At 71.0% G+C, this 56,785-nt stretch carries 51 protein-coding genes, 1 pseudogene and 1 riboswitch (1 of these 53 cut by a window edge); of the genes and pseudogenes, 35 read left to right on the top strand and 17 right to left on the bottom strand.

Translation table 11 applies throughout. From position 1 onward, the window contains the following. The 4 genes from ABZ910_RS21340 to ABZ910_RS21325 form a co-directional block, all read left to right on the top strand. Positions 1-726, top strand: partial view of a pitrilysin family protein gene (locus ABZ910_RS21340; protein ID WP_361367218.1) — the 3' portion only. The gene continues 687 nt to the left of window position 1, outside the view; 726 of the gene's 1,413 nt are visible here — the last part of the coding sequence; the start codon falls outside the window, past its left edge; its stop codon occupies positions 724-726. Then, entirely contained in the window at positions 723-2,111 is a 1,389-nt protein-coding gene (locus ABZ910_RS21335) for a pitrilysin family protein (protein WP_361367216.1), read from the top strand. The genes ABZ910_RS21340 and ABZ910_RS21335 overlap by 4 nt, the downstream gene beginning before the upstream one ends. Before the next feature lie 233 nt (positions 2,112-2,344). Next, positions 2,345-2,503: riboswitch (cyclic di-AMP (ydaO/yuaA leader) on the top strand. A gap of 13 nt (positions 2,504-2,516) precedes the next feature. Next, positions 2,517-3,269 carry a M23 family metallopeptidase gene (locus ABZ910_RS21330; protein ID WP_361367214.1) on the top strand — a complete coding sequence of 251 codons (753 nt, stop codon included), beginning with the start codon at positions 2,517-2,519 and terminating at the stop codon, positions 3,267-3,269. Between the two features lie 293 nt (positions 3,270-3,562). Continuing rightward, the gene (locus ABZ910_RS21325) at positions 3,563-4,258 is read left to right on the top strand and encodes a GntR family transcriptional regulator (RefSeq protein WP_361367211.1); all 696 of its coding nucleotides are present in this window, start codon (positions 3,563-3,565) and stop codon (positions 4,256-4,258) included. A gap of 181 nt (positions 4,259-4,439) precedes the next feature. Here ABZ910_RS21325 and ABZ910_RS21320 read toward each other — a convergent pair whose 3' ends face one another. Next, complete coding sequence (locus ABZ910_RS21320) at positions 4,440-4,721, bottom strand: HPr family phosphocarrier protein (protein ID WP_361367208.1); 282 nt, start codon at positions 4,719-4,721, stop codon at positions 4,440-4,442. Between the two features lie 176 nt (positions 4,722-4,897). Here ABZ910_RS21320 and ABZ910_RS21315 point away from each other — a divergent pair, with 176 nt between their 5' ends. The 6 genes and pseudogenes from ABZ910_RS21315 to ABZ910_RS21290 all read left to right on the top strand — a co-directional run. After that, on the top strand, positions 4,898-7,762 hold the full coding sequence (locus tag ABZ910_RS21315; protein WP_361367205.1) for a GNAT family N-acetyltransferase: 2,865 nt from the start codon (positions 4,898-4,900) through the stop codon (positions 7,760-7,762). Between the two features lie 130 nt (positions 7,763-7,892). Next, complete coding sequence (locus ABZ910_RS21310; RefSeq protein WP_361367203.1) at positions 7,893-8,489, top strand: DUF5998 family protein; 597 nt, start codon at positions 7,893-7,895, stop codon at positions 8,487-8,489. Next, the gene (locus tag ABZ910_RS21305) at positions 8,489-9,679 is read left to right on the top strand and encodes a nucleotide pyrophosphatase/phosphodiesterase family protein (RefSeq protein ID WP_361367200.1); all 1,191 of its coding nucleotides are present in this window, start codon (positions 8,489-8,491) and stop codon (positions 9,677-9,679) included. Before ABZ910_RS21310 ends, ABZ910_RS21305 begins: the two co-directional genes overlap by 1 nt. 49 nt (positions 9,680-9,728) lie before the next feature. Next, the gene (locus ABZ910_RS21300; protein WP_361367197.1) at positions 9,729-10,379 is read left to right on the top strand and encodes a thymidine kinase; all 651 of its coding nucleotides are present in this window, start codon (positions 9,729-9,731) and stop codon (positions 10,377-10,379) included. A gap of 37 nt (positions 10,380-10,416) precedes the next feature. After that, positions 10,417-10,650: an FCD domain-containing protein gene (locus ABZ910_RS21295; RefSeq protein WP_361367194.1), complete on the top strand. Its 234-nt coding sequence runs from the start codon at positions 10,417-10,419 to the stop codon at positions 10,648-10,650. After that, a pseudogene (locus ABZ910_RS21290) lies at positions 10,592-10,951 on the top strand (transposase); the annotation flags it as partial. The gene ABZ910_RS21295 and the pseudogene ABZ910_RS21290, both read left to right, overlap by 59 nt. 382 nt (positions 10,952-11,333) lie before the next feature. On the opposite strand, the gene ABZ910_RS21285 reads toward ABZ910_RS21290, so the two are convergent. Beyond that, the gene (locus tag ABZ910_RS21285; RefSeq protein ID WP_361367191.1) at positions 11,334-12,128 is read right to left on the bottom strand and encodes a VOC family protein; all 795 of its coding nucleotides are present in this window, start codon (positions 12,126-12,128) and stop codon (positions 11,334-11,336) included. Between the two features lie 314 nt (positions 12,129-12,442). Here ABZ910_RS21285 and ABZ910_RS21280 point away from each other — a divergent pair, with 314 nt between their 5' ends. After that, positions 12,443-13,294, top strand: a complete 852-nt coding sequence (locus ABZ910_RS21280; protein WP_361367188.1) for a sulfurtransferase — start codon at positions 12,443-12,445, stop codon at positions 13,292-13,294. An 85-nt stretch (positions 13,295-13,379) separates the two neighbouring features. On the opposite strand, the gene sepH is transcribed toward ABZ910_RS21280, so the two are convergent. Beyond that, complete coding sequence (gene sepH, locus ABZ910_RS21275; RefSeq protein WP_361367185.1) at positions 13,380-14,411, bottom strand: septation protein SepH; 1,032 nt, start codon at positions 14,409-14,411, stop codon at positions 13,380-13,382. A gap of 470 nt (positions 14,412-14,881) precedes the next feature. Between sepH and ABZ910_RS21270 the strand changes: the two genes are divergently transcribed. After that, positions 14,882-15,652, top strand: coding sequence for a hypothetical protein (locus ABZ910_RS21270; RefSeq protein ID WP_361367182.1), 771 nt, complete (start codon positions 14,882-14,884; stop codon positions 15,650-15,652). On the opposite strand, the gene ABZ910_RS21265 is transcribed toward ABZ910_RS21270, so the two are convergent. After that, on the bottom strand, positions 15,576-16,895 hold the full coding sequence (locus ABZ910_RS21265) for a D-arabinono-1,4-lactone oxidase (protein ID WP_361367179.1): 1,320 nt from the start codon (positions 16,893-16,895) through the stop codon (positions 15,576-15,578). The two genes, ABZ910_RS21270 and ABZ910_RS21265, sit on opposite strands and share 77 nt — an antisense overlap. Further along, the gene (locus ABZ910_RS21260) at positions 16,855-18,093 is read right to left on the bottom strand and encodes an MFS transporter (protein ID WP_361367176.1); all 1,239 of its coding nucleotides are present in this window, start codon (positions 18,091-18,093) and stop codon (positions 16,855-16,857) included. Before ABZ910_RS21260 ends, ABZ910_RS21265 begins: the two co-directional genes overlap by 41 nt. Before the next feature lie 183 nt (positions 18,094-18,276). Between ABZ910_RS21260 and ABZ910_RS21255 the strand changes: the two genes are divergently transcribed. Together ABZ910_RS21255 and ABZ910_RS21250 are read left to right on the top strand one after the other, a co-directional pair. Continuing rightward, positions 18,277-19,404 (top strand): ferrochelatase, encoded by a 1,128-nt coding sequence (locus ABZ910_RS21255; RefSeq protein WP_361367174.1) that lies wholly within the window; start codon positions 18,277-18,279, stop codon positions 19,402-19,404. Next, the gene (locus tag ABZ910_RS21250) at positions 19,401-20,240 is read left to right on the top strand and encodes an inositol monophosphatase family protein (protein ID WP_361367171.1); all 840 of its coding nucleotides are present in this window, start codon (positions 19,401-19,403) and stop codon (positions 20,238-20,240) included. The genes ABZ910_RS21255 and ABZ910_RS21250 overlap by 4 nt, the downstream gene beginning before the upstream one ends. Positions 20,241-20,455: 215 nt before the next feature. Here the strand turns inward: ABZ910_RS21250 and ABZ910_RS21245 are convergent, their stop codons facing one another. Then, a complete protein-coding gene (locus ABZ910_RS21245) occupies positions 20,456-20,629 on the bottom strand; it encodes a hypothetical protein (protein ID WP_361367168.1) in 174 nt (57 codons plus the stop codon). Between the two features lie 466 nt (positions 20,630-21,095). Between ABZ910_RS21245 and ABZ910_RS21240 the strand changes: the two genes are divergently transcribed. From ABZ910_RS21240 to ABZ910_RS21225, 4 genes are all read left to right on the top strand, one after another. Then, a complete protein-coding gene (locus ABZ910_RS21240) occupies positions 21,096-21,749 on the top strand; it encodes a response regulator transcription factor (protein ID WP_361367165.1) in 654 nt (217 codons plus the stop codon). Between the two features lie 6 nt (positions 21,750-21,755). Further along, complete coding sequence (locus ABZ910_RS21235) at positions 21,756-23,015, top strand: HAMP domain-containing sensor histidine kinase (RefSeq protein ID WP_361367162.1); 1,260 nt, start codon at positions 21,756-21,758, stop codon at positions 23,013-23,015. A gap of 392 nt (positions 23,016-23,407) precedes the next feature. Continuing rightward, a complete protein-coding gene (locus tag ABZ910_RS21230) occupies positions 23,408-23,704 on the top strand; it encodes a DUF4193 domain-containing protein (RefSeq protein WP_005481602.1) in 297 nt (98 codons plus the stop codon). A gap of 13 nt (positions 23,705-23,717) precedes the next feature. Beyond that, on the top strand, positions 23,718-24,674 hold the full coding sequence (locus ABZ910_RS21225) for a hypothetical protein (protein WP_361367159.1): 957 nt from the start codon (positions 23,718-23,720) through the stop codon (positions 24,672-24,674). Positions 24,675-24,694: 20 nt separating this feature from the next. Here the strand turns inward: ABZ910_RS21225 and ABZ910_RS21220 are convergent, their stop codons facing one another. Further along, positions 24,695-25,162, bottom strand: a complete 468-nt coding sequence (locus tag ABZ910_RS21220; protein WP_361367156.1) for a DUF3093 domain-containing protein — start codon at positions 25,160-25,162, stop codon at positions 24,695-24,697. 57 nt (positions 25,163-25,219) lie between these two features. On the opposite strand from ABZ910_RS21220, the gene ABZ910_RS21215 reads away from it, so the two are divergent. The 8 genes from ABZ910_RS21215 to ABZ910_RS21180 all read left to right on the top strand — a co-directional run bounded on the left by ABZ910_RS21215 (position 25,220) and on the right by ABZ910_RS21180 (position 32,912). Further along, complete coding sequence (locus ABZ910_RS21215; RefSeq protein WP_361367154.1) at positions 25,220-25,804, top strand: PaaI family thioesterase; 585 nt, start codon at positions 25,220-25,222, stop codon at positions 25,802-25,804. Continuing rightward, positions 25,801-26,361 (top strand): dUTP diphosphatase, encoded by a 561-nt coding sequence (gene dut, locus ABZ910_RS21210; RefSeq protein WP_361367151.1) that lies wholly within the window; start codon positions 25,801-25,803, stop codon positions 26,359-26,361. The genes ABZ910_RS21215 and dut overlap by 4 nt, the downstream gene beginning before the upstream one ends. A 1-nt stretch (position 26,362) precedes the next feature. Next, a complete protein-coding gene (locus ABZ910_RS21205) occupies positions 26,363-27,121 on the top strand; it encodes a DUF3710 domain-containing protein (protein WP_361367148.1) in 759 nt (252 codons plus the stop codon). Between the two features lie 144 nt (positions 27,122-27,265). Further along, positions 27,266-27,958 carry an ABC transporter ATP-binding protein gene (locus tag ABZ910_RS21200; RefSeq protein ID WP_361367145.1) on the top strand — a complete coding sequence of 231 codons (693 nt, stop codon included), beginning with the start codon at positions 27,266-27,268 and terminating at the stop codon, positions 27,956-27,958. A gap of 367 nt (positions 27,959-28,325) precedes the next feature. Beyond that, positions 28,326-30,989 carry a sensor histidine kinase KdpD gene (locus tag ABZ910_RS21195; protein ID WP_361367142.1) on the top strand — a complete coding sequence of 888 codons (2,664 nt, stop codon included), beginning with the start codon at positions 28,326-28,328 and terminating at the stop codon, positions 30,987-30,989. Continuing rightward, positions 30,986-31,672: a response regulator gene (locus ABZ910_RS21190; protein WP_361367140.1), complete on the top strand. Its 687-nt coding sequence runs from the start codon at positions 30,986-30,988 to the stop codon at positions 31,670-31,672. Before ABZ910_RS21195 ends, ABZ910_RS21190 begins: the two co-directional genes overlap by 4 nt. Before the next feature lie 94 nt (positions 31,673-31,766). Continuing rightward, positions 31,767-32,165: an OB-fold nucleic acid binding domain-containing protein gene (locus tag ABZ910_RS21185; RefSeq protein WP_361367137.1), complete on the top strand. Its 399-nt coding sequence runs from the start codon at positions 31,767-31,769 to the stop codon at positions 32,163-32,165. A 3-nt stretch (positions 32,166-32,168) separates the two neighbouring features. After that, positions 32,169-32,912: a DUF3159 domain-containing protein gene (locus ABZ910_RS21180; protein WP_361367134.1), complete on the top strand. Its 744-nt coding sequence runs from the start codon at positions 32,169-32,171 to the stop codon at positions 32,910-32,912. A gap of 127 nt (positions 32,913-33,039) precedes the next feature. Here the strand turns inward: ABZ910_RS21180 and ABZ910_RS21175 are convergent, their stop codons facing one another. The 3 genes from ABZ910_RS21175 to ABZ910_RS21165 all read right to left on the bottom strand — a co-directional run bounded on the left by ABZ910_RS21175 (position 33,040) and on the right by ABZ910_RS21165 (position 35,850). Further along, on the bottom strand, positions 33,040-33,711 hold the full coding sequence (locus ABZ910_RS21175; protein ID WP_361367131.1) for a TrkA family potassium uptake protein: 672 nt from the start codon (positions 33,709-33,711) through the stop codon (positions 33,040-33,042). Further along, positions 33,711-34,382, bottom strand: coding sequence for a TrkA family potassium uptake protein (locus tag ABZ910_RS21170; RefSeq protein WP_361367128.1), 672 nt, complete (start codon positions 34,380-34,382; stop codon positions 33,711-33,713). Before ABZ910_RS21170 ends, ABZ910_RS21175 begins: the two co-directional genes overlap by 1 nt. A gap of 397 nt (positions 34,383-34,779) precedes the next feature. Next, positions 34,780-35,850, bottom strand: coding sequence for a S1 family peptidase (locus ABZ910_RS21165; RefSeq protein ID WP_361367126.1), 1,071 nt, complete (start codon positions 35,848-35,850; stop codon positions 34,780-34,782). 623 nt (positions 35,851-36,473) lie between these two features. Between ABZ910_RS21165 and ABZ910_RS21160 the strand changes: the two genes are divergently transcribed. The 6 genes from ABZ910_RS21160 (at position 36,474) to ABZ910_RS21135 (ending at position 47,866) form a co-directional block, all read left to right on the top strand. Next, a complete protein-coding gene (locus ABZ910_RS21160; RefSeq protein ID WP_361367123.1) occupies positions 36,474-38,522 on the top strand; it encodes an APC family permease in 2,049 nt (682 codons plus the stop codon). A gap of 159 nt (positions 38,523-38,681) precedes the next feature. Next, complete coding sequence (locus ABZ910_RS21155; RefSeq protein WP_361367121.1) at positions 38,682-40,010, top strand: class I SAM-dependent RNA methyltransferase; 1,329 nt, start codon at positions 38,682-38,684, stop codon at positions 40,008-40,010. Positions 40,011-40,904: 894 nt separating this feature from the next. Next, positions 40,905-41,303 (top strand): CU044_2847 family protein, encoded by a 399-nt coding sequence (locus tag ABZ910_RS21150; RefSeq protein WP_361367118.1) that lies wholly within the window; start codon positions 40,905-40,907, stop codon positions 41,301-41,303. A gap of 75 nt (positions 41,304-41,378) precedes the next feature. Continuing rightward, complete coding sequence (locus ABZ910_RS21145) at positions 41,379-43,538, top strand: trypsin-like peptidase domain-containing protein (protein WP_361367116.1); 2,160 nt, start codon at positions 41,379-41,381, stop codon at positions 43,536-43,538. 59 nt (positions 43,539-43,597) lie between these two features. Beyond that, on the top strand, positions 43,598-44,533 hold the full coding sequence (locus ABZ910_RS21140; RefSeq protein ID WP_361367420.1) for an AAA family ATPase: 936 nt from the start codon (positions 43,598-43,600) through the stop codon (positions 44,531-44,533). A gap of 6 nt (positions 44,534-44,539) precedes the next feature. After that, positions 44,540-47,866 carry an SAV_2336 N-terminal domain-related protein gene (locus ABZ910_RS21135; protein ID WP_361367113.1) on the top strand — a complete coding sequence of 1,109 codons (3,327 nt, stop codon included), beginning with the start codon at positions 44,540-44,542 and terminating at the stop codon, positions 47,864-47,866. Positions 47,867-48,290: 424 nt separating this feature from the next. On the opposite strand, the gene ABZ910_RS21130 is transcribed toward ABZ910_RS21135, so the two are convergent. Then, positions 48,291-48,710: a hypothetical protein gene (locus ABZ910_RS21130; RefSeq protein ID WP_361367110.1), complete on the bottom strand. Its 420-nt coding sequence runs from the start codon at positions 48,708-48,710 to the stop codon at positions 48,291-48,293. A gap of 150 nt (positions 48,711-48,860) precedes the next feature. Here ABZ910_RS21130 and ABZ910_RS21125 point away from each other — a divergent pair, with 150 nt between their 5' ends. Both ABZ910_RS21125 and ABZ910_RS21120 read left to right on the top strand, forming a co-directional pair. Further along, a complete protein-coding gene (locus ABZ910_RS21125; RefSeq protein WP_361367108.1) occupies positions 48,861-49,478 on the top strand; it encodes a TOPRIM nucleotidyl transferase/hydrolase domain-containing protein in 618 nt (205 codons plus the stop codon). Positions 49,479-49,708: 230 nt separating this feature from the next. Beyond that, complete coding sequence (locus ABZ910_RS21120; protein ID WP_361367105.1) at positions 49,709-50,065, top strand: DoxX family protein; 357 nt, start codon at positions 49,709-49,711, stop codon at positions 50,063-50,065. A gap of 178 nt (positions 50,066-50,243) precedes the next feature. Here the strand turns inward: ABZ910_RS21120 and ABZ910_RS21115 are convergent, their stop codons facing one another. After that, positions 50,244-50,825: a nitroreductase gene (locus ABZ910_RS21115; protein ID WP_361367103.1), complete on the bottom strand. Its 582-nt coding sequence runs from the start codon at positions 50,823-50,825 to the stop codon at positions 50,244-50,246. A 302-nt stretch (positions 50,826-51,127) separates the two neighbouring features. Next, positions 51,128-51,433, bottom strand: coding sequence for a hypothetical protein (locus tag ABZ910_RS21110; RefSeq protein WP_361367102.1), 306 nt, complete (start codon positions 51,431-51,433; stop codon positions 51,128-51,130). 319 nt (positions 51,434-51,752) lie between these two features. Between ABZ910_RS21110 and ABZ910_RS21105 the strand changes: the two genes are divergently transcribed. Then, on the top strand, positions 51,753-52,751 hold the full coding sequence (locus ABZ910_RS21105; RefSeq protein WP_361367099.1) for a helix-turn-helix transcriptional regulator: 999 nt from the start codon (positions 51,753-51,755) through the stop codon (positions 52,749-52,751). A 91-nt stretch (positions 52,752-52,842) separates the two neighbouring features. Here the strand turns inward: ABZ910_RS21105 and ABZ910_RS21100 are convergent, their stop codons facing one another. The 4 genes from ABZ910_RS21100 to ABZ910_RS21085 form a co-directional block, all read right to left on the bottom strand. Then, a complete protein-coding gene (locus ABZ910_RS21100) occupies positions 52,843-54,345 on the bottom strand; it encodes a PLP-dependent aminotransferase family protein (RefSeq protein ID WP_361367096.1) in 1,503 nt (500 codons plus the stop codon). A 200-nt stretch (positions 54,346-54,545) separates the two neighbouring features. Next, positions 54,546-55,049, bottom strand: a complete 504-nt coding sequence (locus ABZ910_RS21095) for a tetratricopeptide repeat protein (protein ID WP_361367093.1) — start codon at positions 55,047-55,049, stop codon at positions 54,546-54,548. Between the two features lie 169 nt (positions 55,050-55,218). Further along, complete coding sequence (locus ABZ910_RS21090; RefSeq protein WP_361367090.1) at positions 55,219-56,505, bottom strand: Zn-dependent hydrolase; 1,287 nt, start codon at positions 56,503-56,505, stop codon at positions 55,219-55,221. A 124-nt stretch (positions 56,506-56,629) separates the two neighbouring features. Beyond that, positions 56,630-56,776 (bottom strand): hypothetical protein, encoded by a 147-nt coding sequence (locus ABZ910_RS21085; protein ID WP_361367417.1) that lies wholly within the window; start codon positions 56,774-56,776, stop codon positions 56,630-56,632. Positions 56,777-56,785: the final 9 nt, after the last annotated feature.

Here is a 56,785-nt window from a genome sequence, read left to right as displayed (position 1 = left end):
TCGCACGACGGCAAGCCCGAGCCCCGCGACGGCTCCCTGCCGGAGACCCACGGCCGGCAGCTGCGCGAGGTCGTCGTGGAGGAGGTCCCGGCCCGCGCCCTGATGTCCGCCTACCGGCTCCCCGAGGACGGCACGCGCGCGTGCGACGCGGCCGACGTGGCGCTCACCGTCCTCGGCGGCGGCGAGTCCTCCCGCCTGTACAACCGGCTCGTACGGCGCGACCGTACGGCCGTAGCGGCCGGCTTCGGCCTGCTGCGGCTGGCCGGGGCGCCCTCCCTGGGCTGGCTGGACGTGAAGACCTCCGGCGACGTCGAGGTGCCGGTCATCGAGGCCGCCATCGACGAGGAGCTCGCCCGCTTCGCCGAGGAGGGCCCCACGCCCGAGGAAATGGAGCGCGCGCAGGCCCAGCTGGAGCGCGAGTGGCTGGACCGGCTCGGCACGGTCGCGGGCCGCGCCGACGAACTGTGCCGCTACGCCGTCCTGTTCGGCGACCCCCAGCTCGCCCTCACCGCCGTCCAGCGCGTCCTGGCGGTGACCCCCGAGGAGGTCCGGGAGGTCGCCCAGGCCCGCCTGCGCCCCGACAACCGCGCGTCGCTCGTCTACGAGCCGCTGTCGGAGGAGTCCGCGGAGCACACCGAGGACGAGGAGTTCCCCGAGGACCCGGAGTCCGAAGCCACCGTAGAAGCCGGCGCCGACCGACACGAGGACGAGGAGGCGGCCAAGTGACCGAGCTCGCCGCGATGGAGTTCCACCCCCAGCCCCGGGCGGGCGAGGCGAAGCCGTGGGCCTTCCCGGCCCCCGAGCGCGGCACGCTGGACAACGGCCTGACCGTCCTGCGCTGCCACCGCCCCGGCCAGCAGGTCGTCGCCGTGGAGGTGCTGCTGGACGCGCCCCTGGACGCCGAGCCGGCCGGCTTCGACGGCGTCGCCACGATCATGGCGCGTGCCTTCTCCGAAGGCACGAACCAGCACTCCGCCGAGGAGTACGCCGCCGAGCTGGAGCGCTGCGGTGCCACCCTCGACGCGCACGCCGACCACCCGGGCGTCCGTATCAGCCTGGAGGTCCCTGCTTCCCGCCTCGGCAAGGCGCTCGGCCTGCTCGCCGACGCCCTGAAGGCGCCCGCCTTCGCCGACAGCGAGGTCGAGCGGCTGGTCCGCAACCGCCTCGACGAGATCCCGCACGAGCTGGCCAACCCGGCCCGCCGCGCGGCCAAGGAGCTGTCCAAGGAGCTGTTCCCGGCGACCTCGCGCATGTCGCGCCCGCGCCAGGGCACCGAGGACACGGTCGCCAAGATCGACGCCCCGGCCGTACGCGCCTTCTACGACCGGCACGTCCGGCCCGCCACCGCCACCGCCGTGGTCGTCGGCGACCTCACCGGCATCGACCTCGACGAGCTGCTCGGCGACACCCTGGGCGGCTGGACCGGCTCCCCGGCCCAGCCGCGTCCCGTGCCGCCGGTGAGCGCCGACGACACCGGTCGCGTCGTCATCGTGGACCGCCCCGGCGCCGTCCAGACGCAGCTGCTCATCGGCCGCGTCGGCGGCGACCGGCACGACCGTGTGTGGCCCGCCCAGGTGCTCGGCACCTACTGCCTCGGCGGCACCCTCACCTCCCGCCTGGACCGGGTCCTGCGCGAGGAGAAGGGCTACACCTACGGTGTGCGCTCGTTCGGGCAGGTCCTGCGGTCCGCCCCGGACGGCACGGGCGCCTCGATGCTCGCCATCAGCGGCTCCGTGGACACCCCGAACACCGGCCCGGCGCTCCAGGACCTGTGGACGGTGCTGCGCACGCTCGCCGAGGAGGGCCTCACGAACGCCGAGCGCGACATCGCCGTGCAGAACCTCGTCGGAGTGGCGCCGCTGAAGTACGAGACCGCGGCGGCCGTGGCCGGCACCCTGGCCGACCAGGTCGAGCAGCACCTGCCCGACGACTTCCAGGCCTCGCTGTACCGGCAGCTCGCCAACACGGGCACCGTGGAGGCCACCGCGGCCGTGGTGAACGCCTACCCGGTGGACCGTCTGGTGACCGTCCTCGTCGGTGACGCCGCTCAGATCAAGGAGCCGGTCGAGGCCCTCGGCATCGGTGAAGTCACCGTCGTGGCCGCCGAGTAGCCCACAACAGGCACCCGCGCGCGTGGGGCCCTGGCGACTGACCGGTCGCCAGGGCCCTCGTGTGTTCCGCCCAGGCCTTCACACCTACCGCCCATATGCCCGAATTGGGGCGGAGGTCGCCTGTCTGCGTGTGGCGTGCGCTACAAAAGTCTTTTTTTGTTTGGGAATTGAAAGTTGCCCCCCTTAGCGTCGTCCGGGCTGTTCGTCAGGCAGTGCGCCGCGCCCGCGGCACCGGACAGTCATCGCCGAGTCCCCGTACGGCGCGAGCCAGGGGAGCCGGGGACCCAACCGTCCCTGGGGTGAATCGGACGCCCACGCGCGCCGTGGGGGCCGTAGGAGACCTTCCTGCTCCGAACCCGTCAGCTAACCCGGTAGGCGAGAAGGAAGGAAAGGACCAGCCACTTCATGGCGTTCACGCGCGCCACCGGGAAGCATCGTCGTCCCAGCCGGATGCAGCGCACCACCGCTCGTGCCGCGGGTGTCGCGGCCCTCACCACCACCGGTGTGGTCGGCACCCTGGCCGCCCCGGCGCTCGCCGCCGGCGGCAGCGCGGGGCAGACCGGCCTCATCCCCGTCGTCTCCCTCGGCGGCTCGGCCGCCCAGCAGATCGACGCTCAGGCCACCGCCCAGAAGCAGGCCGCCGAGGAGAAGGCTGCCGAGAAGGCCGCGCGCGTGGCGGCGGCGAAGAAGGCCGCGAAGGAGCGTGCGGCCAAGGAGCGTGCCGCTCGCGCCGCCGAGCGCAGGCGCCTCAACGCCTTCGTGGTGCCGGTCGCCCACTCGTACGTCTCCACCGGTTACAAGTCCAGCGGCTCCCTGTGGTCCTCCGGTGCCCACACCGGCATCGACTTCCACGCGGCCAGCGGCACCGTCGTCCACGCCGTCGGCTCCGGCACGGTCGTGTCCGCCGGCTGGGGCGGGGCGTACGGCAACCAGATCGTGATCAAGATGGCCGACGGCATGTACACCATGTACGGCCATCTGTCGTCGATCGGCGTCTCGGTGGGCCAGAAGGTCACTCCGGGCGAGCAGATAGGCCTGTCCGGAGCGACGGGCAACGTCACCGGCCCGCACCTCCACTTCGAGGCCCGCACCACCCCGGACTACGGCTCCGACGTCGACCCCGTCGCCTATCTCCGCAAGCACGGCGTGCACGTCTGACGGACGAGCGTGGTGCCCGTCCGACGGACGATCGCACCTCATCCCGAGGCCCCGGCTCCCCGAGCCGGGGCTTTCGCCGTTTCGAACGCGACGCTGAGCGCAGTACCGAACGCAATGCTGAACGCGGTGCTGTCCAAAATCTGTCCATGGATTCCGGCCTGCCGTCGGAAATTCCGGCTCCTTGCAATAGAGTCACCGGACATGCGTCGATCGTCGATGCTTCACGAGCGTCGCTTTCATGGGGATCCATTTCCAGGGGATCCGTTTCACGGGGATCGAAGCGGAGGTCGGTCATGCGGGTTCCGGCGCAGTCGGTGTGCACGGCGATCCGGGACGACATCGTCACCGGCGTCCACGAGCGTGGCGGCCGGCTCACCGAGGAACTCCTCGCGCGCCGCTACGGCGTCTCCCGCGTTCCCGTCCGCGAGGCCCTGCGCACCCTGGAGGCGGAGGGCTTCGTGGTGACCCGGCGGCACGCGGGCGCGTGCGTGGCCGAACCGACCGAGCAGGAGGCCGCGGACCTGCTGGAGATGCGCCTGCTGCTGGAGCCCCTCGGCGCGTCCCGGGCCGCCCGGCGGCGCACCGAGGCGCACCTCAAGGTGCTGCGCGGCCTCGTCAGGCTGGGTCAGGAGCGGGCCAGGAGGGGCAACAGCGAGGACCTGCGCTCCCTGGGCGGCTGGTTCCACGAGACGCTCGCCCAGGCCGCCGGCAGCCCGGCGCTGACCTCGGCGCTCGCTCAACTGCGGCACAAGATCGCGTGGATGTACGTGGTGGCCGCGCCCGTCGACCCCGTCGAGTCCTGGGCGGAGCACGGCGCCCTCGTGGAGGCGGTGGCGCGCGGCGAGGACGAGCGCGCGCGGGCGATCTGCGCCCTGCATGCCGAGCGTGCGACGACCACGCACCGGCTGCGGTTCGCCTCCGGCGCCGACGGCAGGGCGCACGTGAGGAATACGCAACATGCCGTACACATGCCGAGCCTGCGGCATTAACACGGGCGCCGTATACAAAGGGAAGGCATTCCATGGGGGCGTATTTCCGCTGCCTGCAATTCCCCCTTGCTCTTGTGTTCGGTGAATTCGACACGAGGTGCGCGCGAAAACGCGGAAGCCGCGTCACCCTTTCCGGATGACGCGGCTTCCTGGTGTCACACAGATGATGCTCGGACGGTGATCAGACGGTCTCGGGCAGTTCCTCGAGGCCCTCGGCGACCAGCTTCGCCAGTCGGTCCAGGGCGGCGTCCGCGCCCTCGGCGTCGGAGGTGAGGACGATCTCCTCGCCGCCCTCGGCGCCCAGGCTGAGAACGGCCAGCATGGAGGCCGCGTTGACCGGCGCGCCGCCGGCCTTGGCGATCGTCACCGGGACGCCTGCGGCCGTGGCGGCTCGGACGAAGATGGAGGCGGGCCGGGCGTGAAGACCCTCGGCCCAGCCGATGTTGACGCGGCGCTCAGCCATGTGCGTGCCCTTCGGTATCAGGGTTGTCTAGACCAGTTTTCCACATCGTGAAGCGGTGCCCGGAGCGGTCCTTGCGTCCCGCCCCGAGGTGTCGTCGGACCGCGGCCTCGGTCCAACTTCCGCCCTCCACAGACTGCCTCGCGCCGCTGTCGCCCGCGAGCCGTACTCTGGGGCCCATGCAGACCCCGGCGGACCGCAGCGACCGGCACGAGTACCCCGCCCATTGGGAGGCGGACGTGGTGCTGCGCGACGGCGGCACCGCGCGCGTCCGGCCCATCACCGTCGACGACGCCGACCGCCTGGTCAGCTTCTACGAGCAGGTCTCGGACGAGTCGAAGTACTACCGCTTCTTCGCGCCGTATCCACGCCTGTCCGCCAAGGACGTTCACCGCTTCACCCACCACGACTTCGTGGACCGCGTGGGGCTTGCGGCCACGATCGGCGGTGAGTTCATCGCCACCGTACGCTACGACCGCATCGGCGCCGGAGGGGTGCCCGCCTCCGCGCCGGCCGACGAGGCGGAGGTCGCGTTCCTGGTCCAGGACGCGCACCAGGGGCGCGGGGTCGCCTCCGCCCTCCTCGAGCACATCGCGGCCGTCGCGCGCGAGCGCGGCATCCGCCGGTTCGCCGCCGAGGTGCTGCCCGCCAACACCAAGATGATCAAGGTGTTCACGGACGCCGGTTACACCCAGAAGCGCAGCTTCGAAGACGGCGTCGTACGCCTGGAGTTGGACCTCGAGCCCACCGACCGCTCGCTCGCCGTGCAGCACGCGCGGGAGCAGCGTGCCGAAGCCCGGTCGGTGCGACGGCTGCTGACGCCCCGTTCCGTCGCCGTCGTCGGCGTGGGCCGTGCCCCCGGCGGGGTGGGCCGCAGCGTCCTCGGCAACCTCAGGGAGGCCGGATTCACCGGCGACCTGTACGCGGTGAACCAGGCCCTCGCCGAGGAGGCCGGGGACGTCGACGGGGTGCCCGCGTACCGCTCCGTGCGGGACATCGGGGGCACGGTCGACCTCGCGGTCGTCGCCGTCCCCGCCGAGCAGGTGCCCCAGGTGGTCGCCGAGTGCGGCGAGCACGGGGTGCAGGGGCTCGTGGTGGTCTCCGCCGGGTACGCGGAGAGCGGCCCCGAAGGGCGCGAGCGCCAGCGCGAACTCGTCCGGCACGCGCGCGCGTACGGCATGCGGATCATCGGGCCGAACGCCTTCGGGATCATCAACACGTCCGAGGAGGTACGGCTCAACGCCTCGCTGGCCCCGGAGATGCCGCGCCCCGGCCGGATCGGCCTCTTCGCCCAGTCCGGGGCCATCGGCATCGCGCTGCTGTCCCGGCTGCACCGGCGCGGGGGAGGGGTCACCGGGGTCACCGGCGTGTCCACCTTCGTGTCGTCGGGCAACCGGGCCGACGTCTCCGGCAACGACGTCATCCAGTACTGGTACGACGACCCCGACACCGACGTCGTCCTCATGTACCTGGAGTCGATCGGCAATCCGCGCAAGTTCACCCGCCTCGCGCGGCGGACCGCGGAGACGAAGCCGCTGGTGGTGGTGCTGGGGGCGGGATCGGCGCCCACCGGCCACGCGGTACGGGCCACGCGGCTGCCGCCCGCCACGGTGTCCGCGCTGCTGCGCCAGGCCGGGGTGATCCGCGTCCACACGATCACCGAGCTGGTGGACGCGGGGCTGCTCCTCGCCAGGCAGCCGCTGCCCCGCGGGCCCCGGGTGGCGATCCTGGGCAACTCCGAGTCGCTGGGGCAGCTGACCTACGACGCCTGCCTCTCCGAGGGGCTGCGGCCGCTGCCTCCCCTCGACCTCACGACGGAGGCGACCGCGGACGGCTTCCACCGGGCGCTCGCGCGGGCGCTGGCGGACGACGCCTGCGACGCGGTGGTCGTCACCGCCATCCCGGCGATCGGAGAGGCCTCCCCCGGCGACGCGGAACTGGCCGAGGCGCTGCGGTCGGCCGCCGCCGCGGCTCCCGCGAAGCCGGTGCTCGTCGTGCACGTGGAACTCGGCGGACTGGCCGAGGCGCTGTCGGCGGCGGCCAGCACCGCGCCGCAGGCGGACGCGAACACGGCCGACACCGCGGCCGACGATGCCCACCCGCTTCCCCCTGCGAAGCGCCCGCCGACCGCGCCACCCGCCCCCGAGACGTCGGACACCCCCGACATCCCCCGGAACGTCTCCCGCCTCATCCCCGCCTACCCCGCCGCAGAGCGGGCCGTACGCGCCCTCGCCGAAGCCGTGAAGTACGCGCAGTGGCGGCGGGAGGCCGCCGATCCGGGGAAGGTGCCCGAGTACGAGGACATCGACGAGAAGGGGGCCGCCGAGCTGATCGACGGCCTGCTCGCGCGCGGGCAGGGCCTCACGCTCGGCACGCAGGAGTCGAGCGAGCTCCTCGGCACGTACGGCATCCACGTCCGCCGGGCCCTGCCCGCCCCCACCCCCGACGCCGCCGCCGAGGCCGCCCGCGCCGTCGGCTACCCGGTGGCCCTGAAGGCCACCGCCCCGCACCTGCGGCACCGCGCCGACCTGGGCGGCGTACGGCTCGACCTGGCGGACGAGGAGCAACTGCGCAGGGCGTACGCCGAGTTGACGGACCTGTTCGGGCCGCCGGAGGAGCTGCGGCCGGTGGTCCAGGCGATGGCGCCCCGGGGCGTCGACACCGTCGTACGGGCCGTGATCGATCCCGCGGCCGGGGCCGTGGTGTCCTTCGGGCTGGCCGGGGCCGCCTCGCAGCTCCTCGACGACATGGCGCACCGCCTGGTCCCGGTGACCGACCGGGAGGCGACCTCGCTGGTGCGCTCGATCCGGACGGCACCGCTGCTGTTCGGCTGGCGCGGCTCGACGCCGGTGGACACCCCCGCGCTCGAGGAGCTGCTGCTGCGTGTGTCCCGGCTGGTCGACGACCACCCCGAGGTGGTCGCCGTCACCCTGGAACCGGTCGTCGTCGCCTCGCACGGCCTGAGCGTCCTCGGCGCCACCGTACGGCTCGCGCCGCCACCCGCCCGGGACGACCTCGGGCCGCGGACGCTGCCGGCGTACTGAGGGGGAGCGGACCATGCACGCGCGTGGAGAGGACCCTCGCACGCGAGCCGGTCCCCGTCGTGCCGTCGTGCGCGTGGGGCCGTCCCCGATGCCCGCGACTGGCCCGGAGCGCCCTTGCCCACGGATTAGGATGGACGTCATGGCCAAGACCAGTACGACGACCCAGGGGCTGCGTGCCGCGATCGAGCGCAGCGGCTACTACCCGGCACTCGTGGCCGAGGCGGTGGAAGCCGCCGTGGGCGGCGAGCCCATCCGGTCGTACCTGGTCCATCAGGAGACGACGTTCGACCAGAACGAGGTGCGGCGGCACGTGACCGTGCTCGTCCTCACCGGCACCCGCTTCATCGTGAGCCACACCGACGAGCAGGCCGCCGACGGTACCTCCCCGACGCCGTACGCCACGACGTCCACGGAGTCGGTGAAGATCGGCCGGATCTCGTCCGTCGTGGTCAGCCGTGTGGTCGCCAACCCGGAGCAGTACACGCCGGGCACGCTGCCCCGCGAGGTCGTACTGACGATCGGCTGGGGCGCTGTCTCCCGGCTCGACCTGGAGCCCGCCGCCTGCGGCGACCCCAACTGTGAGGCCGACCACGGCTACACGGGCAACTCGACGGCGGACGACCTCAGCCTGCGCGTCAGCGAGGCGGGGGACGGCCCGGAGACGGTGCGCCAGGCGCTCGCCTTCGCGCAGGCCATCTCCGAGGCGACCGCGGACCCCACCCACTGATGGCGCAGCCCACGGCCTGGGATCACCCCGAGCCCCTCGCCCTCGACACCGCCCCGCTGCCCGAGTACGGCACCGGCTCGCTCGCCGACCTGCTGCCCACGCTGGCCGCCGGCATGTCCGTACCGGGCATGACCGCCGCGATCCCGGAACTGGCCCCGGCCGACCGCAACTGCGTCTTCCTGATCGACGGCCTCGGCTGGGAGCAGCTGTGGGCGCACCCGGACGAGGCACCCTTCCTGACCTCGCTGCTCGGGAGTTCGCGCGGCGGCACCGGTCGCCCGCTCACCGCCGGCTACCCGGCGACCACCGCGACCTCCCTCGCCTCCGTCGGCACCGGCCTGCCGCCCGGCGCCCACGGACTGCCCGGCTACACGGTCCGCGACCCGGCCACCGGCGCGCTGATGAACCAGCTCCGCTGGCAGCCGTGGACCGACCCGTACACCTGGCAGCCGTACCCCACCGTCTTCCAGCTGGCCGAGGCGGCGGGCGTACACGCGGCCCAGGTCTCGTCGCCCGCCTTCGCGAGCACCCCGCTGACCAAGGTCGCCCTCAGTGGCGGAACGTTCCTCGGGCGGCTGACCGGCGAGGACCGCATGGACCTCGCGGCCGGGCAACTGGCCGCCGCCGACCGTTCCTTGGTGTACACGTACTACGCCGAGCTGGACGGCGCCGGCCACCGCTACGGCGTCGCCTCCGACACCTGGCGCGGCCAGCTCATGTACGTCGACCGGCTCGTCCAGCGCCTCGCCGAGCAGCTCCCGCCGCGCAGCGCGCTCTACGTCACCGCCGACCACGGCATGGTCGACGTGCCCTTCGACGAGCAGCACCGCATCGACTTCGACGAGGACTGGGAGCTGCGCGCCGGGGTCGCCCTGCTGGGCGGCGAGGGCCGCGCCCGCCACGTCTACGCGGTGCCGGGCGCCGCCGACGACGTCCTGACCTGCTGGCGCGAGGTGCTCGGCGAGCAGTTCTGGATCGCCTCGCGGGACGAGGCGATCGAGGCCGGGTGGTTCGGCCCGGCGGTCGACGAGCGGGTGTACGCCCGCATCGGCGACGTGGTCGCGGCCGCGCACGACGACGTCCTGATCACAGCCTCCGAACGGGAGCCGAAGGAGTCGCTGATGGTCGGCAACCACGGGTCGATGACCCCGGCCGAGCAGCTGGTGCCGCTGCTCGAAGTACGCTCCTGAAGCTCCCTCCCCGCCTGACCACGACCTGCCGAAAGGTGCTCAACCTCCCATGCCCGAGCTGGTGTTCTTCTCCGGAACGATGGACTGCGGGAAGTCGACGCTGGCGCTGCAGATTGCGCACAACCGCTCGGCTCGTGGTCTGCAGAGCGTGATCTTCACGCGGGACGACCGTGCGGGGGAGGGCAAGCTGTCGTCGCGTCTGGGGCTGGTGACCGAGGCGGTGGAGGCCACGCCGGAGCTGGATCTCTATGCGTTCGTGGTGGAGTGTCTGTCGCGGGGCGGCAAGGTCGACTACGTCATCGTGGACGAGGCGCAGTTCCTGTTGACCGAGCAGATAGACCAGCTGGCGAGGATCGTGGACGATCTGGACCTCGATGTGTTCGCGTTCGGTATCACCACGGACTTCCGGACCAGGTTGTTCCCGGGTTCGCAGCGGCTGATCGAGCTGGCGGACCGGGTGGAGACGCTGCAGGTCGAGGCGATGTGCTGGTGCGGGGCACGGGCCACCCACAACGCTCGCACGGCGGGCGGCGAGATGGTCGTCGAGGGTGAGCAGGTCGTTGTGGGGAACGTGGGCGTGGCCGCGGAGGTCGTCGGGTACGAGGTCCTGTGCCGTCGTCACCATCGCAAGCGGATGACGAGCGCGGCGGCGCGAGCGGCGGCTCTGTCGCCTGACGTGCTGCCGGTGACATCGGGCTGACCTGCGCTGCCGTGGCGATGTCGGGCTCGAGGCGGCGTTGGCTGACGTTGGCGGTGACCACAGCCGACGCGACGACACATCTCCCGAGCAGGTGATCGCGGAGCACGGCCGCATCTACGAAGCACTGCGCCACCGGGATGGCTACGAGGCCCAGATGGCCATCCTCGAACACATCGCTGCGAACGAACGACGGCTGCTCGGCTTGGTCTGCCACCGCGCAGATCATCCTCGCCGAGATCGGCGCGGACATGAGCCGCTTCCCCACCTCTGAACACCTGGTGTCCTGGGCCGAATTGTGCCCCCGCACGATCCAGTCCGGAGCGAAGAACACCTCGGGGCCGGCCGGGCAGGGAAACCCCTGGCTTCGCGTGATGCTACGGACCGTATCGTCGCTCTCCCTTGCAGGGCCTTTGACGCTGGGCTGCGACGCCGCCAGCCTGCTACCGGGCCTCCTGGCAGCTACCCGGACCGGATTTCCACCGGCAGGCGACGACGAGCTTCCGAACAGCGAGAACACCGCTACATTACGGTGTCACCTCCGATTCTCGCGGGCGCAGGAAAAGGCTCATTGACAACCGTGCGCCGCATCCTCACCACACTCGGCCTCGAGGCATCGGTGCCCAATGCCGGTCACCTGCTCTCCGGCGCCTTCTGACCGGTCTCCGGCGGGCAGGGTGCGCGGTCACCTGACGTGCCATTGTCGGTGTCGGTCCTCTGGTCAGGCTGGCTGAGGCGATCGCCGTCGGGGTGCGGTCTCTGTGCAGCGCAATCGGTCGGAGCCCCTGAGCAGCTAGGACATCCCTAGTGCTGGGCCTTTTTGCGGTGAACGCGGATGCTGGCGGGAGCGTCGGGGTAGTTGCAGTCCGCCCCGGGGCACCGCTTCCAGTAGCCGTTCTAGAAGGCATCCTGGAAGGTTGCTGCCGCAGCCCGAGCACTCGCTCCGCCCGGCCTCGTTCAGCGCGCGCTCTGGATCACCGAGAACCTCGCCCCCTCCGGATCCGCCACCGTCGCCACCCGCCCCTGCGGGCTGTCGCAGACCGGTTTCAGGACCTGGCCGCCCAGCTCCAGGACCCGGTTCAGCGTCTCGTCCGCGTCGCCGACCTCGAAGTACGTCAGCCAGTGCGGACCCCGCTCCCGGGGCAGGGTGTGGCCCACGCCCTGGATGCCGGCGACCGGGCGGCCCTCGATGTGCAGGGTCACGTAGTCGAAGTCGGCGGACACCACCGGATCCTGCGTGTAAGGGAACACGGTGGCGTAGAACTTGGCGACGCTCACGGTCTGGAAGGTGAGCAGCTCGTTCCAGGCGGGCGTGCCGGGTACGCCGGTGACAGCCGCGCCGAGGCGTACCGCCTCCTGCCAGATGCCGAACACCGCGCCCGAGGGATCGGAGGCGATGGCCATCCGGCCGGCCTCGGCCGCGTCCAGGGGGCCGACGGCCACGGTGCCGCCGCACAGCCGTACCGTGTCGGCGGTCCGGTCCACGTCGTCCGAGGCGAGGTAGGGCGTCCAGGCGATCGGCAGATGGCGGTCCGGTGGCAGCTGGCCGATGCCGGCCACCTCCTGCCCGTCGAGCAGGGCCCGGACGTAGGGACCGAGCTGCTGGGGCCCGGGCCGGAACTCCCAGCCGAACAGGGCTCCGTAGAACTCCTCGGTCGCGGCCAGCCCGTGCACCATCAGGCTCACCCAGCAGGGCGTGCCGGGCGCGTGCGTGTCGCCGTTCGGGCCGGCCGACCCCCGTGCCTCGGTCATCGTCACTCTCTCCCCGGCCCCTCGCGGTGGCCGTGTCGCTTCCGCTCTCCGGGCCGGCGTGCCGCAGCCGCGTGCACAGCCCGTGCCGATGCTCGCACCCTCCGTGGCGCCGTGCGCCGCGGCCGCGCCGCCGCTCGGCGGTGCTGCCGCGAGGGTGTCCGATCTGCCGCTTCTCGCCCGTCTATGCATGCTGTGGGCCGCCCCTCAGGCGCACAGCATGTGCTCGATCCCGTACGCCTCGTGATCGAGCGTGTCCGGCGGAGCACAGTAGTCGTACCTGGACGATGCGGCCACCCCTGGCGTATGGATGGGACATGAACGACATCATCAGCGCGACAAGCCTTGCGCACGCCCTCGCGGGCGACCGTCCGCCCGTACTGCTCGACGTGCGCTGGCAGTTGAGCGTGACGAAGGCGGCAGGCGCCGCCGAATTCGACGGTCGGGCCGCGTACGAGGCGGGGCACCTGCCCGGCGCGGTATTCGTCGACCTGGACGAGGAGTTGGCCTCGGCGCCGGGGAAGGGCGGCCGGCATCCGCTGCCCGACCTGGCGGAGTTCGGCACCGCGATGCGCCGCGCGGGCGTGTCGTCCGGCAGGCCGGTCGTCGTGTACGACGGCGGTCAGGGCTGGGCCGCGGCCCGTGCCTGGTGGCTGCTGCGCTGGACGGGCCACCCGGACGTGCGGGTCCTGGACGGCGGACTGCCCGCCTGGGAGGGGCCGTTGGCGACGGACGTCCCCACGCCTGCCGAGGGCGACTTCGAGCCCGTGCCGGGAGTGGCCGGCCTGCTCGACGCGGACGGCGCCGCGGCGCTGGCCCGGTCGGGGCTGCTGCTCGACGCCCGGGCCGGTGAGCGGTACCGGGGTGAGGTGGAGCCGATCGACCCGGTCGGCGGGCACATCCCGGGCGCGGTGTCCGCGCCGACGACCCGGAACGTCGGGCCGGACGGCCGCTTCCTGCCCGCGGCGGAGCTGAGGGCGCGCTTCGCGTCGCTCGGCGCGTCCGACGCGGTGCCGGTGGGTGTGTACTGCGGCTCGGGCGTCTCGGCCGCCCACGAGGTGCTGGCGCTCGCGGTCGCGGGCATCCCCGCGGCGCTGTACGCGGGTTCGTGGTCGGAGTGGTCCGCGGACCCGTCCCGTCCGGTGGCCGTCGGACCCGACCCTCAGTAGCGGCCGGAATCCTCGGCGACAGGCAGAAGAGGGGCTCGCATGCTCACGAGCCCCTCCTCCTATGGCATTTCGGCCGTACGACCGGCTACTCCTGCTTCTTGCGCCGCGTCCCGAAGACGATCTCGTCCCAGCTGGGGACGGCCGCCCTGCGGCCGGGGCGGACGCCGTCGGCCTCCGCCTGGCGGTCGGTGGCACCGACGAGACGGTCCCGATGGCTGCCGACGGAGCGCGGCATGAGCACGTCCGCGTAGGCGGAACCGGCCGAGGCCGCCGGGGCGGGCGGCTCCTCCTCGGCGGGTTCGGGATCGGGCTCCTCCGGGGACTCCGCCGGGCGCTCGGGGACCACGAGGTCGCCGCGGAAGCTCGGCACCGCCTCCAGCAGGCTGGTCAGCGAGTCGCGCTCACCCGTGCTCTCCTCGGCGGGCTCGGACGCCTGCGCCGGCAGGCTCGGCCGCTCCCGGTCCGAGGCCCGTTCCAGCGCGCGCTCGCGCGGCAGCCGGGCGATGCGCGGCACGAACGGAAAGCTCGGCTCGGGCGCGGCGAGGTCGTCGGACTCACCGATCAGCGAGCGCGCCTCGTCGTCGACGGCCTGGACGAGCCGCCGCGGCGGGTCGTACGTCCAGATCGCCGAGTGCGGTTCGCTCGCCACCCGGTAGACCAGCAGGACCTCCCAGGTGCCGTCGTCGCGCCGCCAGGAGTCCCACTGCACGGTGTCCTTCTCGGCGCCGCGCAGCAGCAGCCTCTCCTGGACGGCCTCGCCGAGCAGCGGGCCGGAGTTCTCGCCGGGCCGGCGGACCGGGGTCTTGCGGGCCCGCTCCGCCATGAAGGCGCGCTCGGCGAGCACCGGGCCCTCGAACCGTCGTACACGGTCGACGGGGATGCCGGCGAGCTGGGCGACCTCTTCCGCGGTCGCGCCCGCGCGTATACGGGCCTGGATGTCGCGGGGGCGGAGATGGCTCTCCACCTCGATCTCGATCTGACCGAGGCGGGGGCGGTCGCCGCGCACGGCGGCCCGCAGCCGTTCGTCGATGGGGAGGGTGTACTCCGTGGAGTCGGCAGCCTTCAGCACCAGCCGTGTGCCGTCATTCGAGACGGCCACGACACGCAGTTCGGGCATGGGGACCTCCCGGGTGGTGCCTGCCGACGTCACGTGCGTCGCTGCTTCCGCTAGTCGAGTGTGGCCTGCCCGGGTGCAGCCTGCCACAACCTTGCCGAGTTGCCCGGCGTGTCGGGCGTGGGCCCGGGAGCGCCGTTATGGCACGGTTACCTATTTGCAACGCTAAGTGACCAACTCCGTCACCCTGTGCAACATGCCCCCTCCCGGCGGTCCCGCAAGGCCGCGGACATCCTGGCGGGAGGCCGGACCCAGGGCTCGCAACAGTACTCCATTTGGGCCACGTGCGTGGATTGGCGCGCCGCTCAACTTCCGGCAAGGGCTGTGACTTGGTCGCCCGCTGCCGGGTTATCGTGATCACGGACGTGGCGTACTTCACGAAATCTCCGCAACCGGAACTAAAAATTCCGTTCGCACGTCCCCTTCTCGTGCAGTCAGTCGATCACGTACGGGAAGGCAGGCAAGGGACCGGAATGAGTGAAAGGCCCTACGCCAAGCCCGATGCCAAGAGGAAGCGGTTCGACCTGAGCGTCCCTCAGGTCGCGGGCACTGCCATGGCCGCGGTCGCGGCCGCCAAACTCGCGTCCTACTTCGGTGTCTACGGGACGATCCTCGGTGCCGGATTGGTCAGTATCATCGCCACCTGCGGTGGCTCCGTCCTCCAGCACCTCTTCAGGCGTACCGGCGAGCAGATCCGTGACGCGGCCGTCACGGCCAAGCCCGCGGTACCGGCGCCCCCGCCCCCCGGTGAGTTCACGGACGGCATCGTCTACCGCGCGCGGATCGCCAGCTGGAAGCGTCCCGCGCTCGCCGCCGCCCTCGTCTTCGGACTCACCATGGGCGGCATCACCGTGTACGAACTGGTGTCCGGCGACAGCTTCAGCGGCGGCAAGGGCACCACGCTCACCAACGCCGTCACCGGCCACAACGAGGGACCGTCCCCGAAGCCCGTCGGCGACGAGCCCACGGCGCCCGGGTCGACCCCGTCGCCCACCACGTCGGGCGCACCGTCGTCGACCGGCTACGGCACGCCCTCGGGCAGCGCTCCGTCGAGCGGGACCCCGTCGGGGAGCGCCTCGCCGAGCGGCGCTCCGACGGCCGGCACGACGTCCGCGCCCGCTCCCACGGACACGGCCGGTACGCCCACCTCCCCGCCCAGCGGTTCGGCTACGACCCCAACACCCTCCTCAAGTAGTCGTTCCGGAAGCGCCGCTCCGGATCGAGTCTTTCCCGTAGTGCCGTGAACTCGCCGAAGCGCGGGTAGGCCTCGGCGAAGTACTCCGCGTCCCGCGTGTGCACCTTGCCCCAGTGCGGGCGGCCCTCGTGCGCGGTGAGGATGCGCTCGGCCGCGGTGAAGTACGCGTGGTACGGCGTGCCCTTGAACATGTGCAGGGCGATGTAGGCGCTGTCCCGGCCGGAGGCGGTGGACAGGGTGATGTCGTCGGCCGGGGCGGTGCGCACCTCGACCGGGAAGCTGAGCCGCAGACCCGAGCGGTCGACCATCGCCCTGATCTCGCGCAGGCTCTCGACGAGGGCCTCGCGCGGGACGGCGTACTCCATCTCCACGAAGCGCACCCGGCGCGGCGACGTGAAGACCTTGTAGGGGATGTCCGTGTACGTCCGCGCGGACAGGGCCCTGCTGGAGACCTGGGCTATCGCCGGGACCGCCGCGGGTGCCGCCCGGCCGACCCACTGGGCCACCTGGAACACGCCGTTGGAGAGGAACTCGTCCTCGAACCAGCCGCTGAGCTGCCCGACCGGCTGCTCCGGGCCCGCGCTGCGGTTGTTGCGCTTGGTGTTGGCGCTGCCGGTGTGCGGAAACCAGTAGAACTCGAAGTGCTCGTTCTCGGCCCAGAGCTGGTCGAACTCGGCGAGCACCCGGGCCAGCGGCATCGGTTCCTCGCGCGCGGAGAGCAGGAAGAGCGGCTCCACACGGAAGGTGACCGCCGTCACGATGCCTAGGGCGCCGAGGCCGATGCGGGCGGCGGCGAAGACATCGGGGTGCTCCGTCCGGGAGCAGGTGAGCACCGAGCCGTCGGCCGTGACCAGTTCGACGCCCTCGATCTGGGCGGCGAGGGAGGCGGACTCGCGGCCGGTGCCGTGGGTGCCGGTGCTGATGGCCCCGGAGACGGTCTGCTCCATGATGTCGCCCATGTTGGTGAGCGACAGACCCTCCCGGGCCAGGGCCATGTTGAGTCGCTTGAGCGGGGTGCCGGCTTCCACCGTGACCGTCATGGACTTCCGGTCGATGGCGCGGATCCCCGTCAACAGTTGAGGGCGGATCAACACACCGTCGGTGGCGGCGATCGAGGTGAAGGAGTGCCCGGTGCCGACCGCCTTCACCGTCAGGCCGTCCTCGGCGGCCCGGCGTACGGCCGCGGCGAGCTCCTCCACGGAGGCGGGAGAGACCTCGCGCGCGGGACGCGCGGCGACGGTCCCCGCCCAGTTACGCCACGTGCCGTTCTCCCCGTTCGCTGTGCTGCTCAACGGTGCCTCCCCGAACCGTGGCCGGCCTGCTGAGCCGGCGGTACCCGAGGAGACCGACCGTGACCGCGACGGCCCCGGACACGGCCGGAACCCCGTACCCGGCGTGCGCGCCGGCCGCGTCGATCACCCAGCCGGCCACGGACGAGCCGAGCGCGACCCCGACCGCGAGGCCGGTGCTCACCCACGTCATCCCCTCGGTGAGCTTCGCGCGAGGTACGTGCTCTTCGATGAGGGACATCGTCGTGATCATCGTCGGCGCGATGGTCAGGCCCGCAGCGAACAGCGCCACGGCCAGAAACGGCAAGTCTCCGACCAGTAGGAGGGGGATCATACTCACAGCCATCGCGCACACGCCCAGCAGCCACCGGCGTTCCGGCGCCCCCGAGAAGCGCAGCAGCCCGAACACCACCGCGGCCACGCACGAACCCGCTGCGTACAACGCCAGGACCACACTCGCGACGCCCTTGTGGCCGCGCTCGTCGGCGAAGGCGACGGTGACCACGTCGACCGACCCGAAGATCGCCCCCGTGGCCGCGAAGGTGCCGACCAGCACCTGAAGCCCGGCCGAGCGCAGCGCCGAACCGCCGCTCGCGTGCCCGCGCGGGTGCGGCAGCGGCTCGGTGGCGCGCTGGGCGGTCAGCCAGAAGACCCCGGTGGCCAGGAAGCAGGCGGCCAGCAGCGGCCCCGCCTCCGGGAACCACGTCGTGGACAGGCCGATGGAGATGATCGGCCCGAGGATGAAGCAGACCTCGTCGACCACGGATTCGAGCGAGTACGCGGTGTGCAACAGCGGGGTACCCCGGTACAGGGCCGCCCAGCGGGACCGGACCATCGCGCCGAGGCTGGGCACCGAGCCGATACCCGCCGCGCAGACGAACAGCACCCACTCAGGCCCCCCGAAGTGGGCGGTGAGCAGCAGCGAGGTGGCCGCCATGATCGCCACCAGGGTCGCGGGGCGCAGCACCCGACGCTGCCCGTAGCGGTCCACCAGCCGGGATATCTGCGGTCCGATCGCCGCGGCCGACAGCGCGATGGTGGCCGACAGCGCGCCCGCGAGCCGGTAGCGCCCGGTGAGCTGGGAGATCATCGTCACCACGCCGATGCCGGTCATCGACAGCGGCATGCGGCCGAGGAGCCCCGCGGCGCAGAAGCCCTTGGTGCCGGGAGCGGCGAACAGGGCGCGATAGGGGCTGGGCACGGGGTCTCCGACGGCTCGGTAAGGCGTGAACGCGGCGATACAGCTTACGAGTCGCAACACCCCTCAGGCACCCGCATAAATCCCCGCCGGAACCCCGAAGCCAGGCCGGGCACCCCGCCCAGGCTCCCCACCCCACGTTTCCGGCCATTTCCCGCTGTCAGTGCCGGATGGCAGGATCGAGGCATGCCAGAAGCGCTCGATGCCACCCCCTACGACGCCCTGCTCCTGCTCTCGTTCGGCGGCCCGGAAGGCCCGGACGACGTGGTCCCGTTCCTGGAGAACGTGACGCGTGGGCGCGGCATCCCGAAGGAACGCCTCAGGGAAGTCGGTCAGCACTACTTCCTGTTCGGCGGCGTCAGCCCCATCAACGACCAGAACCGCGCCCTCCTGGAAGCCCTCCGCAAGGACTTCGCCGAGCACGGCCTGGACCTGCCGGTCTACTGGGGCAACCGCAACTGGGCGCCGTACCTGACGGACACCCTGCGGGAGATGGCCGCCGACGGCCGGCGCCGCGTCCTGGTGCTGACCACCAGCGCCTACGCCTCCTACTCGGGCTGCCGCCAGTACCGAGAGAACCTCGCGGACTCCCTGGCAGCGCTCGAGGCCGAGGGTGTGGAGCCCCCGAAGACCGACAAGCTCCGCCACTACTTCAACCACCCGGGCTTCCTGGAGCCCATGATCGACGGAGTGCTGGCCTCCCTCGAGGACCTCCCTGAGGACGTCCGTGAAGGCGCCCACCTCGCCTTCACCACCCACTCGATCCCGACCTCGGCCGCGGGCACCTCGGGCCCGGTGGAGGACCACGGCGACGGCGGCGCGTACGTCGCGCAGCACTTGGACGTGGCCCGCCTCATCGCCGAGGCCGTCCGCGAACGCACCGGCGTGGACCACCCCTGGCAGCTGGTCTACCAGTCCCGCTCCGGCGCCCCGCACATCCCGTGGCTGGAGCCGGACATCTGCGACCACCTGGAGGAGCTGCACGGCTCCGGCGTCCCGGCGGTCGTCATGGCCCCCATCGGCTTCGTCTCCGACCATATGGAGGTCCTGTACGACCTCGACACGGAGGCCACGGCCAAGGCCGCGGAGCTGGGCCTGCCGGTGCGCCGATCGGCCACCGTCGGCGCCGACCCGAGGTTCGCGGGCGCGATCCGCGAGCTGGTCCTGGAGCGCGCCGCAGCCGAGAGCGGCCGGGAGATCACGCCGTGCGCCCTGGGCACGCTGGGCCCGAGCCACAACCTGTGCCCGGCCGGCTGCTGCCCCGCCCGTTCCCCCCGCCCCGCCGCCGCGGGCGCCGACAGCCCCTACGCATGAGGAGCCTCGTGACCCGCCCCCTTGGTGACCCCCTGCACGCGGACCTGCTCGCGCTGGCCCAGGAAGCCGCCCGCCGCGCCGGCGACCTCCTGCGGGACGGCCGCCCCGCCGACCTGACGGTCGCCGCGACCAAGTCAAGCCCGATCGACGTCGTGACCGAGATGGACATCGCGGCCGAGAAGCTGATCACCGACCTGATCTCCGGCCGCCGCCCCGACGACGGCTTCCTCGGCGAGGAGGGCGCCTCCAGCGAGGGCACGAGCGGCATCCGCTGGGTGATCGACCCGCTCGACGGCACGGTCAACTACCTCTACGGTCTGCCCACGTGGGCCGTCTCCATCGCGGCCGAGCAGGACGGGGAAACGGTCGTAGGCGTGGTCGCCGCCCCGATGCGCGGCGAGACGTACCACGCGGTGCGCGGCGCGGGTGCCTGGGCCACGGGCGCCTGGGAGGGCGAGCGCGAACTGACGTGCCGCCCCGCACCACCCCTGGACCAGGCCCTGGTCTCCACCGGCTTCAACTACGTGGCCGAGGTCCGCACCCACCAGGCCGAGATCGCCGCGAAACTGATCCCGCTCCTCCGCGACATCCGCCGCAGTGGCTCGGCCGCGGTGGACCTCTGCGACGTGGCCGCGGGCCGCCTGGACGGCTACTACGAGCGCGGCCTCAACGCCTGGGACTACGGCGCGGGTGACCTGATCGCCCGAGAGGCAGGAGCCCTGACCGGCGGACGCCCAGGACAGCCCCTGTCACGTGACCTGACGGTGGCAGCCACCCCGGGCATCTTCGAGCCCCTGCAGCAACTACTGGACGACCACGGCGCCTGGCACGACTGACGCCCCGCATGCCCCCAGTCAACGGCCACATACCCCCACGGCCAACGGCGAGGGCCCGCCAACGGCCACTGTCCCGACGCGTCGGCCGTGAGAGAGCCGAAGGGGCGCGCCGGTGTCGAGAGCACGAAGGCGCGGAGGCCCGAAGGGCTGAGCACGATCGCATTCTCGACACCGGCTTCGGCGCCCCGCAGACGAACGAACAATCAAGCGAGCGATCAAACGCTGCTCGCGCCAACCTCCACCCCATGCTCAGCAGCGAGCCGGCGCAGGTCCTCCAGCTCGCCCTGCTCCACGTCGACGAGGAAGTCGTCGCCCTCGTCACGAGCCCGCGACAGGTCGGACTCGGTTGCCTTTATGCGCTGCAGAAGTCCTGTGGTGAAAGCGTCCATGCTGCGCCCCCTCGTCCAGGGTCGTGGGTCGGTGGCACGGGCTGTGCCGTTGGGAAAGGGGCGATCACGTCTCTTGCTGGTGCCCAGCGCTGCCCTGCCGGGCGGCGACGGTGCCGGACACCCACGCCCACTCTGCGCGAAGCGGATCATGGGTACCGCATGGTGCTGCGACACATGCAGAGCGTGATCGCGGGGTGTACAAGCGGTCCTCCCCCCGCTCTCCCCGACGGAAACCTCAACTGGAGGGGAAAATCCCGCATTCTCGCTCCAGGACCCGATCCGTCCGCCCAACCCGACCACCCGCTGCCCCCGCCCAGCGCCCCGCCCCCGGATCTCTCCACCCGGTCCCCCGGCTTACCGCCGACTTATGGCGGAAAAGGGCAGGATGGAGGTCACACCCACGAAGGCCCCTGCCCGCGCGTGCTCACCGCGCGCTACGCGGGTGGACAGAGGAAGGACAAGCGACGTGCGCGTACTCGTCGTCGAGGACGAGCAACTGCTCGCCGATGCGGTGGCCACCGGACTGCGCCGGGAGGCCATGGCCGTCGACGTCGTGTACGACGGTGCGGCCGCCCTGGAGCGCATCGGCGTCAACGACTACGACGTGATCGTCCTCGACCGCGACCTCCCGCTCGTGCACGGCGACGACGTCTGCCGCAGGATCGTCGAGCTCGGCGTTCCCACGCGCGTGCTGATGCTCACCGCCTCCGGCGACGTCAGCGACCGCGTCGAGGGGCTGGAGATCGGTGCCGACGACTATCTTCCCAAGCCGTTCGCGTTCAGCGAGCTCATCGCGCGCGTGCGCGCCCTCGGTCGGCGCACCAGTGTGCCGTTGCCGCCCGTCCTGGAGCGTGCCGGGATCAAGCTCGACCCCAACCGCCGCGAGGTCTTCCGCGAGGGCAAGGAGGTCCAGCTCGCGCCCAAGGAGTTCGCCGTGCTCGAGGTGCTGATGCGCAGCGAGGGCGCCGTCGTCTCCGCGGAGCAGCTCCTGGAGAAGGCCTGGGACGAGAACACGGACCCGTTCACCAACGTCGTACGCGTGACGGTCATGACCCTGCGCCGCAAGCTGGGCGAGCCGCCCGTCATCGTCACCGTCCCCGGCTCCGGCTACCGGATCTGAGTCATCGTGGCCACGACACCCGCGCCTCCCCAGACACCGCCGAAGCCCACCTGGGACCCGAGAAGGCCGCAGGCCCCGTTCCCCTGGCTGCGGCCGACCATCCGGATACGGCTCACGCTGCTGTACGGCGGCATGTTCCTGATCGCCGGCATCCTGCTGCTGTCGATCATCTATCTGCTCGCCGCGCAGGCGCTGAACACGGGCAACGAACCGCTGTTCAAGATCGTCAGCGGTACGGCGATCAAGGTCTCCAGCGAGAACTGCCCCGCGATCAACACGGCGAGCCTGCCGCTGTCCGACTTCAACGACGCGATCGCCCAGTGCATCGACCATCAGCGGCAGGTCGCCCTGGACAACCTGCTCAGCCGCTCGCTGCTGGCCCTGCTGGGCCTCGCCGTGATCGCGTTCGCGTTCGGCTACGCGATGGCCGGCCGCGTGCTGACCCCGCTCGGCCGGATCACCCGCACCGCGCGCGCGGTGGCCGGCTCGGACCTGTCCCGCCGTATCGAGCTGGACGGACCCGACGACGAGCTGAAGGAGCTCGCCGACACCCTCGACGACATGCTGGAGCGGCTGCAGCGCGCCTTCACCGCGCAGGAGCGCTTCGTCGGGAACGCCTCGCACGAGCTGCGCACCCCGCTCGCGATCAACCGCACGCTCCTCGAGGTGCACCTGTCGGACCCGAACGCGCCCGTGGAGCTGCAGCAGCTCGGCAAGACGCTGCTGGCGACCAACGAGCGCAGCGAGCAGCTCGTGGAGGGGCTGCTGCTGCTCGCCCGCAGCGAGAACGAGATCGTCGAGCGCAAGCCCGTCGACCTGGCCGAAGTTGCCTCGCAGGCCATCGACCAGGTGCACGCCGAGGCGCAGGCCAAGGGCGTGCGGGTCAGGGGCGACCTCAAGCCCGCGGTCGTCCAGGGCAACGGCGTCCTGCTCGAACGGATCGCCCTCAACCTGGTCCAGAACGCGGTGCGCTACAACCTGCCGGAGGACGGCTGGGTCGAGGTCACCACCGACGTCCAGCAGGGGGTCCAGCAAGGGCACGCGGTGCTGACCGTCGCGAACACCGGGCCGGTCGTGCCGGCGTACGAGATCGACAACCTCTTCGAGCCCTTCAGACGGCTCCGTACGGAGCGCACAGGCAGCGACAAGGGTGTCGGCCTGGGACTGTCCATCGCGCGGTCCGTGGCCCGCGCACACGGCGGTCACATCTCGGCGCAGCCGCGAGAGGGAGGCGGGCTGATGATGCGTGTCACGCTGCCGCTCTGATCGCGTTCCGACACACGCGGGGATGTTCGCTTTGCGCGGAATTCTCAGACCGCAGACAGTGGCTCACTGTGTGTGATCAATCACACGGGCGGTTTTCCGACTATCTACTCTCCGTGATCACAATCGCGTGCGTAAAGCCGGGAAAATCCGGGTTTTCAGGGGTCTTGATCACGGGAAGTACACGGTGGGACGCCTTTGAGGTGCGATATTCGGACCGTGTACGGTCCCCATCGCCATCCAACCCGAGCGCTCTCGAGGAGTTCGGTTGGGTGTCGATTGAGTAACAGACCTTGATGTGAGGCAAAATCTCCGCCTCGGGTCGGGCACAAGTCCGGCCTCTCACGCGTTACGTGCGCTGGAGACACCGCAGACACCCAGAGGGGGAGAGCGACATGGCAACCGATTACGACACTCCACGCAAGACCGACGACGACGTCGACTCGGACAGTCTTGAAGAACTGAAGGCCCGGCGCAACGACAAGTCGACCTCCGCGGTCGATGTCGACGAGTTCGAGGCCGCCGAGGGTCTCGAACTGCCCGGCGCAGACCTCTCGAACGAGGAACTGGCCGTCCGGGTGCTGCCCAAGCAGCAGGACGAGTTCACGTGCATGAGCTGCTTCCTGGTGCACCACCGCAGCCAGCTGGCCCGCGAGAAGAACGGCCAGCCGATCTGCCGCGACTGCGACTGAGGGTGGGTCGGCCGTGACTGGCTCGACCCCTCCTCGGAAGCGCCGCTTCCTCCCGCAGGGAGCGGACCAAGGGCCGTCGGACGGCCCGCACGGTGCGCGTGACGACGAGCGGGGCTCATCCGGTACGGGGGCCTCGCTCGAGTCGGCCGACCGGGGTGACCGCCCGGAGCCGGCCGAACGTAGGGCACTCGTCGCGCGGCGACGGGCCGCTGCCTTCCGCCGTAAGGCATGGGAGGAGTTCCACAAGGCCCGGGAAGGCGTCCGCAAGGCCACTGGCCGCGCCGGCACGGCTCTCGGGTACGTCGTCCACCAGATCATCGACAACACCCCGCGGATCCCCGTACGGGACCTCGCGACGCTGCGCCGGCAGTTCCCGGGCCTCGGGCCCGAGGAGCTCGCGGACAAGCTCGTCGCGGGCGCGGTGAAGGCGACCGCGACGGTCGGAGCCGGGGTCGGGGCGGCGGCGATGCTGCCCGTACCGCCCGCGATGCCGACCGAACTGGCCGCGGAGGTCACCGGGGTAGCGGCGGTCGAACTGAAGCTGATCGCCGAGCTCCACGAGGTCTACGGCGTACGACCGCCGGGCGGCCTCAAGGAGCGCAGCACCGCGTATCTGTCCTCCTGGTCGGGGGAGCGCGGGATCGACGTGATGAGACCGTCGACGCTCAACACCGCCCTCGGTCTCCAGATGCAGCGCGAGATGCGCCAGCGGATCGCGAAGCGGACGCTGCGCAACATGCCCAACCTGATGCCGTTCATGGTCGGCGCGGCCGTCGGCGCGGTCATGAACCGTCGGGACACCAGAAAGCTGGCCGAGCGGATCCGGGCCGACCTGCGCAAGATCCAGGTCCCCTGGGACGCGCTCCCCGAACAGCCCCCGCTCGAGCCCCCGGCGGAGCCGCTGCGGCTGGACGAGATCCCCAAGGAGTTCCCCAGGGGATTCCCCGAGGACTTCCCCAAGGATTCCTGAGGCAAGGATTCCCGAGGCCCCTAGACCGCGGCCGCCCCACGGGCGGCATCGATCGCGGCGGCCAGCCTCTCCGGCTCCCGGCTCGACAGGTACAGATACGGCGTCGGGTCCTGCGGGTCGGTGACCTGGACGCGCAGAGCCGTCGGGATGTAGGCGCGCAGCAGCAGGAAGGCGCGGGTGTCGGCCTTGTAGGTGCGCCAGGCGCGCGCCTCCTCCGCGTCCAGGACCTCCCATGCGCCCAGGGCGGACACCGGGACCTTCGCCTCGCCGGCGATCAGGTGGTCGCCCACGACGCGGATGCGGACGGCACCGTACGAACTGGCCACCACCGCCGCGGCCGCCGTGCCGCCGACCAGCCCGCCCAGCATCGGCAGCGTGCCGAAGGGGAGCAGGATCAGGGCGAACGAGACACCGACCAGGAAGCTGATCAGCCACCAGGAGCGCGGGGCGGTGAGGCGTTCTTCGTAGGGGCCGGCGGAGAGCTGCATGAGCCAAGCTTGGCACGGTGTCGGGAGGGTCCCGACGCGCGGGTAAGGTCTGCGCCTGTGATTGGTGGTTCAGCAGCACTCAAGCCTCCGGCCGGCGCCGTGCAACCGGTGCGCCATCCCGATGCCCCCGCGCCCGGCGAGCTCCTCGGCTCGCACTACGGGCAGTGTTTCGGCTGCGGTGGTGACCAGCCGCACGGGCTGCATCTGGAGGCCCGGGCCGGGGAGGGCGTGGCCCTCACCGCCGAGTTCACCGTCCAGCCCGCCCACCAGGGCGCCCCCGGCCTCGCCCACGGCGGCGTGCTCGCCACCGCGCTCGACGAGACCCTCGGCTCGCTGAACTGGCTGCTGCGGACCATCGCCGTGACCGGGCGGCTGGAGACCGACTTCGTCCAGCCCGTACCGGTGGGCACCACGCTGTACCTGGATGCCGAGGTGACCGCGGTCGCCGGCCGGAAGATCTACTCCACCGCCACCGGCCGGATCGGCGGCCCCGCGGGTCCGGTCGCCGTCCGCGCCGACGCCCTCTTCATCGAGGTCCGCGTCGACCACTTCATCGACCACGGCCGCCAGGAGGAGATCCAGGCCGCCATCAGCGACCCCGACCAGGCCCGGCGCGCCCGCGCCTTCGAGGTGAACCCGTGAGCCCCGTACGCCCCGACCCCGTGAACGTCCTGATCCGCCGCGTCGACCCCGACGTACCGCTTCCGGAGTATGCGCACCCCGGCGACGCGGGAGCCGATCTGCGGACCACCGAGAGCCGCGAACTGGCGCCCGGAGAGCGGGCCGTACTGCCCACGGGAGTGTCGATCGCCCTCCCGGAGGGGTACGCGGCCTTCGTGCACCCTCGATCCGGTCTCGCCGCCCGCTGCGGTGTCGCCCTGGTGAATGCCCCGGGGACGGTTGATGCCGGGTACCGTGGGGAGATCAAGGTGATCGTGGTGAATCTCGACCCGCGCGAGTCCGTGCGGTTCGAGCGCTTCGACCGGATTGCCCAACTGGTCGTCCAGCAGGTCGAGAAGGTCCGTTTCCAGGAGGTCGCGGAGCTTCCCGACTCGGCGCGGGCCGAGGGGGGCTTCGGGTCCACCGGGGGTCATGCCGCGGTGGGCGACGAGAGCGGCACAAGCGGTCAGGCCGCCGACGGCGGTCGGACGGGTGGGAATCGATACGCTTCGGTCGTATCCGACCGGGAAGGACAGTGACGTGTTCGGACGTCGCAACAAGAAGGGTGCCGCCGAGGACGCGGCCGGCGAGGCCGAGCAGGTCGTCGACAGCGTCGACACCGAGGCGGACGAAGAGTACGAGCGCGTGCGGCTCGAGCCCGAGCCGCGGCCCGACGGGCCCTGGGACGCCACCGAGGTGCGCGAGCCGGGCGAGGGCCGCGTGGACCTCGGCGGGATGTTCGTGCCGGGCGTCGACGGCATGGAACTGCGGGTCGAGGTCGCGGGCGACGCGATCGTCGCGGCGACCGTCGTCCTGCGCGACAGCGCCATCCAGCTGCAGGCCTTCGCCGCGCCCAAGCGCGAGGGCATCTGGGGCGAGGTGCGCGAGGAGATCGGTTCCGGCATCACCCAGCAGGGCGGCATCATCGACGAGGTCGAGGGCCCGCTGGGCTGGGAGCTGCGCGCCCAGGTGCCCGTGCAGCTGCCCGACGGCACGAGCGGCTTCCAGGTCGTGCGGTTCGTCGGCGTGGACGGCCCCCGCTGGTTCCTGCGCGGGGTCATCTCCGGCCAGGGCGCGGTGCAGCCGCAGGCCGCCGGCCTCCTTGAGCAGATCTTCCGCGACACGGTCGTGGTCCGCGGCGAGGGCCCGATGGCACCCCGCGACCCGATCGTCCTGAAGCTCCCGAACGACGCCCAGATGGTCCCCGAGGGCGTCCAGCAGGAGGAGCAGAGCGGCTCCCGCTTCTCCGGCGGCATGGGCCAGCTGCAGCGCGGCCCGGAGATCACCGAGGTCCGGTAAACCCCGGTACCCGGACACAGCGAGCGCACGAAGGGCCGTATCCCGAAGTCGGGTACGGCCTTTCCCGCTGTTTCGTCCGCCTCACCCCTTGGACGACCGGGCGCCCCGCGGCGATACTGGCGCCCGGTCGGCGGGGGAGGCTGCATGAGTCGAGTGAGCACCGAGACGATGGTGCGCGTCGAGGACATCCACAAGTCGTACGGTCATGGAGCCGGCGCCGTACATGCGCTGCGCGGGGTCTCCTTCGAGGTCCCACGCGGCGAACTGGTCGCTCTCAAGGGGCGCTCGGGATCCGGCAAGACCACGCTCCTGAACATCGTCGGCGGCCTGGACATGCCCGACCGAGGACGGACCACCGTAGACGGCCGGGACCTGACCGCACTCGGCGAGAGCGCCCTGCTGGAACTGCGCCGGGACCGGATCGGCTTCGTCTTCCAGTCCTTCGGCCTCATCCCGATCCTCACCGCCGCAGAGAACGTGGGCGTGCCGCTGCGGCTGCGCCGGGCCGACCCACGCGAGCGCGAGGAGCGGGTCGACCTGCTGCTGTCCCTGGTCGGCCTCGCCGACCACGCGGCCCAGCGCCCCGGCGAGCTGTCCGGCGGCCAGCAACAGCGCGTCGCCATCGCCCGCGCCCTGGCCAACCGCCCCGGCCTCCTCATAGCCGACGAGCCGACCGGCCAGCTGGACGCCGAGACCGGTCACGCCGTCATGGAGCTGCTGCGTGCCGTCGTACACAGCGAACGGGTCACCGCACTGGTGGCCACACACGACGCCACCCTCCTGGACCTGGCCGACCGAGTACTGGAGCTGAGCGACGGCGAAATCACAGAGCACTGACACACGCCCGTCAGCGCACCAACGTCATCTGTCCCCACGCGTCGGCCGCGAAGGAGCCGTAGGGGCGCGCCGGTGTCGAGACGGCATGGGGGCACCTCCCTGCTCGAACGCAGTTGAGAGCTTGGGGGAGCGCGGAGGCCCGAAGGGCTGAGCACGATCGCCGTCTCGACACCGGCTTTGGCGCCCCGTAGGCGAGAGAGCAATTAGGTGGGCCGCCCCGTAGGCGAGAGAGCAAAAAGGCCGAGCTCGCGAGCCGTCAGAACTCCGTCAAGGATGCCCCCTCACCAGCCCCTCCCGCCCTTCAAGCGGACCACTGCCCGTAAGGTCGACGCTGCGTAGGCGGCAGTCACCGGAAGACAATGGGGCCATGGCACGCGGCAAGCTTCGGATCTACCTCGGCGCGGCACCGGGCGTGGGCAAGACCTACGCGATGCTGGCCGAGGCGCACCGCCGGGTGGAGCGCGGCACCGACTGCGTGGTGGCCTACGTCGAGCACTACGACCGGCCCCGCACGGAGGTGCTCCTGCACGGCCTGGAGCAGGTCCCGCGCAGGGAACTGGACTACCGGGGCGCGGCGTTCACGGAGATGGACGTCGACGCCGTCCTCGCGCGCGGGCCGCAGGTCGCCCTGGTCGACGAGCTGGCGCACACCAACGTCCCCGGCTCCCGCAACGCCAAGCGCTGGCAGGACGTGGAGGAGCTGCTGACGGCCGGGATCGACGTGGTCTCGACGGTCAACATCCAGCACCTGGAGTCACTCGGCGACATCGTCGAGTCGATCACCGGTGTACGGCAGCGGGAGACCGTACCGGACGAGGTCGTACGCCGGGCCGACCAGATCGAGCTCGTCGACATGTCGCCCCAGTCCCTGCGGCGACGCATGGCGCACGGCAACATCTACCGCCCGGACAAGGTCGACGCGGCGCTGTCGAACTACTTCCGGCCGGGCAACCTGACCGCCCTGCGGGAGCTGGCGCTGCTGTGGGTGGCCGACCGGGTCGACGAGTACCTGCAGCAGTACCGCAGCGACCACCGCGTGTCCGCGATCTGGGGCTCGCGCGAGCGGATCGTCGTCGGACTGACCGGCGGTCCGGAGGGACGGACGCTGATCCGCCGGGCCGCGCGGCTGGCCGAGAAGGGCGCCGGCGGCGAGGTGCTCGCCGTCTACATCGCGCGCAGCGACGGCTTGACCTCTGCCTCGCCCAAGGAACTGGCCGTCCAGCGCACCCTCGTCGAGGACCTCGGCGGCACCTTCCACCACGTCATCGGCGACGACATACCCGCGGCCCTGCTGGACTTCGCGCGCGGGGTGAACGCCACCCAGATAGTCCTGGGCTCCTCCCGCCGCAAGCCCTGGCAGTACGTCTTCGGGCCGGGCGTCGGCGCGACGGTCGCCCGGGAGTCCGGGCCCGACCTCGACGTGCACATCGTCACCCACGGCGAGGTCGCCAAGGGGCGCGGGCTGCCCGTGTCCCGGGGGGCGCCGCTCGGCCGGGCCCGGCTCGTCTCGGGCTGGCTCGTGGGGCTGGCCGGCCCGGCGGTCATGGCGGTGGTGCTCAACAGCGTCGACCTGGGCCTCGCCAACGACATGCTGCTGTTCCTGTCCGTGACCGTCGCGGCGGCCCTGCTCGGCGGGCTCTTCCCCGCGCTGGCCGCGGCGGCCTTCGGCTCGCTGCTCCTGAACTACTTCTACACACCGCCCCTGCACCGGCTGACCATCGCCGACCCCAAGAACATCGTCGCGCTGGTGATCTTCGTCGGGGTCGCGGTGTCGGTGGCCTCGGTGGTCGACCTCGCGGCCCGGCGCACCCATCAGGCGGCCCGGCTGCGCGCCGAGTCGGAGATCCTCTCCTTCCTCGCCGGCAACGTGCTGCGCGGAGAGACAGGTCTGGAGGAGCTCCTCGAACGGGTCCGGGAGACCTTCGGCATGGAGTCGGCGGCCCTGCTGGAGCGGGCGGGCGACGTCGAACCGTGGACCTGTGCGGGCCGCGCGGGCCTCGGACGGACGCTGACGCGGCCCGAGGAGGCGGACGTCGACGTGCCGGTCGGGGACCACATGGCGCTCGCCCTGACGGGCCGGGTGCTGCCCGCCGAGGATCGCAGGGTGCTGGCCGCGTTCGCCGCCCAGGCCGCCGTCGTCCTGGACCGCCGAAGGCTCCGGGAGGAGGCCGACCGGGCCCGCGCCCTGGCCGAGGGCAACCGCATCCGCACCGCGCTGCTGGCCGCCGTCAGCCACGACCTGCGCACCCCGCTGGCCGGGATCAAGGCCGCGGTCTCCTCGCTGCGGTCGGACGACGTGGCGTGGTCCGAGGAGGATCAGGCGGAACTCCTGGCGGGCATCGAGGAGGGCGCCGACCGGCTCGACCACCTGGTCGGCAACCTGCTCGACATGTCCCGCCTGCACACCGGCACGGTCACCCCGATCGTCCGTGAGATCGACCTCGACGAGGTGGTCCCGATGGCGCTGGTCGGCGTGCCCGAGGACAGCGTGGGGCTGGACATCCGGGAGACGCTGCCCATGGTCGCCGTCGACCCGGGGCTGCTGGAGCGGTCGGTGGCCAACCTGGTGGAGAACGCCGTCAAGTACAGCCCGCCCGGCCGGCCCGTGCTGGTGTCCGCCAGCGCCATCGCCGACCGGGTCGAGGTGCGGATCGTGGACCGCGGGCCGGGCGTCCCCGACGACGCCAAGGACCGCATCTTCGAGCCCTTCCAGCGGTACGGCGACGCCCCGCGCGGCGCCGGTGTCGGCCTCGGTCTCGCGGTCGCCCGAGGCTTCGCCGAGGCCATGGGCGGCACCCTCAACGCCGAGGACACCCCCGGCGGCGGCCTCACCATGGTCCTCAGCCTCCGCGCGGCGGGATCACGCCCCGAGCCGCTCTCCAAGCCGCTCCCCGACGGGGAAACGGGAACGGCGGTAGGGCGAGACACAGCGGATCGAGACGCCGTACGACCGGGCGCCGTACGACCGGACGCCGTACAACCAGACTCACTACGACCGGACGCCGTACGACCGGAGAGGCAGGCTTCATGACCCGGGTGCTGGTGGTCGACGACGAGCCGCAGATCGTGCGGGCGCTCGTGATCAACCTCAAGGCGCGCAAGTACGAGGTCGACGCGGCCGCCGACGGCAGGACCGCGCTCGCGCTCGCGGCCTCCGGACACCCCGACGTGGTGGTCCTTGACCTGGGCCTGCCCGACATGGACGGCATCGAGGTGATCAGGGGGCTGCGCGGCTGGACCCGGGTGCCGATCCTGGTGCTGTCGGCCCGGCACTCCTCCGACGAGAAGGTCGAGGCGCTCGACGCGGGCGCCGACGATTACGTCACCAAGCCCTTCGGCATGGACGAACTGCTGGCCCGGCTGCGGGCCGCCGTGCGCCGGGCCGAGCCCGTCGGGGCCGGCGAGGACGACGTGACGACGGTGGAGACCGAGGGGTTCACGGTCGACCTGGCGGCCAAGAAGGTCACCCGCGGCGACAGGGACGTACGGCTGACCCCGACCGAGTGGCATCTCCTCGAGGTGCTGGTCCGCAACACGGGCCGGCTGGTCAGCCAGAAGCAGCTGCTGCAGGAGGTGTGGGGGCCGTCGTACGGGACCGAGACGAACTACCTGCGTGTGTACATGGCGCAGCTGCGCAGGAAGCTGGAGGCGGACCCCTCCCACCCGAAGCACTTCATCACCGAGCCGGGGATGGGCTACCGCTTCGAGCAGTGAGCGTTCGCGCCGAGAGCGTCGCAGTGAGCGCTTGCCGCAAGGGGTGCGGGCCCGTGGGTGCGTGGCCGTCGGCGCGCCCCGGTAGGCTTCCTGTATGGGTGCTGTTCCTCGTTCCGAAAAGCCGGCGGGCCGGTTCCGGCGCATGCTCGACCGGCTTTCCTCGTCCCAGACCGACCTGGAGTCCGAGGAGCTGAGGGAGGACGCCGAGACCGCCGGCTGTACCCGGATCGGTGACTGTCACGACCGCCAGATCGTCACGGTAACTGGTACGTTGCGCACGGTCACCCTGCGGCCGCGCGCCGGAGTCCCCGCCCTGGAGGCCGAGCTGTTCGACGGCTCCGCCGCGCTGGAGGTGGTGTGGCTCGGCAGGCGCTCCATCGTCGGGATAGAACCGGGGCGCAGGCTGATCGCATCGGGCCGGATCTCGATGAGCCGGGGCCGCCGCGTGCTGTTCAACCCCAAGTACGAACTGAGACCCCTCGGACGGGAGTAGCCGGTGACGTCAGTCGACAAGCCGACCCAAGACGCCCCTCAGCAGCACGAGTCCCGGGCGGTGACGGAGGCCGCGCTGTTCGAGGCGTTCGGCGGTGTCCGCGGCATGGTCGAGACGGTCCTGCCCGGCCTCCTCTTCGTCAGCATCTTCACGATCACCAAGGACCTGCACTGGTCGGCGATCGCCGCGCTCGGTGTCTCGCTGCTCATGGTCGCGGTCCGGCTGGTGATGAAGGACACCATGAAGCACGCCTTCAGCGGTGTCTTCGGGGTCGCCTTCGGCGTGATCTTCGCGATGTTCACGGGCAACGCCAAGGACTTCTACCTCCCCGGCATGCTCTACACGCTCGGCCTGGCCCTGGCGTACATCATCACGACGCTGGCCGGCGTCCCACTGATCGGCCTCATCCTCGGCCCGGTCTTCAAGGAGAACCTCTCCTGGCGCACTCGTAACCCGGGCCGTAAGAAGGCGTACGCCAAGGCGAGTTGGGCCTGGGGCCTGATCCTGCTCGCCAAGTGCGCGATCCTCTTCCCGCTGTACTGGTGGGCCGACACCACGCAGCTCGGCTGGGTCCTCGTGACCCTGAAGATCCCGCCGTTCCTGCTGGCCGTCTGGCTGACCTGGGTCTTCCTGGCGAAGGCGCCCGCGCCGATCGACGTGTTCGCGGAGATGGAGGCCGAGGAGCGGGCCGAGAAGGCCGCCGCCGAAGCGGCAGCGGACGGCGGACGGCACCGCCGGGGCGCGTAGCCGACCACCGGGCCCGAGGACGCGTCCCACGCTCCTCCGCGACCTCCTGTACGAGCTCCTCCTGTACGACGATGGGGGCGCCCCGGGTTTCCGGGGCGCCCCCATCGTCGTCACTGCGGGGAGACGGTCAGCCGTCCTGCCGCCGTACCGACAGCAGATCCTCCAGCTGCTCCTCGCGGGCCTGGGCGGCCACGAACAGCAGCTCGTCACCCGGCTCCAGGGAGTCCTCCTTGGAGGGGGTCAGGACGCGGGTGCCGCGGATGATGGTGACCAGCGAGGTGTCCTCGGGCCACTCCACGTCGCCGACCTGGGTGCCGGCCAGGGCCGACTCCTCGGGCAGGGTCAGCTCGACGAGGTTGGCGTCGCCGTGGCTGAAGCGGAGCAGCCGGACCAGGTCGCCGACGCTCACCGCCTCCTCGACCAGGGCGGACATCAGGCGCGGGGTGGAGACGGCCACGTCCACGCCCCAGGCCTCGTTGAACAGCCACTCGTTCTTGGGGTTGTTGACGCGGGCGACGACGCGCGGAACGCCGTACTCCGTCTTGGCGAGCAGCGACACGACCAGGTTGACCTTGTCGTCGCCGGTGGCGGCGATGACGACGTTGCAGCGCTGCAGCGCCGCCTCGTCCAGGGACGTGATCTCGCAGGCGTCGGCCAGCAGCCACTCCGCCTGGGGGACGCGCTCGACCGAGATGGCGGTCGGCGCCTTGTCGATCAGCAGGACCTCGTGGCCGTTCTCCAGCAGCTCGCCCGCGATCGAGCGGCCGACTGCGCCGGCACCGGCAATGGCGACCCTCATCAGTGACCGCCCTCCTCTTCGGGACCCCCGGCGAACGCCGCCTCGACCTTCTCGACGTCGTCCGTCCGCATCATCACGTGCACCAGGTCGCCCTCCTGAAGCACCGTCTGGGACGTGGGCACGATGGCCTCGCCCAGGCGGGTCAGGAACGCCACGCGGACGCCCGTCTCGTCCTGCAACTTGCTGATCTTGTGGCCGACCCACTGGGGCGAGGCGTGCACCTCGGCGAGCTGGACGCCGCCGGTGGGGTCGCGCCACAGCGGCTCGGCGCCCGAGGGCAGCAGCCGGCGCAGCATCTGGTCGGCGGTCCAGCGGACCGTCGCCACGGTGGGGATGCCCAGGCGCTGGTAGACCTCGGCGCGGCGGGGGTCGTAGATGCGGGCCGCGACGTTCTCCACACCGAACATCTCGCGGGCCACGCGCGCGGAGATGATGTTCGAGTTGTCGCCGCTCGAGACGGCGGCGAAGGCGCCGGCGTCCTCGATGCCCGCCTCGCGCAGGGTGTCCTGGTCGAAGCCGATGCCGGTGACCCGGCGGCCGCCGAATCCCGGGCCCAGCCTGCGGAAGGCGGTGGGGTCCCGGTCGATCACGGCGACCGTGTGACCCTGTTGCTCCAGGGTCTGGGCGAGAGCGGAACCCACTCTCCCGCAGCCCATGATGACGATATGCATGGCCTCACACCGCGCTTCCGGCAGGCCGTTTGGCCTGCCTAAATGTCGTGCTCATGTCCCTCTCTCGGCTCGCCGGGCAACACCCTGCGGCCTGTGTGGGCCGCCAGGCACCATCATGCCGGTGAATCATCATGCCGTTGATCCCGGTCGTGATCCCGCTGTGGCCATGCTGTCGCCCTCGTTTGCCTGCGTCCAACGTATCGGCAATGCCGCCTCGGACGGCGAGGGGGGCTCGCCTGCATTGATGACGGGGGAGACACATGGATGAGCCCCACCGGTCGGACCGGCGGGGCTCGGGCCACACGCTTCCGTGCTGGTAGTACATGCTGACGCCGTGCACGTCAGTACATGCTCACTCTGTACGCGTGCCCTCAGTACACGCTCAGCTCTGTACGCGTCAGTACACGCTGACGCCGTACGCGCTGAGCGCCTCGGTCACCGGCTGGAAGAAGGTCGTACCGCCGGAGGTGCAGTTGCCGCTGCCGCCGGAGGTCAGGCCGATCGCCTTGGTGCCGTCGAACAGGGAGCCGCCGGAGTCGCCGGGCTCGGCGCAGACGTTGGTCTGGATGAGGCCGTAGACGATCTCACCGTTGCCGTAGTTGACCGTGGCGTTGAGAGCCTGGACGGTGCCGCCGTGGACGCCGGTGGTCGAACCGCTGCGCTTGACGCTCTCACCCACGAACGCGTTGGCGGCGCTGGTGATGTCCTGGCTGGTGCCGTTGTAGAGGTTGACCGTGCCGGGATGCGTGATGCCGGTGTTGTCGTAGCTGACGATGCCGTAGTCGTTGGTCGGGAACTGCGAGTCGAGGGTTGCCCCGATGTAGGTGGTGAGGCTGGAGTTCGAGTACCAGCCCGGGAAGCCCTGGGTGCAGTGGCCCGCCGTCAGGAAGTAGTAGTTGACGCCGTCGGTGACGTTGAAGCCGACGGAGCAGCGCCAGCCGGCGTCGGCGTAGATCGCGGTGCCGCCGTTGAGCAGCTTCCGGAAGGTGCCGTTCACGTGGTTGAAGGTGACCGCCTTGCCGTAGGAGGCGGTGGCGGACTTCAGCTTGGCGAGCTCGGCGCGCGAGACGCGGCTGTCGGTGCTCACGACCAGGGTGTCGGTCTTGGGGTTCACCGCCCAGGCGCTGCCGGCGATGTCGGCGGTCTTGACGGCGTCGCCGGCCTTGGCGAGGCGCGCGGAGCTGTAGGTGACGAGCTTCGGTACGGCGCCGGCCTCACGGACGGCCTGTGCCGCCTTCTGCGTGGTGACGTTCACCACCGCGGTGTGGGCCTTGGAGTCGTAGTACGAACCGGCGGTCGAGGCGGTGCCGAGGCTCTTGACCACGGCTGCGGCGTCGGACGAGGGCGAGGTCTTGGCCGAGGGGCTGGCCTGGGCAGTGGGGACGGTGAGCACTGCCGCGGCGAACAGCGCGGACGCGGTGACGGTCAGTCTGGCGCGTCGGGCTCTGGCGGAGGTCTGAGTACGCACTCGCTGGCTCCTCTGGGTGTGGGGAGGCCTATCGGGGGTGGCAGGGCACGACAAGTCGGTGAACTCGTCGTGCCCCTGACAAGCGCAGAATGAAGTATTCCGACCCCGGTGCGTGACCGGCAAGTAGCCGGAGGCAAGAATTTACGCGCGTAACATTCAGGTCCGGACCAGGTCGGTGCCAGGTCCGAACCAACGCCGGGGCAGCTCAACGGCCGTACGCCGTAAAAGAGTTGCCGCACTCCGGCGCCCGCGTGCCTACGCGGCTGTGCGCCCGCGTGCCCGTGGAGGCGGCCGCGCGCTCCGGCGGGCCGGGCGTCGTGATCAGCGGCGTGTGATGCTGCGCACGCTGTACATGGTCAGGATTCCGAGGCCGATGAGGCTGACCGCGGCGCCGATCAGCTCTGCGGGCGCGGGCATGGGACCTCCTGGGTGTGGCGACAGGCACGAGTGTGCGGTTTCTGGGGCGGGGTCTGCCATCTAGGCACGAACACCGCGCCGAGCGCGGAATCCGTCGTCGCAATCGCCCCAGAGTTCACTCGTGAGGCAGATCCGGGGTGGGTTGCCTCACGAGGGGCAGGGGGAGGGTGGGCGGCAGCCAGTTCGAACCCTTACGATCCTCTGTCGTGTCCAAACTGACCGACGTGCCCAAACGGATCCTGATCGGGCGCGCTCTGCGCAGCGACCGGCTGGGTGAAACGCTCCTGCCGAAGCGCATCGCACTCCCCGTCTTCGCCTCCGACCCGCTGTCCTCCGTCGCCTACGCGCCTGGTGAGGTCCTGCTGGTCCTGTCCATCGCGGGCGTGTCGGCGTACCACTTCAGCCCCTGGATCGCGGTCGCGGTCGTCGTGCTGATGTTCACCGTGGTCGCCTCCTACCGGCAGAACGTGCACGCCTACCCCAGCGGTGGCGGCGACTACGAGGTCGCGACCACGAACCTCGGCCCCAAGGCGGGCCTGACGGTGGCCAGCGCCCTGCTCGTCGACTACGTCCTCACCGTCGCCGTCTCCATCTCCTCCGGCATCGAGAACCTGGGCTCGGCGGTCCCGTTCGTCGTCGAGCACAAGGTGCTCTGCGCGGTGGCGGTGATAGTGCTGCTGACGCTGATGAACCTGCGCGGCGTGAAGGAGTCCGGCTCGCTGTTCGCGATCCCGACGTACGTCTTCGTCGCCGGCGTCTTCATCATGATCGCGTGGGGTGCGTTCCGCGGCCTGGTCCTCGGCGACACCATGCGCGCGCCGACCGCCGACTTCCACATCAGAGCCGAGCACCAGGGCCTCGCGGGCTTCGCGCTGGTCTTCCTCCTCCTGCGCGCCTTCTCCTCCGGCTGTGCCGCGCTCACCGGCGTCGAGGCGATCTCCAACGGCGTCCCCGCCTTCCGCAAGCCCAAGTCGAAGAACGCGGCGACCACGCTGGCCATGATGGGCCTGCTGGCCGTGACGATGTTCTGCGGCATCATCGCCCTCGCGATGACCACCAAGGTCCGCATGGCCGAGAACCCGGCCACCGACCTCATGCAGGGCGGCAGCCCGATCGGCCCCGGCTACGTCCAGAACCCGGTCATCTCCCAGGTCGCCGAGGCCGTCTTCGGCAAGGGCAGCTTCCTGTTCGTCGTGCTCGCGGCGGCGACGGCCCTGGTCCTCTTCCTGGCCGCCAACACCGCCTACAACGGCTTCCCGCTGCTCGGCTCGATCCTGGCCCAGGACCGCTACCTCCCGCGCCAGCTGCACACCCGCGGCGACCGCCTCGCCTTCTCCAACGGCATCGTGCTGCTCGCGGGCACCGCGGCCCTGCTGGTCGTCATCTACGGCGCCGACTCGACGCGCCTGATCCAGCTGTACATCGTCGGCGTGTTCGTGTCCTTCACGCTCAGCCAGACCGGCATGGTCCGGCACTGGAACCGCCACCTGGCCACGGAGACGGACCCGGCCAAGCGCAGCCACATGATCCGCTCCCGCGCGATCAACGCCTTCGGCGCCTTCTTCACCGGCCTGGTGCTGGTCGTCGTCCTCGTCACCAAGTTCACGCACGGTGCCTGGGTCGCCCTGCTCGGCATGTGCATCTTCTACGCGACGATGACGGCGATCCGCCGCCACTACGACCGCGTCGCTGAGGAGATCGCGGCTCCCGAGAGCCCGAGCGACGACAGCGTGCGGCCGTCCCGGGTGCACTCCGTCGTCCTGATCTCCAAGATCCACCGCCCCGCCCTGCGCGCCCTGGCCTACGCCAAGCTGATGCGCTCGGACACCCTGGAGGCGCTCACCGTCAACGTCGATCCGGCGGAGACGAAGGCGCTGCGCGAGGAGTGGGAGCGGCGCGGCATCGACGTACCGCTGAAGGTGCTCGACTCGCCGTACCGCGAGATCACACGACCGGTCGTCGAGTACGTGAAGAACCTGCGCAAGCAGTCCCCGCGCGACGCCGTCTCGGTGATCATCCCCGAATACGTGGTCGGCCACTGGTACGAGCACCTGCTGCACAACCAGAGCGCCCTGCGCCTCAAGGGCCGCCTGCTGTTCCTGCCGGGCGTCATGGTGACCTCGGTGCCGTACCAGCTCCAGTCCTCCGAGGCGGCCCGGGACCGGGCCCGCAAGCGGCAGGACTGGAGCGCACCGGGCGCCGTCCGGCGCGGTCCGGCGGTGGACCGGCCGAAGACGCCGGCCGCCAAGGACTGAGCCGCGGGGACTGGGGGTGCCCCGCGCGGGGATTGACCCGCGCGGGGAGGCCGTAGACTGGTGGGCTGTTGTCAGGCCCACCGGCTGCGGCCGTCCGGCGGCCTCACCGGCTGCGGCCTTTGCCCTTTCCCGACCTTCCCGATCTGGAGTCACCCCACCATGCAGGCAGAACCGACGAAGTCTCTGGTGGGCGAGGAGTACGAGGTCGAGATCGGCCCCGTCGCCCACGGCGGCCACTGCATCGCCCGTACGTCCGAGGGCCAGGTGCTGTTCGTCCGGCACGCGCTGCCTGGCGAGCGGGTCGTGGCCCGGGTGACGGAGGGCGAGGAGGGCGCGCGCTTCCTGCGCGCGGACGCGGTCGAGATCCTGGACGCCTCCAAGGACCGCGTCGAGGCCCCCTGCCCCTTCGCCGGCCCCGGCCGCTGCGGCGGCTGCGACTGGCAGCACGCCAAGCCGGGAGCGCAGCGCCGCCTGAAGGCGGACGTGATCGCCGAGCAGCTCCAGCGCCTCGCGGGCCTCACGCCCGAGGAGGCCGGCTGGGACGGCACGGTGATGCCGGCCGAGGGCGACAAGCTGCCGGCCGGACAGGTCCCGAAGTGGCGCACCCGCGTCCAGTACGCCGTCGACGCCGAGGGCCACGCCGGACTGCGCCGCCACCGCTCGCACGAGGTGGAGCGGATCGACCACTGCATGATCGCCGCCGAGGGCGTCGACGAGCTGGGCATCGAGAGGCGCGACTGGTCCGGCATGGACTCGGTCGAGGCGATCACGGCGACCGGTTCCCAGGACCGCCAGGTCATCCTGACCCCACGCCCGGGCGCCCGCCTGCCGATCGTCGAGCTCGACAAGCCGGTCTCGGTCATGCGGGTCGGCGAGAAGGACGGCGGCGTGCACCGCGTCCACGGCCGCCCCTTCGTCCGCGAGCGGGCGGACGGCCGTACGTACCGCGTCGGCAGCGGCGGCTTCTGGCAGGTCCACCCGAAGGCGGCGGACACCCTGGTGACGGCGGTCATGCAGGGCCTCCTGCCCCGCAAGGGCGAGACCGCCCTCGACCTCTACTGCGGCGTGGGCCTCTTCGCGGGCGCACTCGCCGACCGCCTCGGCGAGAAGGGCGCGGTCCTCGGCATCGAGTCCGGCAAGCGGGCGGTGGAGGACGCGCGCCACAACCTCGCGGACTTCCCGCGCGTCCGCATCGAACAGGGCAAGGTCGAGTCCGTCCTCCCGCGCACCGGCATCACCGAGGTCGACCTCATCGTCCTCGACCCGCCCCGCGCGGGCGCCGGCAAGAAGACGGTCGAACACCTCGCGTCCCTGGAGGCCCGCCGCATCGCCTACGTGGCATGCGACCCGGCAGCGCTGGCAAGGGACTTGGGGTACTTCCGGGAGAACGGGTACCGGGTGCGGACGCTGCGGGCGTTCGACCTGTTCCCGATGACACATCACGTGGAGTGCGTGGCTGTTCTTGAGCCTGCTGAAAGGGGCCTCTGAGCTGAGGTTTTCATAAGGGCAGGGAAGCTCGACCTGTTCCTCGATGAATAGCAGGTAGAGCACGTCGAGCTTCTCTGATGCCGCTCCGGAGAACGGGCCCAGCTGCGTCTTTGTTTGGTGTGCGCCATGAAGAGGGCACTTCCTACGACGAGCCGAAGGCAGCTGGCCCGCTTTTTCTTGACGCTCATGTGATGCTATTTGCTATTTCTGATGCTGCGTCATGTTAGGTTCCGACCGTCCACGATTGCGGATTGCTTGTTCGCTCCTGAAGCCGGATGCGGTGCGAACTTCGTGAAAGTGCCGGCCCGCACGAGTCATCCGAGGTATGTCGGACACCGAGTCTCGGTGGCGTCGGTGGGCTGCGTACTGCCAGGCTGGTCGTAGCGTCGGGTCGACTGTTCGGCGATCGAGGAGTTGGGCTGTGACCGGGACGGCTCTGGGGAGCAAGGTTGGTCGCGGGGCGGTATCTGTCAACCGAGCTACTGGGCCGATGCGGAATGGGGGTCGTGTGGCGGGCGTCCGACGAGTTGATCGGACGTGGGGTCTCCGTGCGCCTCACGCGCCACGGCGTGGCCGGCTCCACCGGGTACGTGGCCCGGAGTTGTTCGGCGTCCGGCCGGGCTTACCGATCCGGGCGGCGGTGGAGCAACGGGAGTCACTTGGGAGTCCCACCCGAACCATCGCCCGATCGTGCCCCGGCCACGCCGTCCCAGACCACCGACTCATGGCGGTGGCCAACGGCGGATGAACCAGGACTGCGCTTGCCTCAGGGCGAGGAGGTCGTGTGGCAGCGGACAGCGCGGGCCGAACCTCTCGTACCCACCCCACGCAGGCAGCCGTGGACTGTTGTGGCATTCCTGCCCACGTGACCGGGCTGTCGGACAAGATGTGTTCATGCCTGAGTCTCTTGAAGTCGAGTTAGCGGGAGCGGTGTTGCGGCTGGAGTTGTCCGATGCCGGGGAGCCTGCTTCGGATGCCGGCCTGGTCGAGGAGGGCGAATACCGGCCGGATCTTCCGGAGGGCTTCGGCACGGTGACGCCCGTGTCCGCCCGGCGCGGTCGCGCCGTGGTGCTTGCCGCAGAGGGTTTGCGGCTCATGCTCAGCCCGCTGGGGCCGCTGCTCGAGGAGGTGCACCGTTCGGTCACCAGGGTTGCCGACCCACCCCAGCAGCTCTCGGTCACGTTCGGAATCCAGGTGGGGCAGGACCTCAAGCTGGGCATTGTAGGTGTGAACGGCCATGCCACGATGACGGTTTCGGCCACCTGGGACGTCGACGACACCCGAAGGGACTGATGGATGGGGTGGTTCCGCCGATCGGGGGACATCGCGCCGACCTTGGTATCGGTGTTGAATGCAGGAGCTCCGTCCGTGGACACGTCCGCCGCGGGTGCCGGGGCGCTGCTCTCCCCACGCTACGTTCTGACCTGCGCGCACGTGGTCAACGACGCACTGGGCAAGGGGCAGATGGACATCGAGCCGCCGATGCCTTCCGCCCGTCTCGATGTCATGTTGCGGCGGGGCGCGGAAAGACATCGGAGCACGGCACGGCCGGTGGTGTGGGTGCCTCCTCGCCGGAGTCCCGGGAGCAACTGGGGGGAGGGGGACTTGGCGGTGTTGGAGCTCGATGAGCCCGCCGTCCCCTCGATGCGCGCCGTGGAATGGCAGGACATGGCGGAAAGGCTCAAGGTTCGGGCGTGGCACGGTGGTGGTGACCCCGGCACCTTCGCCGACACCACCATCAAAGCCGCCGACGCATGGTACTACTACGCCGACGCCGACCTCAGGGGTGCCTCCATCCAGCATGGTTACAGTGGTGCTCCCTTGTTCAGGGAGGACGACCTGACGGTTGCCGTGGGGCTTGTGACCAACCACATCATCAACGAGACGCCGTTATCGGACAGACAGGTCGTGCGGCGCACCCTGACGGTGCCGTGGCAGCGCATTCGCGAAGAGCTCGTCCGAGCAGAGGCGCACGATGTGATCGCCGCCTGCCCGCCCGCCCCCTTCACCGACACGGGCAACGTACCGGACGGCGCCGTCGACCTTCTGTGGCAGCTGTTCGACAGCGAGGGACAACTGAAATACCAGGCGAACCGGCTGGCGAAGAAACTCGGCTTTCACATGACCACCGAGGAGCCGGATACGGCCGCTCTCCCACTGGAAGAGGAACTGGCCGTCCTTTTGTTCACCGAAGGACGTGCGCTCGCCACCTGGGCCGAGTTGCTCACGGAAATGGTGGGCAAGGAACGCCGGAAGACACTCAACCGACTGGTGGCGCTCGGACGGCGGACGGAGAACGGCGTCCGCCTCCTGTCCGTCGGGGAGCACCAGAGGCTCCTTGAGCTGCTGACACCCGTCAACACCGCCCACCCCCGCCTCCTTTGTCAGGCGGCCCGTCACGTACTGCAGCTGGCCGACCGCCTGCCCGAATGGGTCTACGACGGCGCCGTGCCGGAGACGCGGCTTGCGGCGGCCGTCAACGATCTCGACCGGGACAGCGTGGACATGATGCCGCCGCTGCTGCGGCTGGCCGTCTTCCTGTCCGCCGCCGTCGCCGACAAAACAGTCAGGAAGCAACTGGACGCCTGGTGCGACGATGTCGGGCGGCGTCTGGGCCGCGATCGGTCCCTCCTGACCGACTGTCGTGCGCAGGCTTCGTCGTGGGCCAGGTCCCGGCGTCGGCCAGTGACGCGGATCGTCGTCGACCTGTCCAGCAACGATGCGGACTGCGAGCGTTACACCTGTCACATCTGGCGGGTGCGCGAGGGCCGGGCACCGGAGGAGGCGGGTATCTCGGCCGGGCCGTACACCGCGGAGGAGATCGGACGCGAGATCCACGGGCTGGCCGGGGAGCACGGCAACGGGGGCAATGAGCCCTCTCCTTGGATCGACGTGGTGGTCGGAAGACAGCATCTGGATGTGCCCGTCGACGGCTGGACGGCCTCCACCATGCTGGACGAACTCGCCTCGTGGGGGCTGGCACCGTCGGCCGTGGAGGATTGTCCCCTGGTGCTGGGGGCGGAGTACCAGGTGGCGTTGCGGCTGCGCGAGTACGACAGGGAAACGGCAAGAGGAAACAGAAGGCGCGACATGCTCGAGCAGCGCTGGGCGGCCGGGCGCACGGGCCCCCTTGTCATCACGGAGGACACCGACCCGCGCGTGGTCAGGCGTGAGTTGATGACTCAACACAGCGACGTGTCATGGGTGGTTTTGCACGGTGGGCCGAAGCGCCGCGAGAGCCTCTTGGCACTCTGCCTGGCCTTCGGTGTCCCCGTGGTGCTCTGGGACCGTGAGGCCGCGCACCCGGAACATGCGCAGCGGCTCGACGACATCGTGGGCAGCGTGGCGTTGGCCGATCTGCCGGAGGCGGTCCGAAGCTTCCGGGAAGACGTGTACTACGAGGTCAGGACGGTTGCCGCACGCCCCGCCATGGTGTGGGACGACCCTGGCATGGCGCTCCCCGCGCCGCCCGAATACGGGGATCCCCCCGACGCTCTGACGAACTCCGGAAGGATGGCCGACAGGTGACTGCGAAGGACCTCGGGGACGACTGGCGGCTGTTCCGGGGCGACGGCCGGGTACGCGAGATGGATCTCCCCGCAGCACCGCCATGGCGCCGGTTCGGTGGAGCATCGCCGGGGGCGGGGCGACGGCGCGAGCGCCCATATCTCATCGGGTCCGAGGAGGCGGACGTGGTCAGCGCGGCCCTGTTGCTGCGGCGGCCCCTCCTGGTCACGGGGCAGCCCGGGACCGGCAAGTCGTCGATGGCGCACGCCGTCGCCCACGAGCTGGGTCTGGGCCGGGTGCTGCACTGGCCGGTCAACAGCCGGACCACGCTGCAGGACGGCCTCTACCACTACGACGCCATCGCCCGCTTGCGCGAGGCGAGCTTGCGGCGGGACCGGGACGGCGAACAGGGCACGGTGCCCGGGGAGCCGGACATCGGCTCCTACATCCGCCTGGGACCACTGGGGACGGCGCTGCTCCCGGGGGCCCGGCCGCGGGTTCTGCTGATCGACGAACTCGACAAGGGAGACATCGATCTGCCCAACGACCTGCTGACCGTTTTCGAGGACGGCGAGTTCGAGATCCCCGAGCTGGCCCGGCTGACCGGAGAGCAGGACCGGGCCCGGGTGGTGACTGGGGACCCGGGAGGCCGGGCGGACGTCGAGCGCGGCTGGGTGCGCTGCGAGGAGTTCCCGGTCGTCGTCATCACGAGCAATGGCGAACGCGACTTCCCTCCGGCGTTCCTGCGACGCTGCGTCCGTCTCGATCTGCCCGAGCCGGACGAGGAGCGCCTGCGGGCGATCGTACGGGCCCACTTGGATGACGGGAGCGGGGCCGACGACGAGACCCTCGACGGGCTCGATGCACTCGTGCGCGCATTCCTGGCCCGGCGCGCGAGTGGCGAGTTGGCCACCGACCAGTTGCTCAACGCTGTCTTCCTGCGCCTCGGCGGTGTCGGCCTGGATTCCGACGGTCTCCTGGATGCCGTACTGCACCGACTCGGTGGGACGGTGTAGCAGAGCATGTTCGAGCGGGTGCTGAACGCCTTGGCAGACTCCGGAGTCGGTCTGTCGAGCGATGAGTTCCTCGACGCCCTCTGGCTGGCCACCCGGCTGCCGTCGGCCCCCGCCGGCGCGCTGGCGCGGGTGGCGCGGACGTCCGGGGCGCTGTCGGACGACGGCCTCCAGGGAGGCGACCAGGGCGACTCGGGGCCGACGGACGCCGGTGGCCCGGCCACGTATGCCCGGTCGACCGGTCCGTTCCGGCGGCCCCGGCACGGTAGAGGCGCCCTGCGCGGCGGCGCGGCCCCCGCTCCGGAGTCCGACCGAACGTTCGCCGTGCCCCCGGAAGTCCCGGCTGTATCGGTCCGGCCTCCCGGCGAAAAGGCCCTCGGCGGGGCGGAACTCGCCCTCGGCCGTGCGCTACGCCCACTCCGTCTGCACCGGCCGGATCCGCGCCGCCCTGAGCTGGACATTCCCCGAACCGTGGCGGCCATGGCCGAGACCGGGCTCCCCGACATCGTGCTGCGCTCGGCCAACGGGCATGGGCTGGACCTTGCGATCCTAGTGGACGACGGGGTGTCCATGCTGCCCTGGCAGCGCCTCGCCACCGAGGTACGACTCCTCATGGAACGCAGCGGCGCGTTCCGCGTCGTCCACACCTTCAGCCTGGACACCCGGAGCCCGGACAGACCACTGCTGGGCTACCGCCCCTTCGGCACGGCTCCTGCAACGCTCCCGCCCTCCGCCGTCGCCGACCCCTCGGGCCGCACGCTGCTGATCGTGGTCAGTGATGGCGTGGGTCGCGCGTGGCGTGACGGCCGCATGCACCATCTGCTCGACCGGCTGGCCAAGGTGAGCCCGATCGCCGTGCTGCACACGCTCCCCAGGCGGATGTGGGCCGGTACCGGCATCCGGGCGGAGCACTGGCGGGTGACCACGCGCCGCCCGGCGGCGGCCAACGCGACCTGGCGCATCACAGATCCGGTGCTACCACCCGACTTACGGCCGTTCGACGGCACACCCGTTCCCGTCCTCGCCCCCACCCCCGACGCGGTGACCGCGTGGACCCGTCTGGTCGGCTCGGCGGGCACCAGTGCGCTGCTGCCACTGCTGGCGCCCGCGCCCCAGCGCACCCCGTCCGACGCACCGAGCGCCCCGCGGACTCGTGCTCACCAGGAGCCGTACGCCGAGGTGCTGCGGTTCCGCTCTTTCGCATCGACAGAAGCGTACCGACTCGCAGCGCACCTGGCGGCGGTCGCGCCGCTGCCCGTGCCCGCGATGCAGCTCGTACGGCAGGCACTGGGCGCTTCGGTGGACTCGGGCCATCTTGCGGAGGTCTTCCTCAGCGGCCTGCTCCGCCGTGTCGGCGACATCGATCGGCCACCACAGCAGTGGCAGTTCGACTTCGCCGAAGGGACTCGCCAGATCCTCCTCGGCGTGATCCCGCCGCCCGAACTCGTACGGACCACCCGCGCGATCTCCAGCCGCCTGGCCGAGCTGAGCAGCACCGCACCCAGCTTCCTCGCCTGGCTGCCTCACCCGGACGGCCAAGACCACATCGACACCGGTCAACGGGCTCTCAGCTGGGTGGACGAGCGGGTCATGCGCCGCCTGGGCGTTCCGCTGCCGGACGCCCCGACGCCCGCAGGCGCGCCGCCGCGGTACGACCTCGCGATCCGGACGACCCACTCGCCGCCGACGCCGCCCGGCATGGCGGCGAAAGAGGTGCTGATCCCGTGGGCTGCCGGGGAGGCAGCGGACCCGAAGCTCAAGACGGCGGACGCGCTGCGGGCGGGCGGTCTGACACCGAGCGACGTGGCCGCGAGGATCGTCTTCATCGCTCCACCGGGACCGGAGGCCCTGCCGGCGTACACCGTGGTGGCCGGATTCACCCACCGGTGGGTGGACGCCTACGCCGATGGCAGCCCGCTCGACATGGCCAGTCTCCAGCTCTTCACGGAGCGCATCGGTGAGATGGCGCGGCCGGACCGGTTCCTGGCCTGGGCCCAGGCGGGCGGACCACCAGCAGAAGGCATGCCTACCGTGCCTTTCTCCGTCGGCCCGGACGGGCGGCTGGACGAGACCACAGCGCAGACGGTGCGTTACGCAGCACGGCTGCGCATGGTTCCGCCGGACTCGGCATCGGCCGCCCTGAACATGCTGGCCAGGGTCGCGGCTCTGCGGGCCAGAGGCGACACGGCGTGGCGTCTGCCGGTCCTGTCCACCGGAACCGAGCCGCCTCCGGCAGGCAAGTCGACCCAGGGTCAGGGTGTCGACTTGGAGCTGATCAGGCAGACAGCGGACCGGTACCGCAAGGAGGCGGTGAAAGGCAGTGAGACGACGGAGTTGGTGCCGATGCCCCGGGTATCGCCGCTCAACCGGCGCATTGCTGAGGCGAACGCGGCAGACCCTGCCGTGCTGCTGCGCCGGCTCGGCGTCACGTCGGAGGACGGGGTGCGGTGGACCTGCCCCCGTGACCGGGGTGACCACGCGGACACCATCCTGAAGATCGCTTCCCGTGTGCAGGTCTCCTGCAAACACTGTTACCCGCGCACGGTCGGGCTGGTGCGACTCGTCGTGGATACCTTGTGCTTGACCCCAGACGAGGCGGTCGCGTTCATTCTGAACGACTCCAGTGACCATTTCCCGGCACCCGGTATGGCGGTGACCGCGCGTGTCACCGGCCGGACGCCGGAAGCGTATCGCTGCACCGTCCACCATCCCGTCACCGGACAGGCGCACCCTGCGGTCCTGCCAGCACACGAATTCCGAGAGCTCCGCAGGGACCAGCCGCTCTCGCGCTTGGCGAAGGGGGACCACGTTGTCGCGCTGATCGTCGAGCCATCGGACGGCGCCCTGGTTCTCTCCGTCACCGCCGCCGACCTGGTGGAGCGTGTTTTGGTCGGCTTCGTGCCCGAGCTGACGACCGGCGAGGTAGTGATCACGGGGATCGCCCGGGTTGCCGGAGCACTGACGAAGATTGCTGCGGCGCCCACCGGACCGGTGAACAGCGTCAGGGGAGCATTCGTAGGAAGGGACGCCGAGCGGATCAGGGGTGCCCAGCGCCTACTGTCAGGGGGGACGGCCAACGAAAGGTTCGAGGTCATCGCCTACTCCAGCGATCAGCGCATCCTCCTTGTCAACGCGCTCGTCCACGCGGAGCCGACGGGGATTCTCATAGATCGACAGCGAGCAGTCGTCGCCGTCCCGCACCATCAAGTCCGGAGCGCTATCGGACGAGGTGGTTTGAATGCTCAGCTCGCCGGACAGCTCACAGGTCTGTACGTCAAGATCGTTCCTGCGGGAACCGACCTCAGGTTGGAGATGGACTCAGCATTCGACGAATAGGCACCGCACCCCGGCTACCGCCGCACGGTTCCGGGACTGCGTCCAAGGGCGGTACGCCCCTCGGGCCGTGAGCCGCTGATCGACCAGTAGGCCAGTACGTACGTCCGCCGTCCCAGTGAGGAATCTCGTGTCTGAGCGACGCACGACCTGTCACTCGGCTGTGACGCTCGTTCGACGCTCCAGCTCCCAACAGGCAAATCTGGGAATCCTTGAAACAGTACCTGAACTGCAGTTACTTGCGACGGCGCGCCCCGTGAGGTGTTCCCGATGACGCATCACGTGGAGTGCGTGGCGATTCTGGAGCCCGCCGAGAAGGGCCGCTGACCTGCGGTTCCAGGCGATGTGAGGCCTAGGCGTTGCGGGCGATGTCTCGACGCATGTTCGACGCACGTGACGCACGTCCGACGCACGTTCTGGCTGGGTGTCAGGCGGGGAAGCGGATCCGCCGGCCGGTGGTGTCCCGGGCCCGGGTGGCCTGCGTCGTGTCGTCGGAGGGCCCGGGCTGGGCTTGGGCGGAAGCCGAATCGCTGACGGTGGGCGACACCGTCTCGTCCCCCGCCGCCTGGGTGGCGAGTGCGGCCGACAGGGCGGCCGGGGCACAGCGGGGCGGGGACCCGGACTGGATGGTCCGCGAACTGCCCCTCGCGGCCGCCGATGGCGCCGGCAAGTGCGCTCGGTGCCTCGCCCCGCCCTCGACGATCGCCCGGGCAGTCGCGGGCGTGATCAGGGCCTCGGTCGTGGCTTGGAGACCGGGGTCGCCGAAGGGCGGCATCACCGCCGCCGGCCTGTGTTCCAGCGTCCGCGCCACCGCGTCGGCGCCGATCGCCCACGTCGGAAAGCCCATGCCCCAGGCTGCCCCACGATCGCCGCCGCAGTCCTGCGGACCCACGCCCACACAGGCCGACCCCTCGGCCCGGCCGCTCGCCGCCGGCCGACGTGCCGGGCCGGCGGAAATTCCCTGCGGTGGCGGCCGGAGAAGGCGGAGACTCGTCTCATGGCCGACATGGAAGCTTTCCGGGAGGAAGCCACCGCGTGGGCGGCCGGTGGTCCCGGTGACGCCGCGCGCGAACTGGCCGCGCGGTGTTCCGTCCGGGCGGTCGTTCTGCTCGAAGGGCCGAGCGACGTCGCCGCGGTCGACACGCTGGCCGCGCACCGCGGCCGGAACCTGGCGGCCGAGGGAGTCTGCGTCCTGTCGATGGGTGGCGCGATGAACGTCGGGCGTTTCGCCCGCCTCCTCGGACCGCCCGGACTGGGCCTGCGCCTCACCGGACTGTGCGACGAGGCGGAACGCCGTTACTACGCCCGGGGCTTGGAGCGGGCCGGTGCGGCACAGCACGGGTTCTTCGTCTGCGCCGCCGATCTGGAGGACGAGCTCATCCGCGCACTCGGCGTGACAAGGGTGACGGAACTCGTCCGGGCAGAGGGTGATGTGCGCGCCCTGCAGACCTTCCTGCGCCAACCCGTGCAGCGGAACCGCACCGCACAACAGCAGTTGCGGCGGTTCCTCGGCACCAAGAAGGGGCGCAAGATCCGCTACGGCAGTGTCCTGGCCGAGGCCCTCGACCTCGACCGCGTACCCGCCCCGCTCGACGGCCTGCTCGCCAGCCTCTGACCTCCGGGCCGCGCTTGGGACGGACATGGGCCACGGTCGGCCCGCCGACGGGTACGGTCCGGTCAACTCCCGTTCGCGGTGACTCGGTTGCGCTCACGAAAAGCCAGTTGCCCGCGCCGGAGCGACATGTACGATCAGCGGCGCACGGGAAGCACGCAAAATCTCAACAGCCCTATTACATCGTGGTGTTGCGCAGTGATCACCAGACGTTCGGGCCAGAGCGGAGAAACGTGTTCATCGCCTTCGTCACGGTCAGCGTCCTCGGCGTGGTCTTCAACGGTGCCGCCGCCGTCACGTACCTGATCGGTCACGAATATCCCAAGGCCCAGGCGGACATGAAGGGCATACCCCGGAAGTACGTGCCGGTGCTGGGCACGTTGCTGGCAGCGGGCACCGTGGGGCTGCTGGCCGGGCTCGCCGTGCCGCTTCTGGGGACTCTCGCCGCCTCCGGCCTCGTGCTGTACTTCATCGGCGCGATCATCGCTCACTTGCGGGTCGGCTCCCGCGACATCGTGGGCGGGATCGTGTTCCTGGCCACCGCGCTGGCCGTCCTCACCCTGGGCGTGCTCTACCACGGCGCCTGGTGACCCGCGGGACCCGCAAGCGGGCCCGGTCCGGCGTCAGCGAGGCATGACGAACCTGCACGGGCGACGGGCCGCTCGCTGTACGGCGTCGGAGCCTCGGCGGACACCGACGACTCATAGCCGGGTCGTAGCCCGTCCACTCCCAGACCCACTCCGGCATCCGCCGAGGCCGGCCAGGGGGTCACAACGTCATCAGTTCGGGTGTGAACACGGAGATCCGGTCGGTGACGTCCTGGGGGACGCGCCGCTTCGACGGCCTGAGCCGCTGGGGGGTGCCGATGTACAGCCAGCCCAGCAGGCGCTCCTGCGGACGTAGCCCCAGTACGCGGCGGGTTCGTTCGGACTCGGTGAATCGGCCGGTGCGCCAGACACTGCCGAAACCGCGGGCATGCAGCAGCAGTATCAAGGAGCCGGCCATGGCACTGGTGGCGGCGAGTTGTTCCCATTCGGGGATGGAGCCGCCGTGAGCGGTGTCGTTCGGCACGGGGGCAAACACCAGCGTGGCGAGCAGCGGTGCCTTCTGGGGCTTGGTCTCCAGCTGCTCCCGTCTGGACTCGGGCCCCTCGTACTCGTCGGCGAAGGCACGCCCCAGGGCGGCGCGCCCTTCACCGCGTACCAGGATCCACCGCCATGGCCGGAGCCGGCCGTGATCGGGGGCGGTGGCTGCCGCTCGCAGCAGATAGGCGAACTCCTCGTCCTGGGGGGCCGGTTCGACGAGACGATGTTCGCTGCGGCGGGTCAGCACGGCCGTCATGACATCCATTGCTGTTCCTCTTCTGCGTATGGGCATCGGGGGGAAGTCGGGCGGTGCGTGCTGTCGGCTCACTGCCAACCGGAGTCGTCCTCCGACACGCTGGACGCCTGGTGCACGAAGACGGATACCGCGACTGGGCCCAGGACTGTCTCGCTGACCGCCATGGATTCTTCCCTCCGGTGCCGTGGTTTCGCTGACACCTCAGAGAGTGCCGCTCCACACGAGCCACCAAAAGGGGAAACTGCAGGTCAAACCGTCCATGACCTACTTAGGACATGTCTGGTCGAGGTGGGGCGGACGACTGGAGCGGTTCAGAGCGGCCAGTCCGAGTCGATGGGGATGATCGGTACCTCGGCCCGCAGCAGCGTCCAGCAGCGCAGCGAGTGCTGGTCCTTGAGGGCGCACCGCCACAGGGCCACCGCGGTCTCCTCCGCCGCTTCCAGAGTGGCGGCACTGACATAGACACCGATGACGGGATGCGGGCGGGTGTCCGCGTGCACGACGACATGCTCGACGCCGGCCACGTCACGCACACAGGCGGCCACGGTGTCGGCCGTCCCGCTGGGCAGGAGGACGCCGTCCAAAGGTGGCTGCACGTGGACATGGACGAGGTACATGGCGGGATTCCTGCCGGCGTCGGAACCGTCTGCCGGGACACCCGGCAGGCAATGGAGAGTGGTTGCAACATGGCACGAGTCGCTTTGTGGCGTCTACGTCCGATCATGTTGAACACCTGCCCGGGGGCAGCGCCCGGCGGGTCCCGCAGCCGGGCGGGCGCGGCGCCCGGGTATCGGAACGGTCAGCCTTGGATTAAAAAATCAGGTATTCGGTCAATCGCGAGAAGATGTGGATTACTCTCCTCCCCTGCGGCACTTGAGGCGCGCTCGAATCCGCCTCAACAACTCATTTGGCGCACAGGCCTGTCGGGGGAATGAGATGCTTGATCTTCTCGGGCTCGACTCCCAAACGGAAGCCGTCTACCGGGCCATGCTCGCCCATCCCCAGGACGGGGTGGAGGACCTGGTCTCCCGGCTGGGGATGCCCGCGCAGGAGATCCGGGACGCGCTCGACCGGTTGAGCGAGCTCGCGTTGGTCCGCATCTCCACCGAGGACCCCTCCCAACTCCACGCGGTCAGCCCGCACTTAGGCATGGAGATCCTGTTGGCCCGGCAGCAGGCCGAACTGGCCGCGCAGCAGCAGCGGGTCGAGGCGAGCCGCGCCGCCGCGGCCCGGTTGATCTCGGAGTTCGCCGGCCAGCAGGAGGACGTACCCGAAGCCGGGGTGCAGTTCCTGCGGGGTCTGGAGTCCATCCGCGACTATCTGACGGCGCTCAACCATCAGGTCCGGCAGGAGTTTTTGACCTTCGCTCCGGGCGGCCCGCAGACGGAGGCCAATATGCGGGCCTCCCGTCCGCTCAACCAACTGCTGCTCGAACGCGGCGTGCAGATGCGGACGATCTACCTGGACAGCATTCGCCGGGACCCCGCCACGGTGGCGCACGCCGAGTGGCTGATGGGGAAGGGCGGTCAGGTGCGCACGGTGCCGTCGCTCCCGAACCGGATGATCATCTGTGACCGGCAGGTGGCGATCATGGCGGCCGACAGCAACGCCACCTCCGTGGGAGCCGTCGTGCTCAGCGCACCGGGCCTGATCGCCGCCCTGTGCGCGCTGTTCGAGAACACCTGGCAGGCGGCGGAGCCGCTGGGCACGCCGGCCGGGCGCGAGCGGGAGGACCTGACCCGGCAGCAGGCCGAGGTGCTGCACCTGCTGGCGGAGGGCCACACGGATGATGCGATCGCCAGGAAGCTCGGGGTCTCGCCGCGTACGGCACGGCGCTTCGCCAACACGCTGATGGCCCAGCTGGAGGCGCGGAGCCGCTTCCAGGCCGGGGTGCGCGCGGTTCAGTACGGACACCTGCCGGCGACCATCGACTAGGGCCCGTCCGGGGCCCCGGTCATCGTCGTGTTCAACTGCGGACGGACGCAGTTGAACACGCCTGGTGGCCGCCGGGGCGGGGTGTCAGGAGTCAGGCCACCCAGTCGCTGCGGGAGCGGGCCGCGCCCGCGGCCGGTGAAGGATCGGCCGCCAGGACCGCCGCCAACCTCCGTACGGCCTCCCCCAGGGCGGCGGGAGGCAGCGTGTACGGGATGCGGAGCCGGTGTTCGTAGAGTCCCGGTTCGCCGCCGAAGCGCGCCCCCGATCCGATGCGCACCCCGTGCGCCAGGGCGCGTTCGGCGAGGGCGGAGGCGAGGGGCCGCCCCAGGTCCACCCAGAGCGACAGACCGCCCGGGGGCAACCGCCAGGACCAGTCCGGCAGATACCGCTCCAGCGCGGCGACGAGGGCTCGTCGGCGGTGCCGTACCTGATCGACCCGGTCGGTCAGCCATCCGTCCCCGCGGTTCAGCAGCAGGAGGGCGAGCAGCTGGTCCAGCACGGAGCCCGAGACGTCCACCGTCGCCCGCAGTTCGGCCAGTTCGGCGACGAGTCGTGGTGAGGCGCGCAGCCAGCCGACCCGAAGTCCGCTCCAGTAGGTCTTGCTGAGCGAGCCGATGGAGATGACATGCTCGGCCCCGCCGTCGGCCCCGTACGCGGCGAACGGCCGTGGTGTCCCGGTGTCCAGGGCCATGTCGGCGAGCGTCTCGTCGACGACGAGCCAGGTACCGGGCCTGCGGGTGGCACCGAGCACCTCGGCACACTGGTCCGGCGGCATCAGAGCGCCGGTGGGGTTGTGGAACGCGGGGATGAGGTAGGCCAGCCGCGGCACGCTCTGGTGCAGCGCGGAGGTGAGGACCCCGCCGTCCCAGCCGTCCTCGGTGACCGGCACCGGGACGGGGCGCAGCTGGGCGCGCCGGATCGCGTCGAGCGCGTTCGGGTAGGAGGGGCTCTCCACGAGCACCCGGTCGCCCGGACCGCACAGCAGCGAGAGGGCGAGGCTCAGCGCCTGTTGCGCGCCGGCCGTCACGAGGATCTGATCCCGGTGCGTGGGTAGGCCGCGTGCGGTGTAGCGGGCGGCGACGGCGGTCCGCAGTTCGGGCAGCCCGTAGGAGTGGTAGCCCGAGGTGCGGGCGGGGAGCGGGAGTTGACCGACCGCCTCGGCGAGATCCCGGTGGAGCACGTCCTGGGGCATGGGCAGCGCGGCCGTGGCGAGGTCGATGGCGCTCTGCGGCGGCAGCGGCGGCGTGGCGCCGTCAGGCGGGCGGGGCGGTATGGCGTCCGGCTCCGCTGCGGAGAGCGCTCCTTCGGGCAGTGCGGTCCAGGTGCCGGATCCGCGCCGGCTGTGGGCGTACCCGCTCTTGCGCAGCTGTTCGTAGGCGGCGCTGATGGTGGTGCGGCTCAGCGCGAGTGCGGGGGCCAGCTCCCGTTCCGCGGGCAGGCGGGCGTCGACGGCGACGCCGCCGTCGAGGATGAGGGTGCGGACGGCCGTCGCGAGATGCCGGTAGGCGGGGCGTGCGGTGGTCATGTCGGCCAGCAGTTCCGCTAGCCGCCCGGCCGGAATCGCCGCGCCCCGCACTCGCTGCTTCTGCTCCATCCCGCGGCTTCCTTCCCGGCATCAGTGAGCGGCGACTCAACCTACCGATTCAGCCAACGCGGTTGTGTAGAGAGGGAGTTGAACACCTTGTGCGCGCCGGCCGCGGGAGGAGAACAGCCGGCCCCGCCGCCGGTGGAGCTGCCACGGGGGGTGGGGCCCAAGCCCTCGGGCCTCGGAGCCCGGGCCGGCGCGAGGCTCTGTCAGGCCGTCGGTTCCTCGCCCATCGTGATCTTCGCGTAGTTCGCGAGGGAGCGGTTGTAGCGCGGCAGGTGCTTGGCGAGCGCGCCCAGGCTCAGCCCGACCGCCTCCCGTTCCCGGCCGACGTCGGTCAGCGCCAGCGCGAGGAAGGCGGTGACGGCGTCGTCGAGGTGGTCGGAGCCCTTGTCCCGCTCCGCGGTGAGCAGTTCGACGCTCGTCTCGGCGTTCCCGAGTGCGCGCAGCGTGCTGGCCATCTGGATCACGGCACGCCGTCTGCGCTCGCCGGACAGTCCGGCAACCAGCGCCTTCTGATAGAGCGGTACGGCCGCTTCACCCTCGCCGGTCGAGTCGTGCGCCGACGCCCGCTCGAAGTATCCGACGGGGTGTCCTTCGGGAAGCTCGTCGGCCAGCGCCCCGATCTTCGCGCGGAAGTCGGCGGCGTCGTACTCGTCGATGGCGGCCCACAGGTCGGTGGAGCGCTGCTCCCATTCCGGTGTGATGGTCATCGCCCCAGCTTCACAGAGGAGCCCGTCTCCACCAAGGCTGTTCAAGTCCCTCCGGCCGCACCTGGATGCGCCCGACGGTCGTGACCACGTGGTGGACACGGGCCGGCGCACCGCCGGCCCGACATCCACCACCGGTCACGACCGTCGGGCGGCACCGGCAACGCGGTGGTCAGTGGGCCCGGATCCGCGCGACCTTGAGAGCGGTGCGCAGCAGTACCTCCGCGCCGAGGATCAGGTCGACCGGGTCCGTGTCCTCGTGCGGGACATGGCTGACGCCGCCCACGCTCGGCACGAAGATCATGGCGGTGGGCGTGATGTCGGCGACGACCAGGGCGTCGTGGCCGGCGCCGCTGGGCAGGGACTGGTACGGCGCACCCAGTTCCAGGCAGCTCTCCTCGATCAGGCCGCGCAGGTTCGCGCTGGTGGACACGGGACCGGAGTACGTACGGGCGACGACCTCGATGACGGTGCCGGTCCGCCGGGAAAGGTCCTCCAGATCGTGCCGCAGGACGGCTTCGGCCTCCTCCATCCGTACGGCGACGGTGTCCCGCAGATCGACCGTGAGCCGCACGGTGTCGGCGATGGTGTTGGGCGAGTTCGGGTGAATGTCGAGGCGCCCGACGGTGGCGACCCGGCACAGCCTCAGCGTCTTGGCGATGTGTTCCACCGCCAGGATCGCGCGGGCCGCCGCGGCCAGTGCGTCACGCCTGCCCGGCATCGGGGTGGTGCCGGCGTGACCGGCGCTTCCGCTGATCTCGACGGTGAGGACCGTGCGCCCGGTGATCCCGTCGACGACGCCGATACGGTTCTCGGCCCGTTCGAGGACCGGCCCTTGCTCGACATGGAGCTCCAGGTAGGCGGCCAGCGAATCCGCCGACCACACCGCGGTGCCCAGGGCGTCGAGGTCACCGCCGGCCAGCGCCAGCGGGCCGCGCAGCGGACGGCCCTCGTGGTCGAGGGGTTCCCGAGGCAGGTCGGCGAGCCGGCCCGCGAGGACGGACGACCCGAAGAACGGCTGCGGGAACAGCGCGCCCTCCTCGTTGGAGAAGGCGACCGCCACGGGCTCGAACTCGCCGTCGATGCCGGACTCGGCACAGACCTGCACCACTTCCAGGGCGGCCAGCACTCCGTACGCGCCGTCCAGCCGACCACCGTTGACCACGGTGTCCAGGTGGGAGCCCATCAGTACGGCGGGCCGTGCGGGTCCGGTGCCCAGCGGGCGGGAGCGGACCGTGATGTTTCCGGCCGCGTCCACCGACGGTGCGAGGCCGGCGGACCGGCTCTGCTCCATGAGGTACGTACGGGCCTCCCGGTCGGCGCGGCTGAAGCCCTCGCGGGTGATGCCGCCGGTCACCGCATCGCGCCCGATGTTGCCCAGTTCCTCGACTCGGCGGAGAAGACGCTCTCCGTCGACGGCGGGCCGGGCCCTCCGACGATGGGCCACTGGTTGACTCATGAGTCCTCCAGATCCATTCAGTTGAGCATGAACAGGTGTCAATGGGTTGGTGTGAACAGGTTGGTGTGTGGTCATACGGGAGCCCCGGCCCCGTGGAGGGAACCGGGGCCCCGTGCGGTGCCGGTCAGAGGTGGCGGTCCCACCATTCGAGGATCGCCTCGAACCGGGCCACTCGATGGCTCGGTAGGCCTGAGCGGGACATGTCGTGTCCTTCACCGGAGAACAGGAGCAGCTCCACCGGTACGCCGCGGGTCTTGAGTGCGACGAACAGCCGCTGTGC

The organism is Streptomyces sp. NPDC046805, from assembly GCF_040645355.1.
Taxonomy (GTDB): Bacteria; Actinomycetota; Actinomycetes; order Streptomycetales; family Streptomycetaceae; genus Streptomyces.
Note: the sequence above shows the minus strand (reverse complement) of the source record. Positions and strands in the feature narration are given on the sequence as shown.

What these genes read in the sequence shown, in the direction of transcription:
- ABZ910_RS21325 (WP_361367211.1), top strand. Translation starts at nt 3,563, where the DNA reads ATGCGGGTTCCGGCGCAGTCGGTGTGCACGGCGATCCGGGACGACATC.
- ABZ910_RS21200 (WP_361367145.1), top strand. Translation starts at nt 27,266, where the DNA reads ATGAGTCGAGTGAGCACCGAGACGATGGTGCGCGTCGAGGACATCCAC.
- sepH (WP_361367185.1), bottom strand. Translation starts at nt 14,411, where the DNA reads ATGCCCGAACTGCGTGTCGTGGCCGTCTCGAATGACGGCACACGGCTG.
- ABZ910_RS21330 (WP_361367214.1), top strand. Translation starts at nt 2,517, where the DNA reads ATGGCGTTCACGCGCGCCACCGGGAAGCATCGTCGTCCCAGCCGGATG.
- ABZ910_RS21245 (WP_361367168.1), bottom strand. Translation starts at nt 20,629, where the DNA reads ATGGACGCTTTCACCACAGGACTTCTGCAGCGCATAAAGGCAACCGAG.
- ABZ910_RS21090 (WP_361367090.1), bottom strand. Translation starts at nt 56,505, where the DNA reads ATGAGTCAACCAGTGGCCCATCGTCGGAGGGCCCGGCCCGCCGTCGAC.
- ABZ910_RS21190 (WP_361367140.1), top strand. Translation starts at nt 30,986, where the DNA reads ATGACCCGGGTGCTGGTGGTCGACGACGAGCCGCAGATCGTGCGGGCG.
- ABZ910_RS21170 (WP_361367128.1), bottom strand. Translation starts at nt 34,382, where the DNA reads ATGCATATCGTCATCATGGGCTGCGGGAGAGTGGGTTCCGCTCTCGCC.
- ABZ910_RS21100 (WP_361367096.1), bottom strand. Translation starts at nt 54,345, where the DNA reads ATGGAGCAGAAGCAGCGAGTGCGGGGCGCGGCGATTCCGGCCGGGCGG.
- ABZ910_RS21305 (WP_361367200.1), top strand. Translation starts at nt 8,489, where the DNA reads ATGGCGCAGCCCACGGCCTGGGATCACCCCGAGCCCCTCGCCCTCGAC.
- ABZ910_RS21230 (WP_005481602.1), top strand. Translation starts at nt 23,408, where the DNA reads ATGGCAACCGATTACGACACTCCACGCAAGACCGACGACGACGTCGAC.
- ABZ910_RS21255 (WP_361367174.1), top strand. Translation starts at nt 18,277, where the DNA reads ATGCCAGAAGCGCTCGATGCCACCCCCTACGACGCCCTGCTCCTGCTC.
- ABZ910_RS21270 (WP_361367182.1), top strand. Translation starts at nt 14,882, where the DNA reads ATGAGTGAAAGGCCCTACGCCAAGCCCGATGCCAAGAGGAAGCGGTTC.
- ABZ910_RS21250 (WP_361367171.1), top strand. Translation starts at nt 19,401, where the DNA reads ATGAGGAGCCTCGTGACCCGCCCCCTTGGTGACCCCCTGCACGCGGAC.
- ABZ910_RS21130 (WP_361367110.1), bottom strand. Translation starts at nt 48,710, where the DNA reads ATGGGCTTTCCGACGTGGGCGATCGGCGCCGACGCGGTGGCGCGGACG.
- ABZ910_RS21195 (WP_361367142.1), top strand. Translation starts at nt 28,326, where the DNA reads ATGGCACGCGGCAAGCTTCGGATCTACCTCGGCGCGGCACCGGGCGTG.
- ABZ910_RS21105 (WP_361367099.1), top strand. Translation starts at nt 51,753, where the DNA reads ATGCTTGATCTTCTCGGGCTCGACTCCCAAACGGAAGCCGTCTACCGG.
- ABZ910_RS21285 (WP_361367191.1), bottom strand. Translation starts at nt 12,128, where the DNA reads ATGACCGAGGCACGGGGGTCGGCCGGCCCGAACGGCGACACGCACGCG.
- ABZ910_RS21155 (WP_361367121.1), top strand. Translation starts at nt 38,682, where the DNA reads ATGCAGGCAGAACCGACGAAGTCTCTGGTGGGCGAGGAGTACGAGGTC.
- ABZ910_RS21115 (WP_361367103.1), bottom strand. Translation starts at nt 50,825, where the DNA reads ATGGATGTCATGACGGCCGTGCTGACCCGCCGCAGCGAACATCGTCTC.
- ABZ910_RS21280 (WP_361367188.1), top strand. Translation starts at nt 12,443, where the DNA reads ATGAACGACATCATCAGCGCGACAAGCCTTGCGCACGCCCTCGCGGGC.
- ABZ910_RS21315 (WP_361367205.1), top strand. Translation starts at nt 4,898, where the DNA reads ATGCAGACCCCGGCGGACCGCAGCGACCGGCACGAGTACCCCGCCCAT.
- ABZ910_RS21135 (WP_361367113.1), top strand. Translation starts at nt 44,540, where the DNA reads ATGTTCGAGCGGGTGCTGAACGCCTTGGCAGACTCCGGAGTCGGTCTG.
- ABZ910_RS21150 (WP_361367118.1), top strand. Translation starts at nt 40,905, where the DNA reads ATGCCTGAGTCTCTTGAAGTCGAGTTAGCGGGAGCGGTGTTGCGGCTG.
- ABZ910_RS21220 (WP_361367156.1), bottom strand. Translation starts at nt 25,162, where the DNA reads ATGCAGCTCTCCGCCGGCCCCTACGAAGAACGCCTCACCGCCCCGCGC.
- ABZ910_RS21185 (WP_361367137.1), top strand. Translation starts at nt 31,767, where the DNA reads ATGGGTGCTGTTCCTCGTTCCGAAAAGCCGGCGGGCCGGTTCCGGCGC.
- ABZ910_RS21320 (WP_361367208.1), bottom strand. Translation starts at nt 4,721, where the DNA reads ATGGCTGAGCGCCGCGTCAACATCGGCTGGGCCGAGGGTCTTCACGCC.
- ABZ910_RS21140 (WP_361367420.1), top strand. Translation starts at nt 43,598, where the DNA reads ATGGATCTCCCCGCAGCACCGCCATGGCGCCGGTTCGGTGGAGCATCG.
- ABZ910_RS21175 (WP_361367131.1), bottom strand. Translation starts at nt 33,711, where the DNA reads ATGAGGGTCGCCATTGCCGGTGCCGGCGCAGTCGGCCGCTCGATCGCG.
- ABZ910_RS21310 (WP_361367203.1), top strand. Translation starts at nt 7,893, where the DNA reads ATGGACGTCATGGCCAAGACCAGTACGACGACCCAGGGGCTGCGTGCC.
- ABZ910_RS21300 (WP_361367197.1), top strand. Translation starts at nt 9,729, where the DNA reads ATGCCCGAGCTGGTGTTCTTCTCCGGAACGATGGACTGCGGGAAGTCG.
- ABZ910_RS21110 (WP_361367102.1), bottom strand. Translation starts at nt 51,433, where the DNA reads ATGTACCTCGTCCATGTCCACGTGCAGCCACCTTTGGACGGCGTCCTC.
- ABZ910_RS21125 (WP_361367108.1), top strand. Translation starts at nt 48,861, where the DNA reads ATGGCCGACATGGAAGCTTTCCGGGAGGAAGCCACCGCGTGGGCGGCC.
- ABZ910_RS21095 (WP_361367093.1), bottom strand. Translation starts at nt 55,049, where the DNA reads ATGACCATCACACCGGAATGGGAGCAGCGCTCCACCGACCTGTGGGCC.